The organism is Streptomyces prunicolor NBRC 13075, from assembly GCF_000367365.1.
In the GTDB taxonomy this organism is placed as follows: domain Bacteria; phylum Actinomycetota; class Actinomycetes; order Streptomycetales; family Streptomycetaceae; genus Streptomyces; species Streptomyces prunicolor.
Genome location: NZ_BARF01000106.1, coordinates 1 through 56,803 on the forward strand (window position 1 = coordinate 1; position 56,803 = coordinate 56,803).

Here is a 56,803-nt window from a genome sequence, read left to right on the forward strand (position 1 = left end):
CTGCCCGCCCTGTGCACCACCCAGATCACCAGCCGGGGAATCGTCTACTACGCCTTCCCCGTCCTCAACCCGCAGATCACCGCAGCCACGGGCTGGTCGTCCACTGCCACACCGTGCTCGACTGCGGGCTCTTCCACGTCTTCGACGACGCCGACCGCGCAGCGTACGTCGACGCCCTGCGGGCCCTACTCCCGCCGGGCAGTCGCCACTTCATGCTCTGCTTCAGCGATCTGGCGCAGGGCAGCTGGGGGCATGTGCACAAGGTGACGCGGCAGGAGATCGAGGCCGCGTTCGCCGACGGCTGGCGGATCGATTCCGTCGAGGCCGCCACCATCCGGATCACCACGGACCCGGGCGGCGCAGCCGCCCGGCTCACGCCCTCACCCGGACCTGAACTCCCCCGGCCCCACCGATCCGAGGAACCCGTGCTCACCGCCACAGCGCAGATTGCCACCGAACGCCCTGGCCGGTACCTCGTACAACTCTGCAAGCACTTCGACAACAAGGGTCCCCATCTGCGCCATCGCCCGCGCTCCCACGGCGGAGACGACACGACGCAGTCCCCGAGGACACGCACCCTCTCCGAGCTCCGCCCCGACGAGATCCACGTCGATGGGGAGAATCGACGGCGTAACCCGGCACGAGTCTGAAAGACCCAGCAGGACGGGTCAGCCCGCGCCAGATCCCTGTTCAGCGGTATCACCGCAGGTCAGAACCGTCCAGTAGACAACTTCTTCCAGATCTTCTCCATCCCCACCCTTTATGGCGATCCGCGACAAGACCGTCCTCTGCGCTCGGCCGGGCCCCTGCACGCCCCGGCCCGGGAAGACCTCATCGCCCGGATTCGCGCCGTCGCCATGGACGACGGACGACCCTCTCCAGGTCTCCGGAGCACAACGCGGGCTCCTGGGCACCCGCCCGCCAGGAGCGACGCCACTACCCCGCACGACACGAACAGACAGGCCGACGTCTTGCGCTACGACCGCACCTGGCGGCTCCGACGCGCCAATGAGACGGAGAGCACGTCCCGTACCCCGGTCTCGACTCGGCGGCGCCACTGCCCTCCAGACGGACCATCAGGCACTACTGGAACACAACTGCGTGAGTGGGGCGGTCGCGCACGACGCGGCGGCCTGAGTACTGACCGCCGATCCGGAGGAACCGGGGGCGTGACGACGGCCTCGTCCTGTCAGCCGCCATTCTGTGTGGCCGTCTTGGAGTAGTTGTCCTGCCAGGCGGCCTTGGCACCCGAGTCGCCGATCCGGTAGACGTCCACCACGGCGCCGACCGCGACAGCGAGGGAAACCGCCACGACCGCGCCCCGAACCAGTATCGAGGGCGACCATGAGGCCCCCGCCGCGCCGTCCGCGGCGGGGGCCGACCGGCGGGCCGTCCACCAGACGACGGCCGAGATCACGAAGAGGCCGAGAGCCCACGGGAGCAGGCCGTCACCGAGTTCGGCGTGCTTGCGCACCAACGGGCCGCTGCCGACGTGCTGTTCCAGCCACTCCCCCGCATGGGTGGCCACCGGCACGCTGGCCAACGTCACGAGCGCGAGGATCGGCAGCAGCAGGCCGAGCCGCCGCGCACCTGCGGGCCAGGCCGCGCACACCACGAGTGCCAGGGCGCTCAGGGGTACGAGCACGATGACGAAGTGCACGAACAGGACGTGCGCGGGCAGTCCGTTGACGACTGTGAGGCTCATGAGGGCGTTCTCCATGGGGGGTTGGCCGGACGGCGGGTGGTGCGGGAGCCTCGGCACTTTTTCACAGGAAGCTCTCAGTTATCTCTGAGTCTCATCAGGATCACTGGCCCCGTGGCTCCCACGGGCGGGCCGGCTCAGGGAGCGAGTGAGAAGCAGCTCTCCTCCTCCTGGTTGAAGTGCAGGCGGAGGACGGAGTGGAGTCCGTACAGGCAGGCGCGCAGGTCGTCGAGTTGTTCCGGCTTCAGGGCACCCGCCTCGTCGCCACGCCGAGGTGAGTGGTGATGCGGCGGGAGAGGCGGGCGATCTCGGTGTGGGCCCGGCTCATGGTCTCGGTGGTCTCCGGTCCGCCGAGTTGTCTGTTCAGCGCGGGGTAGAGCTGACGTTCCTCCGCGTATTCAAGGGAGAGCAGCCGAGTGGTGAGCAGATGGTCGACGTGGCGCCCGGCGGCCAGCGATCGGAGCGTCGCACGGAGAGCAGGCCGGCGGCTTCACGGATGGCGTCCAGGGCGTCCCGGAGGTCGTCCTGTTCGGTCGCGAAGCGGTGGATGAGGTCCTCGGCCGTCCGGTTCGGGGGCGGTACGGGCGCCACGCGTCGGCAGCAGCGCGCGAAGGGCGTTGAGGATGACGGCGACGTCGATGCCTTCCTCAAGCAGGGCGCCGCCGGCCGGCGGCAGCCATCCGAGAAGGGCCGCCGCGATCATGGCGAGCAGGGACATCGCCACGCCGCCCGCGGCGCTCTGGACCACGATCCGATGGGCCCGTACGGCGATCTCCATGACGTCGGCGAGGCGGTCGGCCCGGAGAACGGCCTGGTCGGTACACGGCGTCCCCGCTCGCTCGCGGCGATGGTGGCCGTGTGCGGAGCTCGGCGAGGCCCTCCGCCAGGTCCACCAGCACTTCGCCGACACGCTCGCCGAGCTGCTCCGCCGTGGCCAGTCGGCCGGTGACATCCGAGGCGACGTCGACCCGCACACCACCGCCTGGTGGCTCGTCTCTCCTGGCAGTGGTTCTTTTCGCGCGGCCGTCGTACCGGGCCGGGACGCCGTGGAGGCCGAGCTGACGGGGATGGCTGCCGGAAGCTACCTGACGTGCCATGCGGGCCGGGTGGCAGCGTGGAGCAGGTACTCCAGGGGACCGCGACGGAAGTAGCGGGCCCACACGGTCGCCAGCAGCATGGCGGCCCCGATAAAACCCAACAGCACCGGGAGTGCGGCCATCGTCTCGTCCTCTGCCAGGGCCACGTGCCAGACGTCGCTCAGGAGCCAAAGAGCGACGATGTGCAGGACGTAGGCGGTCAGCGCCATCGCCCCGACCGCGGACACGGGCCTCGCCCACCGGGTGAGGCGTGGCATCCGGTCGGCGACGGTCAGGCACGCGGCCACCACCACAAGGGCGACGCCCGTGTTGCCCAGGACAGAGAAGGTCGTCTGGCTGTGCGGCGCGGCCACCAGGAGCCAGGCGAGCGGTGTGCCGCTCTCGGATTCACCGACCGTGTCGGACCACCAGGCCGACGACGCCGAACCGCTGCCCGTGGCCGACGAGATGACGCTCAGCGCGTGCGGGACGAGGCGCAGGGCCAGCCAGGAGCCCCCGTAACCGACGACGGCGAGCGCCCCGCCGGTCAGGGCGAGCCGGGCCCGGATCGCCGGCCGGGTGAGGTCGAGGCGGGCCACCGCCATGCCCGCGATCAGGAACGGCGCCCAGGTCAGGACCGGGTACTCACCGGTGAACAGCAGCTCTACGACGCCGTCCGTGCCACTGATCCGGGCCAGCGGGTCCGCCTGGATGACCGCGTCCGCCCAGGCGCCCACCTCAATGGACTTCCTTACGGAGTAGAGGAGTTGAGGCAGGATCAGTGCGCCGGACGCGGCGATGAGCGCCAGCGTGGCAGCGCGGAGCCGGTGCAGCGGCAGGACGGCCAGGAAGAGCAGTCCGTAGAAGCTGAGGATCACGTCGACCTCGGTGTCCAGGGCGGTCAGCGCGTAGCCGAGGATCACCAGGACGACGGCGCGGATCGCGATCCTGACCACCGCCTGCCGTCCGGCGCGGCCGGTCCGGGGCCGGGGGCGGCCGGTGATGATGACCAGCGAGAATCCGGCGAGCAGCGCGAACAGGGCGGAGGAGCGGCCGCGTGCGGTCTCCAGGAGGAAGCCGACGGGTCCGCCGACCGTGACGTCGGGGCCGACGTGGGCCGAGTACATGCCGAGGACGGCGAGTCCGCGCGCCAGGTCGATACCGATCAGCCGTCCGGTCGTTGGAGCGTCGCAGGGGACCGTCTGCCGCTCGGGTAAGGCTGCTGTCGGTGCGGCCGGGGAGGCGTCGTGTGTCATGCCTTCAGAGTTCACGGGCCGCGGGGAACAGCACACCCGGCAACCTTCCGAAGCCGGCCATCCGACCGGCCGGAACCGCACCGGCCGACCGGACGGTCCCTGCCGACGACAGGCCGGAGCCGAACCGATTCCTGCGGACGGGCGCCGCTCGGCGTGCTATCCCTCGGACGTACGGCAGTTGAGGAGCACAGCGCGCATGATCCGGGTACTGGTGGTCGACGACGAGGCTCTCGTCCGTACGGGCTTCACCCACATCCTCAACGCCGCGGACGGCATCGGAGCCGTGGCGGCGGTTCCCGGCGGTCAAGCCGTCGTGGCCGTACGGGAGTTGGGGCCCGACGTCGTCCTGCTCGACATCCGGATGCCCGACGTGGACGGGCTGACCGTCCTGGCCGAGCTCCGCCGGCTGCCGGACCCTCCCGTGGTGGCGATGCTGACGACGTTCGACACCGACGAGTACGTCGAGGCGGCGCTGCGCTCCGGTGCCGCCGGTTTCCTCCTCAAGGACACCGACCCCGAGCAACTGCCCGCTCTGATACGCGCATTGGCCGAGGGTAGAACCGTGCTGTCGTCGCAGGTCGTACGCACGGTGGTGGACGGCTTTCTCGACCAGGGCGGGCGGGATCCGTACGCCGTCCAGCTCGTCGCCCGGCTGAGCGGTCGCGAGCGTGCCGTCCTCGCGCTGATGGCCGAGGGCCTGTCCAACACCGACATCGGCGACCGGCTGCACCTGAGCACCGGCACCGTCAAAGGCCATGTCAGCGCCGTATTCGAGAAGTTGAAGGTCGACAACCGCGTGCAGGCCGCACTGGTCGCCGAACGGGCGGGCCTGCTCCGGCCGCCCGGAGACGGAGTCGCCCGATGAACCCGCGTCCGAATCCCCGGCCGACACACCCGAATCCCCGGCCGACACACCCGAATCCCCGGCTGACACACCCGAATCCCGGGCTGACACATCCGATTCCCCGGCCGACACATCCGATTCCCCGGCCGAACTCCCCCCGCCCGTCTGCCCTGTTGCTGGACGCCCTGCTGGTCTGCGTCGCGCTGCTGGACCTGTGGGTGAACCTCGACAGCGAGAACCACCCGGCCACCGCCTACGGCCTGCTCGCCGCCCTCGCTCTCACCCTGCGCCGCCACCGCCCGCTGCTCGCCTTCGCCCTCACGCTCCCCTCCGCCCTGATCGGCGACGCGGCGTTCGCCACGATGGCCGCGCTGTACACGCTCTCCTCGCTCTGCCGCCACCGCACGCTGCTCATCGGCTGCGCTCTGGCCTTCGCCACCGTCGACTTCATGCCCTGGCCGTGGACGTCCCTCGACGTCGACGAACTCGACGAGACCTACAGCCTGATCCACCTCACCTACACCCTCGCCACGGCCGCCGCCCCGGTCTTCCTCGGCCAACTCGTCCAGGCCCGACGCGAGTTGACGCTCCGGCTCGCCGAGATCTCCGAGGCCCGTGAGCAGGAGCAACTGCTCAGCGCCCAGGCGGTGCTGGCGAAGGAACGGGCCCAACTCGCCCGCGAGATGCACGATGTGGTCTCCCATCAGGTCAGCCTCATCGCCGTGACCGCCGGCGCACTCCAGGTCGGCAGCCCGGACGCCGAGGCCAGAGCGGCCGGGGCCACGATCCGCCGGCTCAGCGTGCAGACCCTGGAGGAGCTGCGCCACATGGTCGGCGTCCTGCGCGCCTCCGGCATCCGCCCCACCGAACTCACGCCCCAGCCCTCCCTCACCGACCTGCACCAGCTGATCGCGGTCAGCGGCATCGAGACGGAACTGGAGACCGACCTGCCCGACGGACTCCCGCCCACCCTCCAACGCGCCGTCTACCGCACGGTCCAGGAGGCACTCACCAACGTCCGCAAACACGCCCCCGGCGCCACCGCGACCGTCCGCATCCACCACCGGGACGGCGCCCTTTGGACCACCATCGCCAACACCACCGCCACCCGCCCCGCGCTCCCCCTCCCCGGCGCCCACCACGGCCTCGTCGGCCTGCGCCAGCGCGCCGAACTCCTCGGCGGCACCATCACCTCCGGCCCGACGACCGACGGCGGCTACCAACTCCGCCTGGAACTGCCGTCCGACGACCCGCCGTGACCTGCGCGGACCGCTCCTCGTGTCCGTCACCGGTCAACGGCCTGGATTCCCGGCCGAGTTACTGCCGCGCCTCTTCGACCGCTTCACCCGCGTCGAGACGAGCCGCCGGCATCCCCCGATCGGGTCTCAGCCGCGCGCTCGTCGCCGTCTAGCACGACGGGAGCGCCCGCGCCGAGAGCAGAACGTCCGCCGTCGTCACGCTCGACATCGCCTGCTGCGGCGGCCGGTGTCACACGCAAGTCGCGGTCATGTCCTTCCGGAGCGGCGGTGGACGAGGCCGGCCGCCGCTGCGACGGCGAGCAGCACCGCGAGTGCCGCGTAGCCGTGGGTGAGGGTGGTGAGCGTGGCAACGGCCGCGATCAGGAGCGGGCCTCCCGCGTCACCGAGTTCGCGGCCCAGTTCGGCCGCGCCCATGGTCTGGCCGAGGCGCTCGGTGGGGGTGGAAGCGGCGAGAGCCGCGAAGCCGAGCGGGGTGATCAGGCCGGTGCCGATGCCGATCAGGGCCGCACCGGTCAGGACGCCGACCAGCCCAGGGAACATGGCGCAGGCAAAGCCGGCGGCGGCGGTCAGCAGCCCAGCCGTGATGCCCGTACGGGTGGTGAGTCGTCCGTCGTCCAAAGCCCGCCCCACACGCGGCTGCACGAGCGCGGCACACGCGGCAAGCACCGACACCGCCGCGCCGGTGGCCACCGTGCCCAGCCCGGCCGCCCGGCCGGAGACCGGCAGGAAGCCCACGCCGACGGACAGCGCGGCGGTCGCGGCGGCCAACGCGCCCGTGGGACCGAGGAAGGCCGGGTCGGCGAGGCGCCGGGCCAGGTCGAGCACGGTCTGCCGGGTCTTGGGCAGCGGGGGCAGGGCAGGGACGGCGAGCGCGGCCCAGGCGGCGACCGCCGCGCCCAGCACGGCCAGTACGACGAAAAGCAGGCGAAAGCCGCCGGCCCACACCAGGACGCCGCCGAGCAGCGGGCCGAGGGTGTAGCCGATGGACTTGTAGAAGCCGTAACTGCCGAACGCCCGGCCGTGCTTGGCGGCCGGGTTGAGGCGGGCGACCAGGGCGGAGGCCGACGGGGAGAAGGCGGAGGCCGCGGCGCCCTGGCCCAGGCGGGCCGCCCACAGCCAGCCGGTGCTGTCCGCGATGGCGTACACCGCGGACGCGGCGGCGAAAGCGACCAGCCCGCCGAGCAGCACCGGGCGGGCGCCGATGCGGTCGGCCAGTGTGCCGAAGACCGGCTTGAGCAGGACCTCGGCCCCGTCGTACAACGCGAGCAGGCCGCCGAGCACCATGAGCGAGGTGACCGCATCGCCCGAGTGGCCGCCGAGGTTGGCGGCGATGCCGTGCGCGCCGAACGCGGTGGTGAACCCGGCCGCGTACAGGGGCCACATCTGCCGGGCGGGCGCTGCCTGGGAAGCCACCGGCGCAGTCATCGATCCTGCTCCGGGCCCTGGTGCAGGGCCCGGAAGACCCGCTCCGCGTAGTCCTCGCAGACGGTGGTGCACCGCTTGAGGCGCTCACCGGCCTCGGCCGCCTCCGGGGCGCCGAACACGTCCCGGGCGGTGAGGTCGCGGTGCCAGCGGCGCAGCCGTTCCAGAGACTGTTCCTCTTCCTCCAGCTCGGCCAGCGTGAACTTGGCGACACGGATCTCCTTGGCGATCTCCGCCTCGAACTTGCCGCAGTCCGCCAGGAACTCCGTCCAGTCCTCCGAGCGCGCGGCGGTGAACATGGCCTGGAAACGGGCGGCGTCCTCAGGACCGCGCCCGGACGCGTTCAGCGTCACCGCCTGGCCGCCGGACTGCTCGGTGAGTTCGAGCGCGCGGGCGATGCCGTCCGCGAAGACGGGCACGTCGGGGACGGCCCAGACGCCCTGGCCGAGCGAGAGCGCGCCGATTCTGCGCAGCTCCCGCCAGACCGCGACCCGGTGGCGTGAGGGCTCTGCCGGGAGCTTGATCACGAGGACGAGCCAGCGGCTTCCGGGTCCCCTGTTCAACTTCGTCACGCTGCAGAATGTAGCAGGCGTTACATCCAGCCGGCATCGTACGAAATCAGGTCAGGCGTTGACCACCCCCGCGGCCGGCAGACCCGGAAGCACCACCCCGACGACCCGGTAGATCACGAAGGCGTTGAAGGAGTGCGTCGGACACGAGCGGGAGTTCGGGTGAGCGGCTCAGGACGCCCGGCGGGCGCTGCTGGCCCGGCGTATGCCGTAGGCGGCGATGCCGACGGCCAGGACCATGGTTCCCCATGCGACGGAGTCGGCGGGCAGGGTGAAGGCCAGCAGCAGGCAGCCGGCCAGGCCGACCGCCGGGACGGTGCGGTGCGGACGGTTCTCGTCCGGCCTGAGCGTCCAGGCGGAGGCGTTGGCGACGGCGTAGTAGACCAGGACGCCGAAGGAGGAGAAGCCGATCGCGCCACGTACGTCGGCGGTGGCGGCGAGCACCACGACCACGGCGCCCACCAGCAGTTCAGCGCGGTGCGGCACCTGGAAGCGCGGATGAACGGCGGCCAGGACGTGGGGCAGGTGCCGGTCACGGGCCATCGCCAGGGTGGTGCGGGAGACACCCAGGATCAGAGCGAGCAAGGAGCCGAGCGCGGCGACGGCCGCCCCGACCCGCACGACGGGCGCCAGCCAGTCCGCACCCGCGGCCCGCACCGCATCCGACAGCGGCGCGGCCGCCTCGCCCAGCTCCCGGGGGCCGAGCACCATCAGGACGGCGAGGGCTACGGCCGCGTACACGACCAGGGTCAGGCCGAGGGCGAGCGGGATGGCGCGGGGGATGGTGCGCGCGGGATCGCGGACCTCCTCGCCGAGGGTGGCGATGCGGGCGTACCCGGCGAAGGCGAAGAACAGCAGGCCCGCCGCCTGCAGTACGCCGGTGACGGTGGCGTCGGAGCCGACACCTAGCCGGCCCGCGTCCGCTGTCGCCGAGGTGAGGCTGGCGACCACGACCGCCGCGAGCACCGCCAGCACGACGGCGACGACCGCCCGGGTGAGCCATGCGGACTTCTGGATCCCGGCATAGTTCACGGCGGTCAGCGCCACCACCGCAGCGCCGGCCACCGCGTGGGCGTGACCGGGCCACACGTATGAGCCGACGGTCAGCGCCATTGCCGCGCAGGAGGCGGTCTTGCCGATCACGAAGGCCCAGCCGGCCAGGTAGCCCCAGAAGTCGCCGAGGCGTTCGCGGCCATAGACGTAGGTGCCGCCCGAAGCCGGATAGCGGGCGGCCAGCCGGGCGGAGGAGGTGGCGTTGCAGTACGCCACCGCCGCGGCCACCGCCAGAGCGACCAGCAGCCCGGAGCCGGCCGCGCGGGCGGCCGGGGCGAGCGCCGCGAAGATGCCCGCGCCGATCATCGAACCGAGTCCGATGAGGACGGCGTCGCCGATGCCGAGCCGCCGCTGGAGCTGAGGTGACGCGGTCTCGGCGGGCTGACTCATGACGTGCCTCCGTCTTCCGGCATTGAGCGTCGGGACTCCCGACAGTAAATTACATCAATTTGGTTTGATGTAATTTGGCTTCATGAGGCCCTCGAATCCCGTAGCCCCTGCGTTCGTGCAGCTGGCCGCCCACCCGCTGCGGTGGAAGCTGCTGGCCGAACTGGCTGCGAGTGACTACCGGGTTCGTGAGCTGGTCGAACGGGTCGGCCAGCCACAGAACCTGGTCTCCTACCATCTGCGGCTGCTCCGCGGCGGCGGGCTGGTCACCGCCCGCCGCAGCAGCTTCGACGCCCGCGACAGCTACTACCACCTGGACCTGCAGCAGTGCGCCCACGCGCTCGCCCACGCCGGTACCGCCCTGCACCCGGCGCTGGGTTTCACCCCCGCCCCGCCGCCCTCGCCGCGGCCGGAGAGGCGGCCCGCCGTCCTGTTCACATGCACCGGCAACAGCGCCCGCTCCCCGATCGCCGAGGCGCTGCTGCGCCACCGCACCGACGGTCACGTCGAGGTGGCCAGTGCCGGCAGCCACCCCAAACCCCGCATCCATTCCGACGCCGTGCAGGTCCTGCGTGAGCAGCACGGCATCGACATCTCCGGGCAGCGCCCGCGACACCTGGACACCTTGCTCGGCCGCCGGTTCGACTACGTGATCAGCCTGTGCGACAAAGTCCGCGAGGTCCGCCCCGGCTTCGGCGACCAGCCACGGCTGGTCCACTGGAGCATCCCCGACCCGGTTGCAGCCGCCGGCCCCGGCCCGGACGGCCACCCGGCATTCGTCCGCACGGCAGCAGAGATCGACACCCGTATCCGCTACCTGCTGCCGCTGCTCACCCTCACGCCACAGGAGGTTCAGCCGTGACCACGTCCGACCAGCTCGCCGGCGTCCGCTACCTCGTCGTCGACGTCCAGGCGGCCATCGACTTCTACACCACCCACCTGGGCTTCACCCTTCCGCAGCCACCCCGTCCCGCCTTCGCGGACGTGACCCGCGGGCCGCTGCGGCTGCTGCTGTCCGGCCCGGCCGGCTCCGGCGCCCGCGCCACCCCCAGCGACCTCGGCGCCGGGGGCAACCGCATCCACCTGGCCGTCGACGACCTCGACGCCGAGATCGACCGGCTGCGTGGCGCCGGACTGACCTTCCTCAGCGATGTGGTCTCAGGCCCGGCGGGCGTCAGACCCTGCCTACCGACCCCGCCGGGAACCTCATCGAACTGTTCGGACCCGCCCGCTGGGCGAAGCGCATTCACACCTGCCGCAAGCGAGTTGCGGTAGCACTGGAGCCGCCGATCATGTGCAGCAGGCGCACCCGGGACGGCAGCCGCACGCGTCGCTCACCTTGGCCGCGGCCGGAACCGTCGCGGCGGAGGGGGCGCAGCAGCCCTTGCCCTGCCAGGCGTCGCCCTTCCTTGAGGCGACCACTGACAACGAGACTCCAAATCAGGACCAGGCGAACCACAGGCGCGCCCCCGACAGGCCGATCTCCGACACGACGCCTCGAAACGTCCGCCCAACCCCTGTGCAGCAACGCAGCCCGACACCTACGGAACGCCCGGAGACCACGGCGACGTCGGTAACAGACTGCGAACAGGACACTCTGCTTCGCCAGCACCGCAGCAACGTTCCCCACCTCCGCGCCGAGTCGCCCCCTGGGGAGAATCTGGGGAGGATGAGCGGCGCTGGGGAGCGCGTGGGGAGAATCGACTGCGTAACGCGGCATGCCCCCGAAAGACGCGGAAAGAGTCATTCGCGCAGGCCAGAGGCGAGTTGAGCCACATCGTCGCAGGTCAGCGCCCCCAGGTAGACAACGTCAAGAAGATCTCTTCGCCCCTCCGGCTTCGCGGATGCCGACACGCTTCGTAGGCACTCCGCCCCACGTGCGCCCCTATGGACCCACGACCAAGATCCGGACCATACGCGGGCCACAGTCCGCCGACTCCCCCCGACTCCCCCGCGAGCCAGGCATTCACACTGGTCAGGGGCGCGCAAGGGCTGTACCACCAGCAGACCAAGAACCTGTTGGGCATTCTGCACACATGACTGAGCACCACCTCTGACATCACGAACTCCTCAGCGGTGTCCCTCAGCCAGACTGCACACCACATCGCCTGACCAGGGATGCTGCGCGACTGACACCCCATCAGAACGAGCGTCACGAGCGTCATTTCAGCGTCAAGATATCGCCCGTAACGCCCACACCGCACATAATGCGCACGCACAAAACCGCAGGTCAGGACAGCTTGGCGACCGGCTCAAGGATGGCAACACACTCCACATGATGGGTCATCGGGAACACGTTGGCCGAGGCCGCTCGCTCCCGGCCAGGTCGCCCAAGGACACAGTCCCCCTGTCGATTCCACATCCGCTGCGCCAGTTCAGGTATCGACGCACCCGCGGCAGGTAGTTCAGCCGGGTGGGCGGATCAACGTGCCTTCGGTGAGGGACAGTTCACCGCTGTGGTCGGTCCACGCCAAGCAGATGGTCAAGCGCGGCGGATAAGGGACCGGGCCACCGCTCAGGCGATTCCGTACCGGTCGATGGCCTGTGTCGTCGCCGTTCTCAGTTCTCGGGCATGGAGCCCTTGACTCGCTCCAGTTGCTCGGGAGACAGCGGTTGCTCCCACAGGGCCAACGTCCACTGCCAGTTGCCGTCCTGCCACCGATGCACGAAGGCTTGTGGGTCCGCGACCCAGCCGGGCTCGAAGGGTGCGGTGTCCAGCTGTTGCCTGATGAGCACCGCCATGGAGGGCGTCTCTTGCGGTGCCCCGTCGTTGTACAGGTCGATCGCGAGCACGCCGGTGGCGAGGTCGCCGTCGAACACGTGCGGTTCGAAGTGCCCGCGGCCGCCGGGCCAGAAGGCCGGGACGGGCAGGGCCTCCTCGCGGTAGTGCGCGGTGACTTCGTCGCGTCGATGCTGGCGGGCTTCTTCCACCTCTGCCATGGCGTCGGTCCACTGGAAGCGGCTGTCCGGCAGTTCTCCGGGAAACTCCAGCTCCGACAGCTCTTCCCGGTATCCGGCTTCTTTGACCTCGGCCGCCAGGAGGATGCCGGTCCGGGCATCGACGACTACGTGCAAGGGGTGGGGGACGGAAGGCGTGGTCAGAGTGACCGCCCAGGCATCCCGTCCGTCGCAGCGTACCGCCGTCGGCTCACCCTGGTTCGTCGCCTCTGTCAGTGCCGGGCCGGGAACGGGGGAAATCAGGCGGGCCGGCTCGGGGGCGAGGTCCCACGGGAACTGCGCGCCGAATTCCAGCCCGCGCGTCGCATCCTCGGCTCGGGGACCCTCATCCGGTTCCCGCACGTCGAGGGAGATGTCTCCGTTGCCGTGGTCGAGAAACCAGTCGTAGGGAGGACGGTAGGCGAAGCGTGTGGAGGTACGAACCACGCTGGCGGGAGGCCAGCCACGTCCGTTGTCCCGCCGGGGCTGGATCGAGGTGTGAAGGCCCACTACGGCGGGCTTGGGCGAGCGGGTCAGCAGGTCCCGCAGCTCGGTCCAGTTCACTGTCGCTGTCCTCCGCCGTGCACAGGCTCAACTGCCGTCGCCGGTACTGTGGCACAGCTTCGTGGTCGTGTTGGTCACGCAGACGTCCCAGCCGCGGAACTTCTCTCCGGACTTCCCATCGTCGCCGACCGCGTGCGAACCGTCGGCGAAGGTCACGAACATGTTGATCATGGGGAACTTGGTCACCACAGCCGTACGGCCGAGGTTCTTCACGATCTGCTGATTGTTCACGGCGACACCGGAACCATGGCCCTGCGCCCCGTCGCTCTTCCACGTCGAACAGGTCTCGTCCGAGGCGTTGGGGATGTTGACACCGCACTCGTAGACGTAGTCCATGTGGAACTGGGACGGCCCCGTCCAGCGGCTGCCATAAAAGGTGATCTCCCAGTACTTCGACATTCGCCCGCGCACGTACTCCTTGATGGCGACTTTGACCTGCTGAACGGGGTGACACCCGTTGGAATCGCAGTTGGCTTCGATGGCGTACACGTCCGCCGACTTGTACACGTAGTCAGTGCTGCGCGAACCCTTGCGCAGCTTGTAGCCATCAGGCGTACCAGCCCGCGGCGCCACAACACCGCGCCCCGCCAGCTGCCGTTGTACGGCGCCCGGGAGCCCCGACACGGGTGTGACCTCACCTTCCGGCAGAGGCTGATCGGAGAAGTAACCCACGGTCTTGTTGTCCCCGGCCGAAGGCTCGTAGGAGAAGTAGCCGACCTTCGTCCCCAGGGAGTCCTGAGGCTTCACAGTGTCTGCCGGAGCGGCGCCTGCAAGGCCGACGGCAACCGCGGCCACCACAACTGCGACACATACCTGCCTGAACACCATCACGTCCCCCTGGACACTTCACGCCATCGGTCGCCGACTCCCGGTCGTGGAGACGGCGAAGGATCTATCGAGCGCGCCATAGCCAGTTCACAGCTCACACACGACGCGCCCCGCATATCGCACAAAACGCGCATGCCTGCCAGAGCCGCAGGACAAGATTCCACTCGCGCCAGGGGCGACGCCACGGCTCTGCTACGCCGCCCGCGCTATCGGCTGACCCCCCTGAGCCGGGTTCGGAGAACCTGACGCTCACCGGTGGCCTGTTCAGTCGTTCGAGCCTCAGTGCAGGAAACATGGCATCCGCGAATGCAGGAGCGGAGAGTGGCGTCGCGCAAGTACGGCCAAGGACCTACTGGTGAGATCCCTGTGTCCGATCAGGCACAGGTGCCTCGCTGGCCACCCCAACGCTGCGGTTCGCCCTCACCAGAGCCGCCAGTCGTCTCGATCGCCCGGCTCCAACTCGCAACTCCTTCCGCAGAGTTTCGGCCGACGCCGGGCGCTGGTGAAGCTCCCGGTGCCGGGCATCAAGCAGCCGAGCCTGCGCCAGCAACGGATCGTCGTCATCGTGCAGCCGCTCGCTCGTCGCCTGCCCCCTGCGCCCTCCCCACTCCCCCTGAAGGCCATCCGGGCGGTGCACCAGCAGCTCCACCGACAACAGCAGCGCTACCGGAGGCCACCCAGCGACCAACACCGGCTTCCACTCCAAAGCCGGGGCTGCCGCAACGTTCGCAGCCAGGGAAACCGCGATACCCAGAAGGAACGCCGACCACACCGCGCCTCGGGCCCGGCGAGTGTGGGTCCCGGAAGGCTTCAGCAAGCCGACCGTGGCCAAGAGCAAGAGGCCGTCCACGGACAGCGGCCACAACGAGGCGCCGACCGTGTCCGCCCCACCCTGCGACGCGAACTCCCGCTGATGAACATACGAGGCGTAGGCCGCCACCCCGGCAACCACGAGAGCACACAGAGAACGGACCCACGCATCGAGATCGAAGCCCCGGCTCCCGGTGACTCCCTCCCGGGGGTCGGTGGCATCACTCATCAGACCCACCACTGGGGCACCATCCCAGTGCACAACGCGTGCACACTTCCACGGGAACTCCCGGGAACTCGCAGGTAGAAGCGGGAAGCCCCCGGACACGGGAAAGGGCCCCGACCGGCCCATAAGACCAGGTCAGAGCCCTGCTGGCAGACGAGTCGGGCTGTACGTCCAGGTACACACCGAGGCAAGACAGCCGACCGAGGTCGAACACCGGGATGCGGTGTTCCCGGGCGACCGCGCGCACGAGGCCCGGGTCCGGCGGGAGTTCGTCGTGGCCGAGGGTGGGGATCACACAGCGCGGTGTGGGGACCAGCACGCGGAACAGCGCCTCCCCCACCCGCAGGCGCGAACCCACCCAGTCGTCCTCCGGAAAGCCGGGCTCGCCAAGGGTGTCGACGACCAGGTTCGGCCGGAAGCGGCGTGCGTCGAAGTCGCCGGCGGGATACACGCTGCGCATCCGGTCGAGGGCGGCCGTGGTGACGAGATGGACCCGGCCGAAGTCGAAGAACGCGCCCGGCGCGACACCGCCCGTCGTGATGCTCTCCCCCGTCGCGTCGACGGTCGCCGACTCCCGCACGACGTCCGGGACCCCGCCCTCGTACTCGGGCACGGCACGCTCCAGCCGGCTGTGCTCCGGTACGACGCCGGAGACGGACACCTGGCGGCCCAGTAGCTTGGACAACTCCGTGTCCAGGTCGGGGTCTTCGACCGGCAGGGCGGTGCCGTTCGGCAGGACGACCCGGACCACACCGGAGTCGTCGAGGCGGCTCCGGCAGCGCAGCAACTCGCCCCACTTCCGGGGGTGTTTGGCGCTGCCCACCGCGCCCGTCCCGTCGAGGACGGCGTAGACCCGGTCCCCGGACAACCCGTTCTCCGTGACCGCGGCAGCGATCACGGCCTCGCCCAACATCGACTTCACCGGATACCGGTACAGCGCCGTCACAGTCCCCATGGATCAACTATTGCCGATCCAACTACTGTCAAAGGGTGAGGAGTTCCTCGTAGAAACCGCCGAATCCCCGTTCGCGGTCGATGAGATGGATCTCCAGGATCCAGTGACAGGCACGGCCGGTCTTGTCGGTGCGGCGCATGGGGGTGTCGTTCTCGGGGGTGACGTACGACTCGACGTGCGCGCCCTCGATCGTCTCGTGCGGGAACTCGCCGACCAGGTGCCCGGCGTGCCAGCCGCCCAGCTCCCAACCCGCCTTGTCGGCAAGGCGGGAGACCTCGGTGTAGAGGCGCGCGCCGGTGGCATCCGGGGTGTTCTCGAAGAAGCGCCGGCCGGCCGCGAACACCTTGGGGAGGTCGTCGCGCAGCCGGTGCTTGACCGGGTCGTCGCCGAGGACGAAGGTCCGGCCGAAGTCGGCCTCGTACTCCTCGAAGATCGGCCCGAAGTCGGCGAACACGATGTCGTCCGCGCCGATCACCCGGTCCGGCGGGTTCTCCTTGTACGGCTTGAGGGTGTTCGGGCCGGAGCGCACGATCCGCTTGTGCCAGTGCCGGGTCGTGCCGAACATCGCGTTCGCGAGGTCGCGAACCCGGTCGCTGACGGCCCGCTCCCCCTCGCCGGGCGCCACGAGCCCGCGCTCCTCGATCTCCGTGAAGAGCAGCGCGGCCTTGGCCTGGGCATCGAGCAGGCGGGCGGCCCGCGTGGGTTCGTCATCAGCCATGGGGCGAACCTAGGCCAGCTAGATCGTTGTCGGCAACGTGATTCGCTATGGGCCGGCTCACTCCACCGGCACCCTCGGATTTGCCAGGAGGAGGAGAACTCCCAGGTGGCGCATGCGACGGGGTCGGTGACGGGCGTGGCAGGAGCGGCTAGCTTATGGACGCACAGGACGTAATAAATCCGGCAATACACCCCTTTTCTCTGTGAGGCGTTCCGTCATGAGCTTGAGCATCCGCAACCAGATTCCCGGCACCGTCACGGCGGTCACGCCCGGCGCGGTGATGGCGACCGTGAAGGTGCGCCTCGACGGCGGCCAGGACCTCATCGCGGCGATCACGTTGGAGGCGGTGAAGGACCTGGGGCTCGCCGAGGGTACGGCCGTGCGCGCGATGATGAAGTCCACCGAGGTCGCGCTCGCCACGAGCCGGGTGGCGGGGGTGTCCATCCGCAACCAGCTGCCGGGCACGGTCAGCGATGTCGCCACCGGCGGGGCGATGGCCGTCGTGAAGGTCACGGTCGACGGCGGTGAGCTGACCGCGGCGATCACGAAGGACGCGGTGGGCGACCTCGGGCTGCGGACGGGTTCGTCGGTCGTCGCCCTGATCAAGTCGACCGAGGTGTCGCTGGCGACCGTCTGACGGGCGGGGCGTGGTGGCCGGGATTCCGGTGCGGGGCGACGCGCGGACCCGCACCGGGACCCGGCTTCGGCCCCGTCCCGGGTGAGCGCCTACGCTGCTCGGGGCAGGCAGCCGTAACCCGGAGACCAGCGGAGAAGGGACGTCACCCGTGGCAAGCGACCGACAAGGCGCAGTCGAGGCCGCCGCCGACGCGTCCCGTCCCCTGCCGCCCGGCCAGCGTCATGTGCACGGCTGGCCGGTGTCGCACTACGGGCCCGTCCCCCGGTTCCGTCCCGAGCGGTGGAACCTGCGCGTCCATGGTGCCACCGCCGACGGTGCCGAGCGCACCTGGACGTTCGACGAACTCGCGCCCCTGTCGCATGTCACGGTCGTCGCCGACCTGCACTGCGCGTCCGGCCCGACCTCCACCGACCACGAGTGGTACGGCATCCCCGCGACCGCCGTCCTGGACCTGGTCCCGCCCGCGCCCGAGGTCACGCATGTCATGGCCTGGGCGGAGTACGGCTATTCGACCAACCTCCGCCTGGCCGACTTCACGGCCTCGCAGACCCTGCTGGCCACTCACCACAACGGCGAGCCCCTCACCGCCGAACACGGCTTCCCGCTGCGCCTGGTCGTGCCCCATCTGTACGGCTACAAGAGCCCCAAGTGGCTGCGCGCCATCGAGTACCTCACCGAGGACCGGCGCGGCTTCTGGGAGGAGCGCGGCTACCACAACATCGCGGACCCCTGGAAAGAGCAGCGCTACTCCTACCAGGAGCAGGACGACGACGGGGCACACCCTCCCGATCGCTGAACAGCCTCCCGGTCGATGAGCGGCCTCCCGGTCGCTGACCCGAAACCCGCGACACGGCTCGACGATCACGACACGTAGCCTCGAACGCATGGTTACGCATCGTTTTGTGGACGTGAACGGCATCCGGCTGCACATCGCCGAGCAGGGCGAGGGCCCCTTGGTGGTGCTCCTGCACGGCTTCCCGGAGTCGTGGCACTCCTGGCACCGGCAGATCGGCGCGCTGGCCGACGCGGGCTTCCGGGTGGTCGCCCCCGACCAGCGGGGATACGGCACCAGCGATCATCCGGACGACGTCGACGCGTACACCATCTTCCACCTGGTCGGCGATGTCGTCGGTCTGATCCGGGAGTTGGGCGAGGAGAAGGCATACGTCGTCGGGCACGACTGGGGCGCGCCGGTCGCCTGGCACACCGCGCTGCTGCGGCCGGACGTGGTGCTCGGGGTGGCCGGTCTGAGTGTGCCGCCGCCGTTCCGGGGGAAGCGGCGGCCGATGGAGACGATGCGGGCGATCTTCGGGGGCCGCTTCTACTGGAACTACTTCGACCAACCGGGCGTCGCCGACGCCGAGTTCGCGCGGGACACCCGCACCACACTCCGCAAGTTCCTCTACTCCGCGTCCGCTGCCGCCTCTCCCTCCGGCGAGATCATGCAGCCGCTGGTCAACCCGGAGAAGGGCTGGCTCGCGGCCATGGAGGACCCCGAGGTGCTGCCGGAGTGGCTCACCGAGGACGATCTCGACGTGCTCACCGAGAGTTTCACCAAGGGCTTCACCGGCGCCCTGAACTGGTACCGCAACCTCGACCGCAACTGGGACCTGACCGCGCCGTGGGACAAGGCCGTCGTCACCCGGCCCGCCCTGTACATCTTCGGCGACCGTGACCTCGTGCCCGCCTTCCCCGGATCGCGCGACGTCATCGACCGACTCACGACCCTCATGCCCGGCCTGACCCGCCCGCCCATCGAGCTGACCGACTGCGGACACTGGACCCAGCAGGAACGCCCCGCCGAGGTGAACGCGGCGCTCATCGAGTTCCTCACGACCTGCGAGCGCGCTGCCGGCGCCGGGCCGGGAACGGGCTCAGAGCCTTCGTGATCGCCTCGGCCACTTTCTTCGGAGGAGCGGCCGGGGAAACCGTTCGCCCCGGTGACAGCCGGCGAGAGATCCTCTGGGCATGGAGTTCCTCTGCTACCACCGCGACCGGCCCGGCTCCCTCGCACTGCGCGACGCACTCGTGGAGGACCACTGGTCCTACATGGACCGGTATGCGAAGGAGCTGATCGCCCGGGGCCCGACCCTCTCCGACGACGGCGACACCCCGACCGGAAGCGTGCACATCCTCGATCTGCCCGATCCGGCCGCCGCCCGCGCGTTCGCCTTCGACGAGCCGAACTACCAGGCGGGCGTGTACCGGGACGTACTGCTGCGCCGCTGGCGCAACATGCTGGGCCGCACCATGTGGGACTTCCCCGGCGGCCGGACCGGCGGCAACCGGTACCTGGTGCTCGGCCTCGGCACCGGCCAGGCCGTGGATCTGGCGCTGCCGCCCGGATCGGACGAACTGATCGCGTACGGGCCGCTGTTGTCGGACGACGGCGCCACCTGGCTCGGCACGGCCGCCTTGCTCCGGGCACCGGACCCGGAGACGGCGCGGGCCGTGCTGACCCGGGACCGGTACGCCGACATCGAGGTGCACAACTGGCAGTTCGGCGGTCGGCCGACCTGACCGGAGAGTCCGACAACGCAGCCTGCTGGGAGGTGCAGCCTCCCAGCAGCGAGGAAACCGGTCGTGGCAGCAGGGCAGGTCACCGGCGCATGCTGGCTGTTCGATGAACCACAACTATCCCCGAACGGGCCCCCTCACCATCACCGTCCTCGTCTTCCCGGGCGTCCGGCTGCTCGATGTGACCGGCCCCATCGAGGTGTTCGCGTCGGCCGACGAGTTCGGCGGACGCTATCGGGTGCGGGTCGTGTCCGAGGACGGCGCCGCGGTGATCACCTCCGCCGGAACCCGTATCGGCGCGGACCTCGCGGTCGACGACGTGCGCGAGCCCTACGACGTCCTCGTGGTCCCGGGCGGCCCGGAATGGGAGACGGCCATCAAGGACGACACGCTCCTCGACGCCGTACGGCGACTGCACGGCATGGCCCGTTGTACGGCATCGGTGTGCACCGGCGCGTTCCTGCTGGCCGCGGCGGGACTGCTGCGAGGGCGTCGAGCCGTGACGCACTGGCGGCAGTCCCGGCAACTGGCCGTGCGCTTCCCGTCCGTACGGGTCCAGCCGGACGCCCTCTTCGTGCGGGACGGGCCGATGATGACCTCGGCGGGTGTCTCGGCCGGTATCGATCTCTCCTTGGCGCTCGTCGAGGAGCATTTCGGTGCGGAGGTCGCCCGGGCGGTCGCCAAGGACATGGTCGTCTTCATGCAACGACCGGGAGGACAGTCCCAGTTCAGCGTCCGCTCCCAGGTCCCGTACTCCCGTCAGGAGGCGCTGCGCCCGGTACTGGACGCGGTCGTAGCGAACCCGGGCGCCCCGCACACGCTGGCCGCCATGTCCCGCCGGGCGGGCGTCAGCGTCCGCCATATGAGCCGGCTCTTCGACGAAGAGGTGGGCACCACCCCGGCCCGGTATGTGGAGCGGGTCCGGCTGGAGGCGGCCCAGGTGCTGCTGGAGACCGGTGACGACTCCCTGCCGGTGGTGGCGCGCCGCACCGGGTTCGGCTCGGCCGAGTCGCTCCGCAGGGCATTCGTACGGCACTTGGGGGTGACGCCGGGCGCGTTCCGGACGAGCTTCCGGACGACCGGTACGGGCACAGTCACAGGCACACGCGTGGACACGGACACGGCTATGGCGAACACAGAACAGGACAGGCAGGCATGACCCCGAACGACCGACTCGACCTCGACTTCTCCAAGCCGGAGCTCGTCGTCATCCCGTGCGGCAGCCGCAAGCTGGACCATCCCGCGCGGGCCGCCGACCTGTACATCGGCTCGTACCACCGCGCCTGCCGCAAGGCTGCCGACGCGCTGCGGCCCGACCGGCTGCTGATCCTCTCCGCGCGGTACGGTCTGCTCGACCTCGACGACGTCGTCGAGCCGTACGACACCCCGCACGGTGCGACGGACGCTGTCGCGTCCCAACTCATCCTGGAACAGGCGACGTTGCGTGACATCGTGCGCCTCGATCCGGTCGTCGCTCTCGGCGGCGCACGGCACGTCGGTCTGGTCCGCTCCGTCTGGCCGCACGCCCTCACCCCGCTGGCGGGAACCCGTGGCATGGGCGAGCAGATGGCCCGCCTCGCGGCGCTGCGCGAAGGTCACGTCAACTAGCCCGTTCAGCCGGCCGAGTTGATCAGTTCCCGTGGTGTCGATGGGGCGGTCCGCGTGGCGACGTGGCGCAGGGTGCGACCGCCCACGACGATCCAGGCCAGGACCAGCAGCCCGTAGAAGACGACCGCGGGCCAGACGAACAGCACCGCGTCCGTGCGCGCCGCGAGGGTGCTGGTGGCGGTCACGAGCGCGCCGAACGGGAAGATGAACGACCACCAGGTGGGCGCGAACGGCAGCCCGGCGCGGATCGTCCGTACGGTCAGGGCGGTGGCGAGCGCCAGCCACAGCAGGGCGAAGCCCCACACCAGGATGCCGCCCAGCAGCGCGAGGACCTCGGCGCCCCGGGCGTAGAGCGCGGGCAGGGTGCTCGGTGCGGCGGTGGCCAGCGCGCCGAGCGCCGTCACCGCCTGGCCGAGGGCGCCGAGGCCGATCCACACCGTGGGCACCATGGCGCCGGTGGGCGCGTCGTGGTGCACGAGGCGGCCGTAGAGGATGGTCAGGACGAGTAGCGCGGCGACCAGGCCGAGGCCGAGCATCGCGTAGCAGCCGAGGAAGAGGGTGAGCCGGAGTTGGCCGGGTGGGGTGTGGGGGACGAGCAGGGCGCCGGTCGCGGCGGAGACCATCGGGGGCACGACCGGCATCAGCCAGCCGCCGAACGCCGCGTCCGGCGCGAAGCGGTGCCGGGTGACCATCAGGTACGGCACCGTGCAGGCGGTGGCGAGGCCGAGCACCGTACCGAGCGACCAGAGCACCCGGTCCAGGTCCAGCGCGGCGTCGAACCCGATCACCCCGCGCCCGAGCAGCAGTGCCCCGGCACCGACCGTGAGCAGTGCCATCGGCGGAGCTCCGAAGAACTGGGCCACGACGGGATCCGCCGCGTGCGAGCGCAGCGCCGCCCGATCCCGGTCCCGGAGACAGCCGACGGCCAGCACGACCAGCAGCAGTACGGCGCCCACCCAGACCACCGTGGCGGCGGTCCGCAGCCCGGGGAGGTTCCCCGGGAGGGTGACCGCCGCGTTGGCGACGATGCCGGTGCCCATCACGGCCGCGAACCAGCTGGGGTTGAGCGGTGGACGGGTCGCGCTGGGGGCCGTGGGCGGCAGGAAACGGGTGGAGGAGGGGCGGATCATGGCCCCAAGGTAGGTCGGGGTCGAGGCCGTGCTGTCGGTCATGTCCTGATGCAAGGGTGTCGTGGCAGATAGCGAGGGATCCGGTCCCCCGTGGTCACTCCCGCGCGTCCGCCTGGTCGGGCCGGGGTGACGGTAGCGGCGGGGAGGTGAACGTGGTGTTCGAGAAGTCGCGGCCCTGGAGGACCGGGGCGTAGTAACTGCCGCCGCTGATCGTGTTGTCGACCGTGCCGTCGCCCGTGCGGACCAGCCTGGCCTGCTCGTGCCAGGCGGTGAGGGCGGCGGCGAAGTCGGGGTCCAGTGCCGCGCGTACGGCCAGGGCCGTGCTCAGGGCGTGGGCCCGGGTCCTGTCCCCGGGGGCCTGCTGCAGGCGCACCAGTTCGTCCTCGCCCGGAACCGGCCCGCCCGCCCTGTCGTCGCCGCGGTGGAACGGTCGCCGTACGAGAGCCGTGAGTCCCGCCCACACCTGTCGTCCCACCTCGCCGCCCGCACCGCCGGCGAGCGACGCGAGCAGTCCTACCGACACCGGGTCCATCTGGCACCATCCTTGACGGGGCGTCACCACTCCTGCGTGAGGGGGAACGCCTGGCGGGGTGTGCCGGTTCCCGTCGGTCATGAAGTGCCGGGTCTGGCGCGTACGTGGAGGCGTACGAGTGCGCGCATGCGCCAACTGTCCGGCGCCGTACCGGACTCGATCAGGTGCAGGAGCGATGTGAGCCGGTCGCGGACGACGTCCTCGGGTTCCGCGCAGAGTGCGGCGAGTGCCGATGTGGTCGTCTCGGGTTCGTCGCTGTGGGCGAGCAGTCGCAGCAGCCGGGCCCGTGCCGGGTCCAGGCGGGCGTGGCCGGTGTCGAGGCGGGTGCGCAAGTCCCGGTCGGGATAGACGAGTTCGGCGAGGCGGGTGCGCGGGTCGGCGAGATCGGCGGTCAGTGTCGCGAGCGGGCGGTGCGGGCTCTCGGCGAGCAGTACCGCGGCGGTACGCAGGGCGAGCGGCAGGCCGTCGCAGAGGTCGGCGACGCGTGCGGCATCCTCGGGGTGGTCGAGGATCCGGGTGTCGTCGGGGTGGGCCATCGTCACGGCGCGGTGGAGGAGCCGTGTCGCGTCGGCCGTGGCCAGCGGGCGCAGGACCATGCGGTCCGTGCCCAGGCCGCCGAGGTGCACCGGTGTCGTGACGATCGTGGTCGCCCCTCGCGCCTCGGGCCGGCCGTCGATCGCGGCCGGGCCGCGCGCCTGCCCCGCTCGCGCGAGGGCGCCCTGTTCCACGTGATGCCCAGGCTGAGAATGCCCTCTTGAGTGTGGCCGGAACCGTAGGGGCACCCACCTGGTGCGTGCGCACCGCGTGAACCGATGTGTCCCGGGTAGGAAAAGGGCTCGGACGTGGCCGGACGGGCGGTCGCTCCTCGTGGTGAAGGGACGGTTGGGACATGACGTTGGAGCAGGCCGCCGAGGACGTGGTGGACGCGGTCGTCGTGGACGACGGACGGCTGCTGCTCGTGGAGGCGCAAGGCGGTTGGAGCCTGCCGTCCGGTGTTCCCGAGGAGGCCGAGACGGCGCAGGCCACCGCCGCGCGCGCGGTGTACGAACTCACCGGTTATCTCGTGGACGGTACGAGCCTGCTGGAATCCGAGTCCGGGGGTGCGTCGGCCGTGGTCTGCCAGTTGTTGAGCGACGATCCGTCGGGGGAGGCTCAGCTCACCGCGGGGCAGGTCCGCTGGGCACCGTTCGGCGAGGGTGTCCCCGCCGGGCTGCCGGCATCGGTGCGCACCTACCTGGAGGGCCATACGCCCGTTTAGGAAACACCGACTCCCGGGGGTGGTACCACTGGTACCGTGGACGTCATGCCGAACACGCCGAAAGCCATGAACCTCCGCTTCCGAGACCCCCGGCAGCGCGCGGCCATCGAGGCCGCCGCCAAGCAGGCCGGGGTCAGTCTGCAGGAGTACATCCTCTCGGCTGCCTACGCACGCGCAACGGCCGTCGAGGAGCGGTTCCTTGAGGGCTTCAAGGCGTCGATGGCGCGCAGCGGCGCGGCGTTCGCGGCCGAGGCCGACAGCGTCGATGCCGGCGCCGAGCAGCGGGCGGCCGAGGCGAACGCCCTTCGTGAACTCGAGCGCCAGGAGCAGGGGCACGCCGCGTGACCCAGCCCGAACCACCGCACACGCTGGACGTCACCTTCCTGCTGCACGCCGCCGAGCTGCTCGACCGTGATCCCCAGGTCGACGACTACGGCCCGCTCTACGCCGCTGCCGCCCGGGTCGACGCCCGCGCGATGGAGCGCGACATCTACGGGTCACTGCATCTCAAGGCCGCCGCCCTGCTGCAGACCCTGGCGAAATTGCCGTGCCTGGAACACTCCAACGAGGCCTTCGCCTGGCACGCCACCGAGGCCTATCTGATCCTCAACGAGCGCCGCCTCGACTACCCGCCCAAGGCCGCGGTGGCGCTCGTCCGCGACGCCGCCTCCGGAGAACTGGGTCTCCCCCGGATCGCCCGTCAGCTGCGCGACTGGACCACCGCCTGAACGCGTGAGGCCTGCGGGGTTCTAGGCCGTCGCCTTCCGGATGCGGGCGAGCAGGCTCCGCAGCTGCGCCCGGTCCTCCGCGTCCAGCTCGGCGGTCGCCTCCGCGAGCGCGAGGCCGTCGACCTCTTCCGCCTCGCGGTGGCACGCGCGGCCCTTGTCGGTGAGGCGCAGCAGGAACGCGCGGCGGTCGTGCGGATGGCGTACGCGCTCCACCAGACCGTCGCGTTCCAGGCTGTCGACGATGCTGGTCGTGGTCCGTGCCGCGACGCCGGTCATCTCACTCAAGTCCCGCATGCGCAGGGGCTGTTCGGTCCGCGCGAGCATCCGCAGGGCACGCAGCCGCGCGACCGAGGCACCGCCCGCGCGCAGCCGGGTCTCCACGAACTGGCGCAGCTGGTGCGTCGTTTCGTAGAGCTCGTCGACCAGGATGTCGCTGCTGCCGTGCACTGCCATGGCGTTCCCCGTTCCGTGGTGAGGGCCGATTGTACGAGCCCCGGCCGGTAGCAATGAGCCCTCACATAGTGAGTATGCTCAGCATGTGCTGCCGTTCCGACGCCCTCCCGTCTCTCCCGTCCCTCCCGTAACCTCTGACACCGCTGCCGCCTCCGAGGCCCGAATACGCCTCCGTCTCCGCCCCGGTCAGCGTCTCGTCGTCCCCGTCATGTGCGTCTGCGTGACGTTCATCGCGATCGTCGACGGGGCGATCACGACCGTGGCGCTCCCCTCGATCGCCCGCCAGTTCCAGCTGACGACCGCCGCTCTGGACGGGGTGGTCGTGGTCTACCCGGTCTGTCTGGCCATGGCCATCCCCGCCTCCGCCTGGCTGGTCGAACGGTTCGGCGCCAAGCGCGTGTTGCTCACCGCTCTCGGGGCGTTCCTCGTCTCGTCGCTGCTGTGCGGCGCGGCGGCCGACCTCGGTCAACTCATCGCCTCCCGCGCCGTGCAGGGCCTGTCCGCCGGACTGCTCTTCCCGGCCGCTTCCTCGCTGCTCTACAGCACCTTCAACTCCTGGGAACAGGTGCGGATCTCGCGGTACATGATCGTCCCGCAGCAGATCGCCCCGGCCGTCGCCCCGATGCTCGGCGGCCTGCTGGTGGACCACCTGTCGTGGCGTTGGGTGTTCTACGTCAACCTGCCGCTGGGGCTGCCCGCCGTCGTGTTCGGGGCGCTTTTCCTCGCCGGGCACCGGGGCCACCGGCCCGGCCGCTTCGATCTGACCGGGCTGCTGCTCAGCGCGGCGGCGCTGGGCGGGGTGATGTTCGGCGTCTGCGAGGGTCCCAACCGCGGCTGGTCCTCCCCCTCCGTCGTCATCGCTCTCGTCCTGGGCACGGTCCTGCTCGCCGCCGCCGTCGCCTTCGAACTGCGTGTCTCCGAGCCGCTGTTGAAGCTCCGGCTCTTCGCGGACCGGCTCTTCCGGGACACCAACCTGATCAATCTGGTGGGCCTGGTGCCGATCCTCGGCGCGATGTACCTCGGCCCGCTCTTCCTCCAGCAGGGACAGGGCCGTTCCGCGCTGGAGTCCGGCACGAGCACGTTCCCCGAGGCCTTCGGCGTCCTGCTGACGGTCCAGGTCGCCGGGATCCTGTACTCCAGGGTCGGCCCCCGGATCATCATCGGCTCGGGCCTGGCCATGGTGAGCGCCGTCCTGCTGCTCCTCGCCACCTGCGACCAGGACACCGGCCTGTGGACCTTCCGCGGCTACATGTTCCTGCTCGGCATCGGCATGGGCGGGGTCTTCATGCCGACCACGGTGGCCTCGCTTGCCACCCTCTCCCGCAAGGACCTGGCCCAGGCGTCCACGCTCAACACGGTCGTACGGCAGACCGGAGGCGCCTTCGCACCGGCGGCGGTGACCACGGCCCTGGTCCTGAGCACCCCCACGGCAGCCGCGGCGAATCCGCCCGTCTCCACCTACCAGCACGCCTACTTGACCCTGGCCGCCCTCGCGGCGGCGACCGCCGTCTTCGCCTTCACCATCCCCGATGGCCCGGCCCGCGCCGCGGGGCGCCGCACCACCGCGTCGGGCGGGACCGCTCCGCTGCGACGCCGGCATGAAGAGGCGCGCTGAAGCCTGTTCCGGAGGGCCGTGACCGGGGTGGCGCCGACCACGGCTCTCAGGGGGCGACCGGCGAAACCGACCAGGAATCCCGGGAGTTGAGCACGGCGGTCGTGCACCCGGCGAGCCGCTTGTACCCCTGGGAGACCTCCGTCGCCTGCTCCGCGGGCACCGGGCCGCCGATCTCCTCGGCCAGGGCGATGATCTTCTCCGGGCCCAACTCGCGGTTGGCCAGCACCAGTTGGTTCAGCGGTTCGCGGCGCAGGTTCTCGTACCACTCCAGGGCCCGTACCGGATCGTCGTGCTGCGAAAGCGTCCAGGCCAGGACACGTGCGTCGACGATCGACTGGGAGCCGCCGTTCATGCCCATCGGGTACATGGGGTGGGCGGCGTCGCCGACCAGGGTCACCCGGCCGAAACTCCAGCGCGGCAGCGGGTCCCGGTCCACCATCGGGTACTCGTAGATGTCGGTGGAGCCGCGGATCAGTTCGGGCAGATCGACCCAGGGCAGGTCCCATCCAGCTAGCTCGGCCAGCGCCTCGGCCGTCGGGATCGGGCGGTGGGAGCGGTCCGGATCCTCACCGGGTTCCGGCCGACGGGCCACCTCCAGCACCCAGTTCATCGACGTGGGGCCGCCCTCGTTCGCCGGGTCGGCCACCGGATAGGCGACGAACTTGTCCCCGGGGCGACCGCCGGCCACCACGATCGCGCGCCCGCCGAGGATGTGCGGGTGCCGGCTCATCCCCCGCCACATCTGCACGCCGTTCCCGCGCGGGGGCCCTTCTCCGGGATGGAGTTGGGCCCGCAGCCGGGAGTCGATGCCGTCGGCGCCGACGAGGACGTCGGCCTCGATCACGACGGACGCGCCGGTGTGTCGGTCCACGAAGTGCGCTGTCACGCCCGGCACTTGGTGTTCAAAAGGCCCTTGGTTCTCAATAGGCCCTTGGTTCTCAAAGCGTTCGAAGGCGATGCCGGTGCGGACCGCGTCGGGCCCGATGCGGGTGCGGACCGCGTCCAGCAGCAGCATCTGCAACTCGCCCCGGTGGACCGAGTATTGGGGCCACCGATAGCCGGCCGCCACGCCTAGAGGTTCCTCCCAGATCTCGCGTCCCTGCCGGTCGCAGTAGACCAGCCGTTCCGGCGGCAGCGCGATGGCGTCCAGGGCGTCGCCGAGGCCGAGTTCGGTGAGTTCGCGTACGGCGTGGGGCAGCAGGTTGATACCGACGCCGACCGCGTGCAGTTCGCGCGCGGACTCGCAGACGAGCGGCGTCATCCCCGCGGCGTGCAGGCTCAGGGCGGTGACGAGACCGGCGACTCCGCCGCCCACCACGACGATCTTCACGTGTTCTCCCTCTGTGTTCAGGGTCTGACGGCCGACGATGTTTGGCGCCCGACGGCCGGCTGCGCTCGGGTTCCGACGGCCGCCGGAACGCCGTCGCGAACCGCACGGCCACATAGCCTCGCGACCCCGCGTCCGGAGCGTCGGCCGACTCACCGCCCCCGGCACACACACCACGGCCCGCCGCACCAACTCGACCTGGAACGTTGCCAGTTCAGCAGGTGCGACAAGAACGACTCCCGGCACGGACACCGACGACAGCTTATCCGGAGGAACCACCTCCAGGTAAGATGATGTTGTTGCGCGGCGGCTTGATCCCGCTCGGAGCAGCACTGTCCTTTGTGGATCGGACGCCAGAGAAGGAAGCCCCCGATGACTCACCTGAACAGCCGGGATCGCTTACCGCAGAGGGCCGCCGAGGCCCAACTCATCCATATGGCACGGTTCGTGGCGCCGGCCGTGGCGGCCCACGTCGAACAGACCGAGCAGCAGCGCGCGTTGGCCGAGCCCAGCGCGAAGGCCCTGCGCGAGGCCGGGCTGTTCACCCTGGGTACGCCGCGCCGCCACGGCGGTCATGGCGCCGGTGTGCGCACCGCCGTGGACGTGTGTGCCGAGCTGGCCGCGGGATGCGTGTCGAGCTCCTGGCTCGTCGGCATCGCCTACGGGGCCGCGCTGTTCGCCTCGCAACTGCCCGACGCGGTCCGTACCGAGATCTGGGCGTCGGACCCGGATGCCCTGCTCTGCGGGGCCGCGAATCCGTCCGGCACGGTCACGGCGGTACCCGGCGGCCTCGAACTCGGCGGGCGGTGGCCGTGGATATCCGGCATCGACCATGCGGCCTGGGTGCTGTTGGGCATCGTCCGGGAGGACCGCGGCCGACCGGAGCGCGGGCTGGCCCTGGTCCCCGCGTCCGAACTGACGGTGGCGGACACCTGGCACATGGCCGGTATGCGCGGCACCGGAAGCCGGACGGCGACGGCGGAGCAACTCTTCGTCCCGGACGAGCGGTTCGTGTCGTTCGCGGAGATCGCCGAGGGCATCGGCGTCCGGCGTCATCCGGGCGAGGCCCGGGTCGTCTTCCCGCTGTCCATCAACCTGCCGCTGGTGGGCACGGGCGTAGGCATCGCCCGCGGCGCCCTGGAACTGGTCGTCCGGGACCTCGCGGGCGGCAAGCGGTCCGTCTCCCCCCTGCACACCCACACGGCGGACGCGGCTCCGCACCAGCTGAACATCGCCCAGGCCGCCACGCTGATCGACTCGGCCAGACTGCACGTACGGCGCGCGGCCGACGAGATCGACGAGGCCGCACGCGAGGGACGGCGCCCCGACCTGGAGACCCGGGCGCGGCTGCGGATGGACGGCAGCCACGCGATGCGCTGCGCCCGCGACGCGGTCAGTCTGCTGCTGGACACGGCCGGCGCGAGCAGCTTCTCCGACGACTCGGCGCTGCAGCGCGCGTGGCGCGACATCGGGACGGCCTCCCGCCACGCGGCCCTGAGCGTCGAGACCAGCCGGGAGCTCTACGGCCGCGTCCTGCTCGGCAGGCCGCTCCCCCACACCGACGTCGTCTGATCCCCAGCGCTCACGTCACCCGACACCGACACCGGCACCAGCACCAGCACCAGCACCAGCACCGAAGGAGACCCGGACCGATGGGCACCCCCCAACCCTCGGCAGACCCGACCACCCACCCGGCACCGGAACGCAAGGTCGCTCTGGTCACCGGCGCAGCCCGTGGCATCGGCGCCGCGATCGCCGCCGAACTGCACCGACGCGGCCTGCGGGTGGCCCTGCTGGACCAGGACGACACCGGCGCCCGCGCCCTGGCCAAGTCCCTTGATCCGGACGGGGATTCCGCCATGGCGGTGCACGCCGACGTCAGCGACCCCGAGGGGACAGAGCGTGCGGTGCGGGCGGTGTCCTCGGCGTGGCGCAGTCCCGATGTGCTGGTCAACAACGCGGCGCGGACGGCGCCCGGCTCGGTGTGGGACGTCGATCTCGACGAGTGGGACGCGCTCATGGCCACCAATCTGCGCAGCGTGCTCGTCCTCACCCGCCTCTGCGCACCGGCGATGCGGGAGCGCGGCTGGGGCCGTGTCATCAACCTCGCGTCGCTCGCGGGGCAGCAGGGCGGGCTGGTCGCCGGTCCGCACTACGCGGCGGCGAAGGCGGGGGTGCTGGTGCTGACCAAGGTCTTCGCGCAGGAGCTCGCTGCCCACGGTGTCACTGTCAACGCGGTGGCTCCCGCGGCCGTACAGACGCCCGTGATGGACGATCTCCCGGCCGAGGCCTTGCAACGTGCCGCCGACCGGATTCCCGTGGGCCGGTTCGGGCGGCCGGAGGAGGTGGCCGCCCTCGTGGGACACCTGGCGGGGGAGGACACCGGGTACATCACCGGCGCGACCCTCGACGTCAACGGCGGATTGTTCATGAGATGACGGCAAGGGCCCGGCGTAAGGTGCGGAGGTCGGAAGGGACATGCACATGGACGGGGATGGACCTGCGCGGACGGGTCCCGCTGAGCAGCTGATCGGGCGCGATCACGACCTGGGACTGGTCCGGGGTTTCGTCGACGAGGCCATGGTCTCGGGCGGGGCTCTGCTGTTGTCCGGTGACGCGGGAGTCGGCAAGACGGTGTTGCTTGACGCCGCGGCCGGACAGACGCACGGCGCGGGCGCGCGGGTCGTGCGGGCCGCCGGTGTGGAGTTCGAGAGCACCATCAGTTTCGCCGGTCTGCACCAGGTCCTTCAGCCGCTGCTGGCCGGGCTCGACCGGCTGACCGACCCGTACCGCACCGCCCTGAGTGTCGCGCTGGGCCTGGACCAGGGCGCGCCGTCCGATCAGCTGCTGGTGTCGAACGCGGCGCTGACCCTGCTCGTCCAGGCCGCCGCGGACCGCCCGTTGCTGGTGATCGTCGACGACCTCCCGTGGCTGGACCGTGCCAGCGCCGTGGTGCTGGGCTTCGTCGCCCGCCGTCTGGCCGGCAGCCGGGTCGGCTTCCTCGGCGCCTACCGGTCGGGGGAAGGAAGCTTCTTCGAGCGCGGCGGGGTACCCCATCACCACGTACAGCCTCTCGATACGACGGCTGCGGCGGCGCTGATCGAGGCTCGTTCCCCGTCCCTGGCCCCGCGCGTCCGTGAGCGCCTGTTGACGGAGGCGCAGGGCAATCCGCTGGCCCTGCTGGAGCTGCCCGTGGCGCTCACCGGTCCGCAGCGCTCCGGCGCCGCGGTGCCCGAACTGCTGCCGCTGAGCCACCGCCTCCAGGCCGTGTTCGCGTCCCGCGTCGAGACCCTGCCCGCGTCCACCCGGCTGCTCCTGCTGTACGCGGTCCTGGACGGCACCGGCGATCTGCGGGTCCTCGCGGCGGCCACGCCTCAGGGGACCGGCACGGAGGACCTGGCGCACGCGGAGCGGGCCGGACTCGTGGACGCGACCACCGGACGGCTGGCGTTCCGCCATCCCCTGACGCGCTCCGCCGTCGTGGAACTCGCCACCAGCGAGCAGGGCCGCGAGGTGCATCGTGCCCTCGCGGAGTACTGGGCCGACCGCCCCGAGCGACGCGCCTGGCATCTCGCCCATGCCACGGTCGAGCCCACCGAGGACGTCGCGAGCCTGCTGGAGGCGGTGGCGCGCGACACCGTGCGGCGCGGTGACGCGGGCGGCGCCATCGCCGCGCTGCTGCGTGCAGCCGAGCTGAGCCCGCGCGGTTACGAACGCAGTCGCCGGATCGCCGAGGCGGCCTATCTCGGCGCGGATCTGACCGGCGATCTGCGCGATGTGCCCCGGCTGCTCGAAGAGGCGCGCCTGGCCGACGGCGGCCGGGCGGGGCCGTTGGTCGCCGCCGTCGCGGCGGCACACCACATCCTCCTCAGCGGTGAGGGCGACCTGGACACCGCCCACCGGCTGCTCGTCGGCGCGATCGACATGCAGCACCAGCCGTACGACGCCACCGATCCGACCATGATCGACGCGCTGTACACCCTCGCCTGGCTGTGCCAGAGCAGCCAGCGTGCCGAACTCTGGAAGCCGTTGCACCGGGCGCTCGGCCTGCTGAAACCGGAGATCCCGGACCAACTCGCCCTGACCGTCGGCACGATGGCCGATCCGGCGCGTACGGCGCCGCCCGCGCTCGGGAAGCTCGACGAGGCCATCGCCTCCCTGGACCAGGAGGCCGACCCGGTCCGCGTCATCCGGCTCGCCATGACGTCCCTCTATGTGGACCGGTTGCCGGCGTGCCGGACGGCGCTGCGACGGGTGCTCCGCGACGGGCGGGACAACAGCTCGCTCACCGTGGAGATCCAGGGGCTGGTGTACCTGGGCCGTGACCATTTCGCGGCGGGTGAGTGGGACGAGCTGGAGGCCCAGGCCGCACAGGGCCGGGACCTGGGTGACGCGCACAGCTACCAGCTGCTGTCGACGGAGTTCCTGTACCAACGTGCGCTGGTCGCCGCCGCCCGCGGCGACGAGACCACCACTCGGGCCCTCACGGACGAGATGACCCTGTGGGCGACACCGCGCGGTGTCGGCTCCTATCTGTCCTGCGCGTCGCACGCGAGGGCGCTCGCCGCGCTCGGCCAGGGCCGGTTCGAGGACGCCTACCGGCACGCGTGCGCCATCAGCCGCGCGGGCGAGCTGGCCTCGCACGTCCCGCCGGCCCTGTTCGTCGTCATGGACCTCGTCGAGTCCGCGGTCAGAACGGGCCGCGCATCGGAGGCGACGGCTCATGCCGCGGCGGCTGACGAGGCGGGCGTCGCCGCGATCTCGCCGCGGCTCGCCCTGCTCGTGAAGGCGTCGGCGGCGATCGCCGCCGACGACCAGGAAGCGCTCGGCCTCTTCGAGGAGGCGCTCGCCGTGCCCGGCACCGACCGCTGGCCCTTCGAACTGGCCCGGGTCCGCCTGGCCTATGGCGAACGCCTCCGCCGGCTGAAGTCCACCACAGAGGCGCGCACCCAACTCGCCGACGCCATCGACACGTTCGAGCGGCTCGGCGCCCGCCCCTGGACCGCCCGGGCGGGCAACGAGCTGCGGGCGACCGGCCTGTCCGTCACGGCCGCCGGGGCCACCGGCCAGGCGTCACTGACTCCCCAGCAACGGGAGATCGCCCTGCTCGCGGCGGCCGGCCTCACCAACAAGCAGATCGCCGAACGCCTCTTCCTCTCCCCCCGCACCGTCGCCGCCCATCTGCACCAGCTCTTCCCGAAACTGGGCGTGGCCTCCCGCGCCGCGTTGCGCGACGCGCTGGCGGACCTGCCGCCTGACTAGAGCGGCAGGGGTGCTCGGCTCAGAAGATGCCCTGCCCCGGAACCAGGATCCCCTTCGGGTCGTACGTCTTCCGCGCCTGGGCGAACCGGTTCCAGGCCGGCCCGAAGTGCCGCTTCCAGTCGGCGTGTTGGAAGGGGATCGAGCCGACCGGGTACTGGGTGCCGCCGGCCGCCCGGACCGTCTCGTACGCGGACCGGTTGGCGGCCAGCAGTCGTCCTACGGTCGCGGTGTCCTCGGGCGGCGCGGCCCGGAGGACCGCGAACAGGTAGGGCATCGGGTCGTCGGGCATCCGCAGCAGCGGTGTGTGGAGGTGCTCGCGCAGCAGGGGATACAGGAGGACGACGCCGGGTCCGAGGTCGGCCGGGGTGAGTGCGTCCAGCAGGGTGCCCGCCACCTCCGCGGTTCTACGGCCCGGCATGACCACGTTGAGCCAGGGGTGGGCGTAGGCCCACAGGCCCGCTTCCTTCAGCGCGGCGACGGAGGCGGCGAGCCGGTCGAGGAAGTCGTAGTAACCGAGGTCGGTGATCTGCGCGCCGGACGCGACGTGGCGCAGCCCCCGCAGGAGAACCGCATCGTCGGGGGTGTCCCCCACCGGCGGGCCGTAGGCGACGGCCTCGATGGCGAACTGGTTGAAGGCCCCGGCGGTGTCCGCGCCGACCTGGCCCTCCAGGTAGGCGAAACGCCCCTCGGTGGCGAGGAGTTGCTGGTCGTCGAGGAAGGTCTGGAGGTCGTCGTACGGCAGGAGGTAGTGCCGTACGGTCTCCGGGGCCGGGACCAGGCGCAGGGTGGCGCCGACGATCACCGCGCACTGTCCCAGACCGGCGAGCACGGCGTGGAAGAGGTCGGAATGGCGGGTCGGGGAGCAGCGGAGCAACTCCCCTGCTCCGGTGACGACTTCGAGTTCCAGGACGTTGTCGACCTGGGCACCCTGCTGGTGGCTCTGGCCGCCGAGGCCGCCGACGGAGAGGGTGCCGCCGACGGAGAGTTCGAGGTAGTCGGTGAAGACGGGTGGGGTCAGCCCGTGGGCGATGGCTGCCTTGGCGACGTCGCTCCATTTGGCGCCCGCGCCGACCGTGACGCGTGAACTCCCCGTCCGTACCGGGCCGATGGAGGCGAGCGGCCCGGTCTCGATGATCAGACCGCCCTCGACCTGCGCCTGTCCGTTCGTCCCGTGGCCCTGTCCGCGCGGAGCCACACGGAGTCCGTGCCGATTGCAGAACCGGACCATCGCGACGACGTCCCGCACGGAGCCGGGTCGCAGCACCGCGGCCGGACGCCGGTGCACGATGTGCCCGAAGTCGTCGGCGTCGGCGGTCAGCGAAGCGTCGTCGGTGTGGAGCGTCCCGTCCAGATGAGGGACGCCGCTGAGCGGTCGGCCGGTGTCGGTCACCGCCCAGCTGCGCGTGAAGGGATCGAAGCCGATCACCACGGCTGAACCTGCGACCAGGCCGCGCAGAGCGGTGCGTCGAGACGGGGTGCGGGGCATGTGGTCCTCCTGAGACCGTCCGGCTGAAACGATCAACGACGGCTCAGTCTAGGCATGTTGGGGCCTGGAGAAGGGTTCCGTCCCGGCGAGTTCCCCGACCGGTTCGGCACGTGCCGCGCCGACCCGATCTCGCTAGTCGTCGCCCTGACTGCTCGAGTTCTGGCCCCACCGCCGCTTCTTGTCGGAGCTGCGCAGGAGTTCGCTCGCGGAGAGGGTCACGGTCGCCACGACACGGGCCCAGCGGGGTCCGCCGCGCTCGGCCCAGAACACACACGCGCACCCGCCGATGAGGAGCACCACGAGGCCTAGCAGAACTGCACCGATCATGTTTCCCACCCCTGTCGCGTACGGTCCCGTGACACGTACGTTCCTGATGATCTTCTCAGGTCCGGGGCAAACCGGGCCACCCCTCCCGCATCCACGCGCGCGTGCCGAACGAGGCGCATGCCCGGGAAGCCACGACGGCTGCCGCGCTCAGCGCCTCCGCGAAGTCCTCCGAGGTCAGGTGGCCCTCCACGAGGTAATACGCGAGAGCCCCGTGCAGAACATCACCCGCGCCCACCGTGTCCGCCACCTCCACCGACGGCACGTCCACCGTGCCTGCGCCGTCCGGGCCCGCCCAGACGACGGGGTCCGCTCCCCCGCTCACCGCCGCCCAGGCAACCCCGCGGTCCCGCAGGAAACGCAGCGTGTCCGCCGGTGTGCTCGTGCCGGGTGGGCGGAAGTCCGCCGAGCAGACGGCGACGTCGATGAACGGCAGCAGGTCCTCGGTGCCGGGCTTCCAACTCCCGCCGTCGAAAAGGGTCTTACGGCCGAGGGCACGCGCGGAGCGGGCTGCCGCCACAGCCAGTTCCATGTGATGCCCGTCGAACTCGACGATGTCGCAGGCCGCCACCAGAGCGTCGAGGTCGTCGGGCGGAGCGAGCCGGTGTGCCGTCGCGTTGGTCGAGGCGACGGCACGTTCCCCGGTGGACGCGGTCACCAGGACGGAGGAGACGGCGGGCGGCTGCGCCGAGTGAGCGGCCAGGTCGTAGACGGTCACTCCCAGCGCGTTCAGGTCGGCCGCGACGCCAACTCCCAACGGGTGGACGCCCATTGCGGTCAGGAGTGTGGCCGTGCCGCCCAAGTGACTGAAGGCGACAGCCGCGTTGGCCGCCGGGCCACCCGCGGCGACCACTTGCTCCCGGGCCGTGAGTTTCTCGTTCGAGCCGGGTGCGTGGTCCACGAGCTGGATGACGTCCAGGGTGCACAGACCGACGAACAGTCCTGTGGGGCGTCCTCTCTTCACCGACAACCTCCTCACGCCATTTACTAACAATTGGTTGAGCAGTCCAGGCTGATAAATCTAGTGTTAGTACCCATGAAGGTGGACAGTCCGAATGACACTGCCCGGCTCGCGACCGAGCTACGACTCGCGGTGGGCCGGCTGACTCGACGCCTGCGCCAGGCGCACGCCGTGGGGGACGTGTCGCTCTCCGGCGTCTCGGTCCTGGCCCGGCTCGCCCGGGACGGTTCCGAGTCGCCGACGTCCCTCGCCGAGGCGGAGCGGGTACGCCCGCAGGCCATGGCGAGCACCCTCGCGCTGCTCGAACAGCGCGGGCTGGTCCGCCGTAGCCCCGATGCCGCGGACGGGCGGCGGAGCATCCTGGCGATCACGGACGAGGGACGCGCCGTGCTGGCCGAGCGGCGCTCGGCGTCGGTCCACCGGCTCGGGGCCGTCCTCGACGAGTTCACCGCGGAGGAGCGCGCGACCCTCGCCGCGGCTCTGCCCCTCCTCGACCGACTGGCGGAGCGACTGTGACCGAGCGCGCGCACATACCCGGCGACGGACAGGGGAACGGGGACGGCCGGCCGTCGCTGCTGAGCACCGTGCGCTCGGGTCGCCGTAAGGACACTCCCCCCGGGCCGAACTACAAGTGGGTCGCGCTGTCGAACACCACGCTCGGCGTGCTCATCGCCACGATGGACGCCTCGATCGTGATCATCTCGCTGCCCGCGATCTTCCGCGGCATCGGCCTCGATCCGCTCGCGCCGGGCAACATCGGCTATCTGCTCTGGATGATCCTGGGCTATCTGCTGGTCTCGGCGGTGCTGGTCGTGGTGCTCGGCCGGCTCGGTGACATGTTCGGCCGGGTGAAGATCTACAACATCGGCTTCCTGATCTTCGCGTGCGCGTCCGTGGCGCTGTCCCTGGACCCGTTCCGGGCGGGTGCTGGGGCGATGTGGCTGATCCTGTGGCGCGTGGTGCAGGCTTTCGGCGGTTCCATGCTCACCGCCAACTCGGCCGCGATCCTCACCGACGCCTTCCCCGCACGGCAGCGCGGAATGGCGCTCGGCATCAACCAGATCACCGCGCTCGCCGGCCAGTTCCTCGGCCTGCTCGCCGGTGGGCTGCTGGCCGTCGTCGACTGGCGCGCGGTGTTCTGGGTGAGCGTGCCGATCAGCATCACCGGCACGATCTGGTCGTACCTGAGCCTGCGCGAGACCTCGGCGGGCCGCCCCGGCCGCATCGACTGGCTCGGCAACCTCACCTTCGCGGCGGGCGCCGGCATCCTCCTCGCGGGCATCACCTACGGCATCCAGCCCTACGGCGGCAGCGCCACCGGCTGGGGAAACCCATGGGTCCTCAGCGGCCTGATCGGCGGCGTCGTACTCCTGCTGATCTTCTGCTACGTCGAGACACACATCGCCGAACCGATGTTCAACCTCGCCCTGTTCAAGGTGCGCGCCTTCGCCGCGGGCAACCTGGCGGCCCTGCTGACCGCGATCGCGCGGGGCGGGCTCCAGTTCATGCTGATCATCTGGCTGCAGGGGATCTGGCTGCCGTTGCACGGCTACGACTACGAGGACACCCCGCTGTGGGCGGGCATCTTCATGCTGCCGCTCACGGTCGGTTTCCTCGTCGCCGGGCCCATCTCGGGCTATCTGTCGGACCGGTTCGGCGCGCGCATGTTCTCGACGGTCGGGCTGGTCGTCGTGGCGCTGTCCTTCCTCGGTCTGCTCGCGCTGCCCATCGACTTCGACTACGGCATGTTCGCGGCGCTGCTGCTGCTCAACGGCCTGGGCCAGGGCATGTTCTCCGCGCCGAACACCTCATCCATCATGGGCAGTGTGCCCAGCGAGTACCGGGGCGTCGCCTCGGGCATGCGCTCCACGTTCCAGAACTCGGGCACCGCCCTGTCCATCGGGGTGTTCTTCTCCCTGATGGTGTCCGGGCTCGCGTCCTCGCTGCCCCGGACGCTGAGCCAGGGACTCCAGGCGCACGGCGTACCGACCGGCGCGGCCGAGCAGGCGGCGTCGCTGCCGCCGGTGAGCACGCTGTTCGCCACGTTCCTCGGCAACAACCCGATCCAGCACCTGCTCGCGTCCAACGGAACCCTCGACCACGTCACCGCGGCCCAGCGTGCCGTCCTGACCGGCCACACCTTCTTCCCCCAGTTGGTCTCGGGTCCGTTCCACCACGGTCTGACCATCGTCTTCAGCGTGGCCGCGGGCATGGCCCTGGTCTCCGCGGTCGCCTCGGCCCTACGCGGCGGCCATCAGCCCGGCCCGGAACCCGAGCCGACACCGGCGGATCGGCCACCGGCCTCCACGGAGACACCCGAGACTTCGCAGGCGGGGCCGGGCGGACAGTCGTAGAAAGCGAGTTGGCACCCTTCGGCGTCGCGAACCACGACTACGCCTCTGAGCGGTGCCTACACGTGTCAGGTCACCAGGAACCGCGGCTCTGCGAGGGCTCGGCCGGCTGCTTCGCCGGGAACACGGAGCCGCCGCCGAACATCGGGGCGGGCACGGGCACCGACGCCTTCGGCTCGGTCTCGCCGAGCATCATGTCGGGGTCGAACATGACGATCACGGCGGCGACCAGCAGGACGAGGAGCGGGCCGGCGAGCATGACCAGGAGGAAGGCGACCAGGTCGGCCGAGGACTGCGAGGCTCCGGCCACGTTCGTGAGATGGACGGAGACCGCGGCCATGCCGGTGTAGTGCATGCCGGTCACGGCAACGCCCATCACCAGGCTCGCGCCGAGGCTCGCCCACAGCGCGTGGATGGAGACGGCCGCCCACAGTGCCGCGGTGGCGGCGGCTACCGCGATCACGATGGAGAGCGCCACGGTCGCGGGGTCGTAGTGGAGGGTGCCGTTCGTGTGGATGGCGGCCATCCCGAGGTAGTGCATGGCCGCCACACCGAGCCCGGTGACCGTGCCGGCCACGCCCAGGTTGAGCGGCGAGCCGCCCCGGTAGCCGACGAGGAACACTCCTACGGCGACCACCGCGATCGCCACGACGAGGCTCAACAGGGTCTTCGTGGCGTCGTAGTTGACCAGCGCGCCCTCGACGCTGAAGCCGATCATGGCGATGAAGTGCATGGTCCATATACCGCAGCCGATCGAGACGGCACCCAGCGCCAGCCAGCGGGCTCTGTGCTGCGGGCGGCGCAGCGAACGGGTCGTGCAGCGCAGCCCGAGGGCCGCTCCCAGACACGCCATCAGATAGGCGGCGACGGGGGTCACCGCGCCGTAGTAGAAGTCGGAGACGGTGGCGGCGGATGCTGTGACGGTCATGGACGGTTCCCTTCACGTACGTACCGGCGGACGGCAGCGCAGTCGCGGTGTGCCGGCACGGTGACGTGGCGCACGCTCCCGTCCGGCGGACCGCGGCGGGGCGCGGGTCGTGCCGGGCACGGGCCGGTGTTCGGGCCTCCGGTCGGGAGGGGCGCGGGGACACAGGGTGCGCTACGGCAGGGGCGCGCGCGGATCGACCGCTCCCGCCCCTGCCGCACGTTCGTACCGGCTCGGCCGGGCGGACTGACCTGCGCGAGCGCGCGGACATCCTGCTGACGTACGACAGGACACGGGGAACCGAGCGGTCGAGATCTGGCCACCTGGCCGAGTTGTGCATGATTCAATCACGGGCTGCACACATTTCCTGCACAAACTGGATAGGTGTTAGCCGAATCGATACATCGCCACTACTGCCCACAAAGCCCACCACGAAGGGGAGTTCAGGGCGCGGACAACTCAGGGTGAACGCCAGGGAAGTCGGACGGTTCAGATGCCGACGTGGTGATGAGCCGCCCAGGCGGCCGGGGCGTCGCCGTAGTGGACGCGGACCAGTCGCGCCGTGCGAGCCAGCGCTAGGGCCGGTTCGTCGCGGGCGGTGTCCAGGGCGTCGTAGAACACGCGGGCCGTCGTCTCGGCGACGGCGTCCGGTACTCGCCACAGGGTGCCGATCACGCCGGAGAACCCGACGAGCAGGAACGCGGACGTGAGGTGGATCGACTCGTCCGCGAGCGCGCGGGGCGTGTACGTCGTCTCGCACGCCGAGAGGTAGGCGAGCCGGCCCCAGCCGCCGCGGCGCGCGGCGATCTCGGCGAACGTCAGATCCAGGTCCGGCAGCAGGAAACGGCTGGTCCCCGGGTCGTCCTGGTCCGCCACCGCGTGCAGCGCCATGTGGAGGTGGGTGCAGGTAAGCAGCGCGGCGATGAGCGCCTCGCGTCCGCACTCGGCGAGGTCGAGCGGTTCGACGCCGAGGCGGTCCGCCGCCGCGCGGGCCTCGCGGCGCGCGGCGGGCAGTTCCGACAGCCCCGGTCGGCGCACGTCGGCGTGCACGACGGCCGCCTCCGTGCGGTCCGGTGCCGCGCCACGGGCCCGCGCGTGGTGCAGCGCGGTGACCGTGGGCGCGTACGACGACACCGTGCGGTCCACCAGTGAGTCCGGGATTTCCGAGGCGTCCGAGGGGTCGTGGGGATCCGAGGGGTCTTGGGCATTCCGGGCGACTTGGGGATTCTGGGGGTCCATCGCCGTCGCCGCGTGCAGCGGGAGCCGGCACAGCGCCTGGGTCGGTACCCACCAGATCCGGGTGTCCGGGTCCGTCACCCGCAACTCGGCGAGGACCGGGGCGGCCACCTCCCGCCAGAGCAGGTCGAGCGTCGCGGTGACGCGTTCGTTGGCCGCGTCGACCTCGTCCTGGGCGGCCCGGGGATCCAGCGCGGTGACGACGTCCGTGTGGAACGCGTCCGCCGCCGCCTCGACCTCCTCCGCGTCCAGGCCGTCCAGCGGTACGTGCCGCAGCCCCTCGGCGGTGAGCAGCAGCGCGTCGCAGCGGTACTCGCTGACGTTCACGACGACGACCGGACCGTGCGCGGCCTCGGCGAGCAACGACTCGACCGACGGCGGCAGTTGGAACGCGGCCTGCCCGGGCAACGCCCTGATCCTGCGTACGACGAGGGCGAGTTCGGCCTCCAGGTCCCGGCGGCGTTCGCGCTCCCGCCCCGTTGCCTCCGCCGTAGTCTCCGTTTCCGTTTCCGTTTCCGTTTCCGTTTCCGTCTCTGAGAGTGAGGTCGGGAGCGTCAGTGGCGGATGGTCGAGGCGGTCGAGTGTGTCGCGCAGTTCTTCGAAGCGCTCGGCGAGGTCGGCGTCGGCGTCGTGGAGGTCCGCGAGGTCGGCGCGGATGCCCGAGCGGCGGTTGAGGAGCACTCCCCGGCCGAGCTCCAGCAGGCTCAGCGCCCGCTCGGGGTCCCCGCAGGCCAGGCACATCGCCGCCGCGTCACTGGCCAGTCCCGCGGCCTCGGCGAGCCTTCGCTGCGCGTCGGGCCGCTCCAGCCGGCGAGGCGTGGCGGCCGGCAGCAGTTCCACACCGAGCGCGAACGCCTCGGCCGCGGCCGACCCGTCGCCCGTCAACGCCGCGAGCCGGCCCCAGTCGCGGGCCGCGTGGAGTCTCACGTCCGCCGGGCCGCTTCCGGTCCGGGCGGCGACGCGCAGTGCGTCGAGCGCACCTGCCAGGTCGTCCGCCGCGTCGGTGGACTGGTGCCGCAGGTTCAGTACGTAGGCGAGGTTGGCGAGTGAGCGACTCAGGTCGGGATCGTCCGGCGGGGTGTCCGCGACCACCCGGTGGGCCAGCGTCACCGCCTCGTCGAGATCCCCGTCGCCGGACCGGGCGGCCAGCGCGAGGAGCAGACTGCCGCGGACGGCGGTGGCGGACCGGCCCTCGTCGAGGACGGTCAGCGCACCGCGCGCCGCGTCTACGGCCTCCGTGACCGCGGCCGCGCGATGTGTCGACGCCTCCCGTAGCGAGACCGCCAGGTTCGCGAGCTGGAGGGGCAGGTGTGGATCGGTGGGCGCGGTGGCCGCAACGGCCTTACGCAGACTGGCCAGGGCCCGCTCCAACGTGTCCTGGTCGCCGGTGATGCTGTAATGCGCGTGCAGCGCGAGGCCGTGGGCGCCCGCGATCGTCGCGAGCCGCCGGGGCGCCGGCCCGGTCGCCATCGCCTCCTCCAGGTACGTGAGCGCCTCGGACAGGTCGTCCCGGACACCGAGCGCTTCGTGCCGTTCGGTGAGTGCGGTGGCCAGATTGCTGAGCAGACCGGGGCGTTCGGGGTGGCCCGTCGGGACCAGGCGGAGCGCCTCGCGCTGGAGGTCGATGTCCTCGTCCAGGTCGGCGAGTCGGCCGTCGCGGGTGTAGCGCGCGTACAGCGCACCGCCGAGGTTGCTCAGCCGCAGCACCCGCTGGTGGGCGGGCCCGTCGCCGCGTACCGCCGCACGGCCGGCGGCGATCGCGTCGTCCAGGTCGTCGTCGCCTCCGTGCAGCCGGGTGCGGGCGGCGAAGGCGATGCTCAGGTTGTTGAAGTGGATCCGGGCGTCGGGATGGTCGTCGCCGACCAGGGCGAGGGCCTTGCGCTGAAGGTCGATGTCCGCGTCCAGGTCTGCGGGCTCGCCGGTCTCCTCATGCCGGAAGAACAGCAAAACGCCGAGTTTGCCGATGCGCCCGGCCCGGTCGCCGGGCGGACCGACTTGGAGCGAGGCGGCCTCCGCGGCGTGGACGATCGCCTCCTCCAGCACCCCGGTCTCGCCGCTCAGCAGATACCCGCAACGCAGCACATCCGCGAGGGCGTCGAGCGCGTCGGCCCGCCGTGACGTATCGCCCCCGGCCAGCACCAGCGCGACCCGCGCCGCCCGCTCGGCCTCCTCCGCCACGCCGATGTCCTCGTGCTGATCGGCCCATTCGCACAACACCGCGGCACCGATCTGCCAGACGTCGGAACGGCCGGGGGGTGGGGTGGGGGTGGCGGAGGGTGAGAGGGGTCCGGTGGGTGTTGCGGCGGGGGCGCCGGTGTCGGTGCCGGGTGAGGGCGAGTTGTGGGTTGTTGCGGAGGCGTCGGGCTGGTGGCCGGCCGAGGGGGCTGCCGTGTCGGCGGCGGCACTGGTCCCGTCTGAGTCGGAGCCGCCCGCTGTCCCGGGGACGCCGACTCCCTGATCGACCGCGGGAGTTGCCGCGTCGACGGCACTGGTCCCATCTACGGCCGAGCTGCTCGCTGCTCCGGGGACACCGACCCTGAGGTTGACCGAGGGGGTTGTGGTGTCGGCGGCGACACTGGTCCCCTCCGCGTCGGAACCGCCCCCTGTCCCGGGGACGCCGACTCCCTGATCGACCACGGGAGTTGCCGCGTCAACGGCACTGGTCCCATCCACGGCCGAGCTGCCCGCTACTCCGGGGACACCAACCCCGTGATCGGCCAAGGGAATTACCGCATCGACAGCGCCGATCCCATCTACGACCGAACCGCCCGCTCCCCCGGACACACCAACACCGAGATCGGCCAAAGAAGTTGCCGCGTCGACGGCACCCGCCCCGTCTACAGCCGCACCGCCTGCTGCCCCAGGGACACCAACCCCCCGATCGACCGCAGACGTTGCCGCGTCAGCAGCGCCACCGCTCCCCTCCGCGACCGACCGGCCCGCCGCCCCGGAACCACCAACCCCGCGATCAACCACGCCAATTACCGCATCGACACCACCGATCCCACCCCCGGCCGAACCACCCACTCCCCCGGCGCCACCGCCCCCACGATCGCCCGCCACCGCCCCCACCCTCACCACCTCGGAAGCCAAGGCCGCCCGTACAACCGCGACCGCCTCCGCCAACGCCTCCGCGTCCCCTGCGTAGTGGCACTCGGTCAGCGCGCCCGCCAACAAGCAGGCCCGCTTGGTGTGTTCCTCGTCGGTGGGGGCCGTGCGGTGCAGTGACTCGCGGGCCGCGGTCGCCGCCTCCCGGGCGACGCGCGGATCGTCGCTGCGGTCGGAGCGGTAGCGGAGGACCTGGGCGAGTTCGGCGTATTCGTCGGCCGCGTCGAGGTCGTGTTCCTCGCACTGGGCCACGGCGTCCCGGGCCTCCGCCTCGGCGCGCGCCAGCGTCTCGGGCGCGCCGTCGTGCTCGTACCGCATCCGATGGGCCTGGGCCAGATGCAGCAGCGAACCGCCGCCCGCCGCGAGCGAGTTGCCGATCACCTCGACGACCTCCTCGAACAGTTCGGGGTCGTCGAGTTCCGACCCCGCCTGCAGCAGCAGTTCGGCCACCGACGAGAGGATCATGATCCGGGTCAGCGGGTCGTCCGGAGCCCGGTCCGCCGCCCGGCGCGCGGTGGCGACGGCCTCCCGCAGCAGCCCGGTGTCGTCCGTCATCGCGGACAACGTGGCCTGGGCTTCGGCGAGTTGCGCGAGGATCAGCGCCTCGTCCGGTCCCGCGTCGGACAGGGCCCGGCGTAGCGCCGCCACCGCCCGCGCCCCCGCGGCAGCACCTCCACCGCGCCGCGCCGACTCGGCGTGCAGCGCGGCGATCCCCTCCAGCAGCGTCACTCGGTCTTCCCGTCCGGCATACATGAGGGCGGCTTCCAGGAGGCCGATAGCCCGGTCCGTACGGCGTGGGAAACGGCCGTCCCCAGTCGCCCGGCGGGCGCGCCACAGCGCCAGGGCCAGACGCAGGCGGCGATACAGCGACGGCTTCATCGATCTCGGCGGCCCTGCCTCAACACCGGCCATCGCACCGCCCACGGACACGCCGTAAGGCCAAGGCCACACGCACCCGGCGACACACCGACCGCCTCACCGACCCCGGCGCTCTCACCTCACCGACCCTCGTCGCCGTCGGCTTCCCCCATCGTGCTCTCCTCCGACTCGGCGATCATGTGCACCAAAGCCGTGACCTGCTCCTGCAGAGGCTCCGGCGGCGGGAGGTCGGCCGGGTCGGCAATGCGATCCACCGACCTGGACGGGCTGAGCACTTCGAGCCGGGCGACGGCGACTTGGAGCGCGAGCCCGTCCCCCGCGTCGTACGCCACCGCGAGTGCCTCGACGGCGGCGGCGGGACGGGACCAAGCGGCGTGCGGAAGCCGCCACTTGGGGAGGTCGTCGAGCAATTCGCGGGCCCGGGAGAGCAACGCCGCTTCCATGCCCGTACCGGGTGAATCCGCCCTAGACTGCATGGGCTCAACTGTAGCGAGTGCGCCGGGAGCGGCGAGGCGGGGCGGGGGTGTATCGGCGCGTGCCCGAAGACGAATTGACGGAGCGTGAGGTCACGGCGGATCAGGTCACGGAGCGCGAGGTCATGGTCCATGTCTTCGTCCCGCTGGACGGCGCCCACGCCGAGGAGGGGGTGGCCTCGGTCCGGGCGATGTGGGGGCGTTTTCGTGAACTGCAGCACGGTGAGCGGGAGTTGTACGCCTCGCTGCCGGTGGACATGCCGGACGTGCTGCCCGGTCCGGCCGCGCACGGTTCGGTCGTGGTGGCGGGTGTGCAGTCCGCCGACCGGCTCGACCAGGCGATCCTGCGACGCCACCGGCAGATCCTCAATCTGTCGGTGCTGCTCGGCGCCGGTCCGGGCCGGGAGTGGTCCGGGTTGCGTAAGCGGGTGGAGACGATCACCGGCCCGCTCGGGGCGTGTCATCTGGGCGCGGTGACCCTGGAGTTGGGCAAGGCACCGGCCCAAACACCGGGTGACGCCGACGTGTTGGAGTTGGAGCGGGGCGACGAGGACGCCGCGCGGCGGGTGTTGCGGCTGCTCGGCCGGACCGGTGCGGACGGGCAGCTCGGCGCGTGGGCGTGGTCCGACGGCGGTCACCCGGAGATGCCGCACTTCGTCCGCCATCTGATGCACATGACGGCGATCCGCCACCAGCACAGAACCTACCGTTGGCTGATGGAGGCCAGAGACACCGGGACGACGAAGCCGCTGGCCAGGACGCGGACACCCGACGGGGGCAGGGACCGGGAGCTGCCTTCCACGGCCGAGATCCACTACATCCGGGAATCGGTGGACAGCAGCTGGCACAACGCCCTGCAGGCACTGGAGAGTTCGGGCCTCGACGGCGGGAGCATGGCGGCGGAGGACCGGCGGTTCACCTCGTCGTTCCTCCGCTTGCTGAACGATGTCCTCGCCCACTTGAGGCGGGTCGGGATCGGCGATCCACTGCCGGGCCCCCGCCGCGGGCCCGACCAGCGGGTGCGTGTCCTGGTCGTGGCCGACGAGTGGTTCCCGGCGCGGGGTGGACTGAGCACGTTCAACAGCAAGTTGTGCGCCGCCCTCGCCCGGCAGCACGCGGACGTCCGGGTCATGGTCGAGGCCGCGACCCCGGACGAGCGCGCGGACGCGGCGGAGTACGGGGTGGGGTTGATCAATGTCGCTCAGCCGGGGCTCAGCACGGACGCGGCGCTGTCGGTACCGCCGGTGTTCGACGACGGGTTCGTGCCCGATGTCGTCATCGGGCACGGCAGGGTCACGGGGCCGCCGGCCAAGGCGCTGGTCGAGCGGTACTTCAAGAACGCCGAGCGGCTGCACTTCCTGCACGTCGAACCCGACCAGGCCGAGGCCCACAAGCCGCACGCCGAGGGGGACTTGGCGGCGCGCGCCGAGGACCGCACGGATCTGGAGCTGCGGCTCTGCCGGGGTGCCCTGCACCCGATGCCGGTCGGCCTCCGGCTGGAGCGGGCCCTGTTGCCGCATCTGCGGACGCCCGAGTACCGGGATCTGGCCGCCCCCGTACGCATCGATCCCGGTTTCGACGACGGGACACCGGTGATCCAGCCCCGGCCGGAGGAGATTCCGCAGATCCTGCTGCTGGGCCGACTGGCGGACGCCGATCTGAAGGGGCTCGACATCGCCGCCCGGGCGCTGGGCAAGGCGCTTTCCCGGGCGGAGGGGCCCGGTTCGTGCCATCTGTTCGTGCGCGGAGTGCCCCCGGACGAGTCCGAGGAGCTGGCGCTCCAGGTGGAGAAATGGCTCGACAACCCCGCCGTGGACGTCCATCCCCGCCGCTACTCCGCCGATCCCCGGCGGATCAGGAACGATCTCGCGCGGGCCAGTCTGGTCCTGATGCCTTCCCGGGCGGAGGCCTTCGGCCTCGCGGGCGCGGAGGCGATCGCCTGTGGGGTGCCGGTGCTGGTCAGCGGACGCAGCGGGCTGGGCATGCTGCTCCACTCTCAGGGAACACCGGCTGCGGCGCGCGCCGTGGTGGACGTGAACGGGAAGCGGGGTCACCGGAAGGCCGACGTCGAGACCTGGGCGCAGGCCATCCACTCCGTCCTGCGCAATCCGCCGGCCGCGTTCGATGACGCCGCCGGACTCCGCGACCACATGGCCGCCCGCTACACCTGGGCGTCGGCCGCCACCACCGTGCTCGACTGCGTCCGCCGCCAGGACACCACCTGAACCGCGACCTGCCTCACGACACCACCTGAGCCGCGACCGGCCCCCCACGTCTCCCCTGTGTACGTGGAGGGCCGGAGTCGGGTGCGGCTGCGTGGTGTTCAGTGGGTCTGCACGGCTGTCGTCCTCCTGCGGCCGGCCGAGGGGCGATATCCCCTCGGCGTGGAATCCGCAGGCAAACACGCGGATCCGTCCGGCCGTCCGGGGTCCTGGAACACACTGGAAACGTCTGGATCCGTGCGGTGCGGATCCGTGAACGTCCCCGCGGAGGAACGGTGGTGAACGAAGTTCCCCGGCCGCCCGGCCACGACGGAGAGGCGCTGGGACAGCGGCTGGCTCTCGAACTGACCCGCGCTGTCGTCCAGGCGGAGAAGCGGTTCGGCAGGACCCTGGACCGTCGCGAACTCGCCAGACGTCTGAACGTGTCTCTCAGCAGTCTGTACGCGTATCTCAACGGCACCACCCTGCCCGGCACCGGTGTCTTCGACGTGCTCCTCGCCGAGCTGGGCGTACGCGGAACCGAGGCCGGCCGGCTCGCCACCCTGCGGGACGAGGTCGACGCCGCCCGCCGCCTGCGTCCCGCCAACGCCCGCACCGCCGCCCGCCGGTCCCTCGGGACTGCCTCCGTCCCTCGTCAACTCCCCCTGAGCCACCCTGTGTTCGTCGCCCGGGACGCCGAACTCGTCCGGCTGGACGCGCTGTTGGGCCCGTCCGGCGACCCCGCGCCGGGCCGAGCGGGAGTCGCCGTCGTCGAGGGCACCGGGGGCGTCGGCAAGACCGCGCTCGCCCTGCACTGGGCGTACCGGGCACAGCACCGCTTCCCGGACGGGCAGCTCTACGTGGATCTGCGGGGCTTCGGCGACAAGGCGGTGATGGACCCGGGCGAGGCCCTGCACGGCTTCCTTCAGGCTCTCGGTGTCACCCCGGCCGCCGTGCCGACCGACACCGGCGTGGCCTCGGGACTGCTGCGCACGCTGCTGGCCGGGCGCCGGGTGCTGCTGGTCCTGGACAACGCCCGCTCCACCGACCAGGTGCGGCCGCTGCTGCCCACCGACTCCGGTTCCGTCGCCGTCGTCACCAGCCGCAACCGCCTCGACGGCCTGGTCATCCGCGAAGGGGCCCTGCGGATCGCCCTCGACGTGCTGCCCCGCTACGCCGCCCGCACCCTCCTGGAGCGGCAGATGGGCGCCGAGCGGATCGCCCTGGAGCCGCGCGAGGTGGACGAACTGGTCGACCTGTGCGCCCGGTTGCCACTCGCGCTGAGCGTCGCCGCCGCCCGCACGGCCACCGCCCCGGCCGGTTCCATCGGCGCCCTGGTGCGTGAACTGCGGCGCGCGCGGGCGCCGTTGGACCTGTTCGGGGTGCAGGACGCGGATGTCGACCTGCGGACGGTGTTCCACGGTTCGTACGCGCTGCTGCCCGCGCCGGCCGCCCAACTCTTCCGGCTCCTCGGCTGCCATCCCGGACCGGAGATCGACGCCACGGCCTGCGCGGGCCTGGTCGGCGCCACGGACCCGCCCCTCGCTCTCCTCGACACCCTCACGGCCGCCCACCTCGTCCGCCAGCACACCCCCGGCCGCTACACCCTGCACGACCTGCTCCGGCTCTACGCCGTGGAACTCCTCGACGGCGGCCCGCCGCAGGAGCGCCTGGACGGCACCGAACGGCTGCTGCGTCACTACCTGGACATCGCGGGCCTGGCCGATCACCATCTCGAACCCTGGCGTCCGACACCTGGCGGGGCCCCGAGCCTCACCGGCGCGCAGCCGCCGATCGGCGACCATGCGGCGGCGACCGCCTGGTTCGAGTCGGAACTGCCCACGTTGCAGGCCCTCATCGCCCAGGCCGCCGCCACCCCGGGCCTGGAGTCGTACGCCTGGCGGCTGGCCGACGCGTGCGCCCTGCATCTGCGCCGCTCCGGCCGTCGTGCGCAGCGGGCCGCCGTGCACGCGCTGGCCCGCGACGCCGCGGGCCGGGTGGGGAACCGGGCCGCGCACGCCACCGCGACCCGCCGCCTCGCCGACGCCCTCTCCCGTCTGCACCGCGCCGAGGAGGCGCTCGGCCTGCTGTACGAGACCCTGCGCGCCTGCCGCGCCCTCGGCGACTCGGAGGGCGTACGCGAGGTACGGCTCTCGCTGGTCCGGGTGTACGGCTCCTGCGGCGACCCTCGCAGAGCGATGCCGCACGCCCGGCTCGCCCTCGCCATGGCGGAGCGCACCCAAGACCCCGTCGCGCTCGCCGACGGCCTCACCTCCGTGTCCCAGCAGTGGGAACGGCTCGGCGAACACACCGTCGCCCTCGACCACGCGCGCCGTGCCCTGGACCTCTACACCCGGCTCGGTCACCTCGACGGGCAGGCGGGCATCCTCATCGGCATGGGCCGCGCCGAACAGGGCCTCGGCCGGCCCGCCGCCGCGATCGGCCACTACGAGGTCTCCCTGGACCTCGACCGGGCCCTGGGCGACCGGTTCCGCGAGGCGCACGCCCTGGAGCACCTCGGGGACGCCCACGCGGCGCTCGGCCGGGGCAAGGACGCGCGCGCCCTGTGGGAGGAGGCACTCGCGCTGTTCGAGGATCTGCACCACCCCGACGCCGAGCCGGTCCGCGCCAAGCTGCGCGCGGCGGCGGACTATCCTCCGGTGCCCGCCTCCAGCCAGCTCAGCCCGTAGCCGTAGCCCACCTTCATCGCCCCGAACTCGACGTCCACGAGGCCGTGTTCGTCGGGGCGCAGGGTCGGTGTGCCCGGGTTCTGCTGGTAGATCACGGCGGTGGGGACGCCGGCCAGCCGCCACACCGTGTGCGGTGGCCGCGCCGGGTCGAAGGCGACCCGTAGCCGGAAGTGCTCGCTGCGGGTCAACGGTACGTGGACGAAGTGCGGTGCCATCGGCTGGTTCCGCGGGATGCGCAGCCGCAGTTCGTACACGTGCCGGGTGCCGGCCCTCAGCGGGGCGGGGAGCACCAGGAACCGTTCGAAGTAGCTCTCGTACTGCGGCCCACCGTCCGCCAGTCGGCCGCCCTGGACGACGGAGATCTCCAGTTCGTGCCGGGCCGTCGTGTCGCCGGCGCGCCGGGGCACGCTGACGCCGACCGGTATCCGGGCCAGGCCGTCGCAGGTCGCGACGACGACGCGGCGCTCCAGCGCCTCGGGCGTCGGGGTGTCCAGCCGGAGCCGGGTGAACACGGACTCGGTGTACCAGCCGTGCGGCTCGGTGCGCGCGCAGTCCGCCGGGCACTGCTCGGCATGCGCCCCGTTCGCCCGGTCCGCCGGAACGTCCCAGGGCGGCGGTTCGACTCCGGCCGGGCCGTCCGGGGAGTCGGGGTCCAGGGCCCGGCGCACCTGCGCCCAGTACTCGCCCCAGCGCCGCACATCTCCCCCGCAGGCACCGACGATCGCCAGGGTGACCGGCCGGGTGGGATGGGTCTCGCCGCGCATGGCGTCGCTGACGGTCGTCCTGCCGTACCCGGTGCGGCGGGCCAGCTGGTCCAGGGTGAATCCGGCCGATCCGCGCAGGTCACGGAGCCAGTGGGCGAAGAGCCGGGCCGGTGACCCGTCCAGCACGATCTCCTTCTGCGGACGCCCCATCGTGTGCAACCCCCCTGCTGCGCAACGCCGTTGCCGCCGCCGACGCGGCCGAGTCTGGCACACGGCCGGACCCGTCGTCCCGCTCCTGTGGGGCCGCTCGCCGGCCGTCCCGGTTTTCCGGAGATCGTCCGGTTCGCCGGAGAACCGTTGAGTGCGAACTACCGCCCTTGTTACACAGGTTGCGCCCGGCTCCGGTGCGCCCGCATCGGCCGATTCCCGCCCTTGTGCCAGGAGAGGACCATGGCTTTGTTCCCCAGGACACCCCGCGCCACACGGCTGCCGGGCGACGTGGTGTCACGGATGGAGCGGTTCGGCCGCTTCGAGTTCGACCCCGTCGGTACCGACATCGACGCCTCGGACGTGTGGGGCGAACTCCAGGCGCCCTACCTGCCGTTCGCGCAGTCCGACCCGCAGGGCTTCGCCCGCGCCCTGGCCGACGCGGTGCTGCCCGCCGGCGGCTTCGCCCTGTTCGGTGCCGCGCGCACGGTGTGGAACCTGGTCGGCTCCGACTTCACCAGCCCGGCCTACGACGCCGTACGGATGGCCGCGTTGGAGTTCTTCCGGGCGAACGGGGTGCCGAGCAACCGGCTGTCCGCCGCCGACTGCCAGTTCTGGCAGGAGAACAGCGCCGAGCCCTGGCTCGTGGGCCGCCCCCGGCCGACACCCGAAGAGGTGCGCATCCCGGCCCTCGCGCCCGGGGAGCTGCGCCAACTCGCGCGGATCACCGAGGCCTCGGACTCGAACGTCGTCTACGTCACCGCCGCGCCCGAGGGCCGGTTCGTGACGGTCGTGGACGCGCCGACCAGCGACACCGACCCCACCCGGGCCCGCTTCGAGTGGACCTCGGCGGACACCCTGCACGACCTCTACACCCGGATCGGCGAGGTGTTCCAGACACCCGTGCACTGGGTCGCCGACGAACTGCGTCCCTTCATCCCGCTGCCACCGTCCCGGCTGTGAGCCGAACGACTCCCGAGGAGAGAACCACATGGCCAGGACACCGGTCGAGATAACGACCCAGCTGTCGATGGCGGAGGCCGCCGACGTCTTCCGGCACGCGATGCGGGTGAGCTGGTGGAGCGAGCACATCACCGGCCCGACTTCACCGTGATGGCGCTGCTCGGCGGCCGGGGAGCGGAGATACAGAAGTCCGCGGTGCACATGTACATGTGGGACCGGGGCGCCCACCGAGAGATCGTGCTGGGCGTCGGCCGCAACCTCGGCGCCTTCGGCATCAAGGCGAACCGCAAGATCCGCCGACACGTCGACAGCTGACACGCTGACGGAGCTCGATCCGTCCATGAAGTACACGGGCATCTGACCGGACCCGGCAGCCCTCGGTCCCTACGGCCCGACGAGCACCCGGCGCAGGGGACCGGGTGCTCGTCGCTGTGAACGCGCCCGTGCGGTGCGGGTGTTCAGCCGACGGCCGCGAACGCCTCCGCGGACACGTCCCGTTCGAGCACCGACCGGTGGAAGGAGTAGACGCCGATGTCGGAGACCTTCACCAGCAGGCAGTACCGGTCCACCGACGCCACCGACCGCACCACCTGCGCGTACTCGCGCCGCAGGAAGTGGACGGCCGCCTGGTTCGCCACCGAGCTCTGCCCGCACACCAGCACCACCGGTCGGCTCGACTCCGGTGGCGTGAACTTGGCGACCACCGCGTACTCCTGGTGCCCGCGGTCGAAGTAGTAGCGCTCCCCGCCGACCGCGATCGCCACCGAGTCGCGGCGATCACTGAACGGAGTGATCGTCACCCCGGGCAGATGGGCCGTCAGATGCCCGCCGGTGCGCGGATTGGACCCGCCGATCGGCCCGCCGACACAGAACTCGGCCCGGTCGCCGTTGGTGCCGCGCAGCTCGCCGGACTCCACGCTCACCCGGCAGCCCAACTCGCTGAGCAGTACGGTCAGTTCGACGACCGCCCGCAGATCGCGCTGCTCGGTGGTGCCCGGCTGTCCGTGTTTGGTGCCGACGACGATCACACAGTTCTCGCCGGGCCGGGTGCCGAAGAAGGCGGCCCTGCGGTACAGCGCCCGACTCCGCCGTCCGCGCTCCCACAGGGTGCCAAGACCGAGGCCGACGAGGCTGGTCAGCAGACCGATCGCGACATTGGCGAGTACCGACAGCATCGGCCGGCCGTCAGCTCCGCCGGGCGGACGCGGAGGGCGGTCCGCCGGGCGGGGAGTCGGGGTCGAGCGCGTGCACGAGGGCGACGACGCGCTCCCGCTCGTCGTCGGACAGCGGCACCCTCTTGTTGTCGTCCGACGCCGTCCCGTCCCCGGTGCCTTTGATCCGGGGCACCCTTTTGCCCGACCACTCGTCCAGCTCGCCGGTCACCACGGCGACCTCGGCCGCCTTGCCGGCCGCGACGGCCGCCGCCAACCTGTCCAGCACCTCGGCGATCTCCACCCATCCCTCAGGTGTCAGCCGCCACTCCTCGAGCATCAACTCCAGTGCCAGACGCGCCTCGTCGGCCGTCTCACGGTCGATCACGGCCGCCCCCTCCGATGTGCTCACGCCAGTTCCTTCCACTTGTTCGTCGTCACTCGTCAACGCCCGGTGTGCACGTACGGCGCCCATACGTGCGGCGAGCCGGGATGCCGCTTCCGCAGGCCCCGTACGATCCCGTGCACGACCCGCGCGGTGTCGGTGACGTCGAGGCCGTCGCCGTAGGACCGCAGGTCGCGGTAGAGACGGTCGGTCAGCCGCACCGACACCAGGTCGGTCGCCTCCCACAGCGCGCCCACCACCTGGGGATATCCGGCCGTCTGGAACGCCGACGTCAGGTGCACCGCCTCGTCGGGGAGGCGGTCGGTGCGGGTGGTGTGGCAGGCCAGCAGTACGGCGAGCTGGGCGTGCGGCAGATGTCCGCGGGCCACGTCCCGCACCGCGAGGTGTCCGTCGGCGAGGTCCAGGTAACTCCGGGACGGGTCCTCGGCGTTGCTCATGCCGTGGCACGCGAAGTGCACGGTGGCCGCGAAGGACAGCTCGGTGCGCACCCGTTCGACGGTCGCGTCGGCGCCCTGGACGATCCGCAGTCCGCGCAGGGTGTGGGCCATCGCCTGCACCTCCGCCACCGATGCGCCGTCCTTGCCGTCGGCGCCGGTGGGCTGCCGTACCGCCAGGAAGGGCCCGCGGCCCCCGCGCGTCGCCGGGGCCTGCCGGGCGTGCCGCAGCGCCCTGATGCTCGGCGTGTACGAGGAGGCGGCCCGGTCCAACACCGAGCGGCCGTCGCCGAGTTCGGCCGCCCGGTGATGGCCGGCCGCGTGCAGCGGAAGGTGGGCCAGCGGTCCGGACGCCGACCACCACAGCCTCGGCACGGCGGCGCGCGGGGTGCCCTCGGGGATTGGCCGGGTCAGGCCCGCCGCGTTCAGCACCGGTTCGGCGATGGTGTCCCAGAGCCATTCGAGGGTGTCGAACACGGTCTCGGCGGCTTCCTTGCGCCGGGCACTGGAGTCGCCGACGTCCACGGAGACCGCCGCGAGGAACTGCCGCGCCTTGAGCGCGAGCTGCCCCTCGGTGACGCCGAGTTCCACGAGCTCGATGCCCTTGGTCGTGACGACGAGGGCGTCGGAGCGCAGCCGGTCGATGTTGATCAGGACGATCGGCCCCTCCTTCGCCTCGCGCCGCATCTGCTCGGCGCTCGGCGGCAACAGGAAGTGCTCGAACCCGTCGAACCCCCGGATCCGGGCCAGCAGCCGCTGCCACTCCTCGGTCACCGCGTGCTGGTCCCGGATCCGCGCGGCTTCACCGGGACCGCCCGCCGAACTGCCATGCCCCGGCCGCCCGCCCGGCTCACCGGCGCCCTCCGTCTCCCGCAGCCGGCGGGCGAGGGCGGTGAACTCGCGGGCCACCTGCGGATGGGCCGCGGCCAGGTCGGAGTCGTCGCTGCGGGCCTGCAGATCCTGCCCCATCAGGACCGCTCGCCCCTGTTCCAGCAGGGCAGCCGCCTGTTCGGTGCGGCCCGCGGCGAGCGCCACCGCGCACGCGGTGCGGGCCAGGCTCGTCCCGGCGAGCCGGTCCGGGAGGTCGACGGTGCGGACGGTGCCGCCCGGGCCGGGATAGCGGCGGCCGAGCAGCGCGGTACGCAGGACGGCCTGGCGGTCGTCGCGGTGCAGGGCCTGGGACACCACCAGCGGCAGTGCTTCCAGCGCGGCCTGGGCCGCATCGGTCGCCCGGACCCAATTCTGGCTGCTCACCGCCGAGTTGAGCGCGACCCGTGCGTTCTCGAACCGGGCCCGGGGAGGCAGTGCCCGTTCGGTGGCCGGGTCCCAGGAGCTGGGCTCGGGGTCTCCGTAGCGGTACCAGGTGACATCGTCGTGAGCGGTGCGGACCAGTTCGGTGACGGTCGCCAGGGCGGGGCGGAGCTGCTCGCGCAGTACGGCCAGCTCGGGCGAGTACTCGGGCCGGCCCGGCAGGTCTTCGAGGCACTGCGCCGCCAACTCGACCAGCCGTACCGCCTCCTGGGTGCCGGACACGTCCCGGCGCATCGCGGAGACGCAGCCGAGGGCCTGTGCGTAGACGATGGCGCAGCCGAGCCAGCTCGCCGACATCTCGGGCAGTCGCCCGACCGCCCAGGCCAGCGCGTCGGACGCCCGGGCGACGGTCGGCTCGTGCTGGTGCAGCATTCCGTAGTCGCCGCGGTGCGTCTCCACCGCGCACAGCAGCTCGACGTACCGGGGACTCGTGGGCGCGAGCCGGGCCAACTGCTCGTCCCCGCACCGCACGACCCGCTCCAGGTCCTCGCGTCGCTCGCTGAAGGTGAACTGCACGGCCAGGAACTGCACGAGGGTGGAGGCGAAGAAACCCCGGCGTCCGTCGGGCAGCGGCCCGGCCAGTACGGCCTTCAACTGGTCGACGGCGAGGGCGAGTCGGCGTGGATCGCTGGCACCGGCGCCCAGCAGGGCGGCCCGCACGGCCGCCGCGTCCGGCGGCAGCCCGTCGAGGTCCGACATGGAGGCCGGCTCCGCGGGCCCGGCGTCCGCGGGCGGACCGGGCGGCCAGACGAGATCGGCGGCTTGCGTACGACCGGGTCCGGCGTCCGCCGAGGCGGGCCGGGGGCCACCGGTCAAGGGCGCGAAGTCCGCCGGGCCGGGGCCTGGCGAGCGCACTCCGGGGCGGCCCGGCGGGACGGACATCTGGATGGGCGGCAGTTGCACCCCGCTCAGCAACGGCCCCAGCATCGGACCCGCGAACCTGAGCAGGTGGGCTCCCTTGATCGGTGACCGCTTGAGCATCTTCCCCAACTTGGCGCAGGCGGTGCGCTTGTCGGCGATGTGCGGGACCAGTGGGTGGTCCGGCGGTAGGTCCCGCTGGAGCGCGGCCCACATCTCGTCCGCGCGCCGGAGGTCGGCGTCCGACCCGGTGAAGACGGCCCGTCCGACCAACAGCGCGGGCATGTTCCCGGCGTAGATCCCGTTGTCGTCGGGCGGCGCGCCGGCCCGGAACGCCTCCAGTTGGGCGATGGCCTCGTCGATCACCTCCTCCTCGAAATGGAACGGCACGGACATGGTGAGGGCGAGGGAGAACGCGAGGTGGGCCGAGGATGCCTCGGCGTCGAGCGGGGCGGTGCCGTG

General features: G+C 71.5%; 50 protein-coding genes and 1 pseudogene (1 of these 51 cut by a window edge). 25 read left to right on the forward strand and 26 right to left on the reverse strand.

The genetic code is table 11. The annotated features are described in order from the left end of the window. Positions 1–113: 113 nt before the first annotated feature. Positions 114–650: a hypothetical protein gene (locus SPR02S_RS65325; protein WP_019063528.1), complete on the forward strand. Its 537-nt coding sequence runs from the start codon at positions 114–116 to the stop codon at positions 648–650. A 539-nt stretch (positions 651–1,189) separates the two neighbouring features. Here the strand turns inward: SPR02S_RS65325 and SPR02S_RS44515 are convergent. The 3 genes and pseudogenes from SPR02S_RS44515 to SPR02S_RS44530 all read right to left on the reverse strand — a co-directional run bounded on the left by SPR02S_RS44515 (position 1,190) and on the right by SPR02S_RS44530 (position 4,034). After that, positions 1,190–1,705: a DUF2231 domain-containing protein gene (locus SPR02S_RS44515; protein ID WP_019063529.1), complete on the reverse strand. Its 516-nt coding sequence runs from the start codon at positions 1,703–1,705 to the stop codon at positions 1,190–1,192. A gap of 134 nt (positions 1,706–1,839) precedes the next feature. After that, positions 1,840–2,504 (reverse strand): annotated as a pseudogene (locus tag SPR02S_RS63620) (hemerythrin domain-containing protein); the annotation flags it as partial. Positions 2,505–2,783: 279 nt separating this feature from the next. Continuing rightward, entirely contained in the window at positions 2,784–4,034 is a 1,251-nt protein-coding gene (locus SPR02S_RS44530) for a DUF418 domain-containing protein (protein WP_019063531.1), read from the reverse strand. Between the two features lie 196 nt (positions 4,035–4,230). Between SPR02S_RS44530 and SPR02S_RS44535 the strand changes: the two genes are divergently transcribed. Together SPR02S_RS44535 and SPR02S_RS44540 are read left to right on the forward strand one after the other, a co-directional pair. Beyond that, positions 4,231–4,899 carry a response regulator gene (locus tag SPR02S_RS44535; RefSeq protein ID WP_019063532.1) on the forward strand — a complete coding sequence of 223 codons (669 nt, stop codon included), beginning with the start codon at positions 4,231–4,233 and terminating at the stop codon, positions 4,897–4,899. Between the two features lie 152 nt (positions 4,900–5,051). Next, complete coding sequence (locus tag SPR02S_RS44540; RefSeq protein WP_019063533.1) at positions 5,052–6,137, forward strand: sensor histidine kinase; 1,086 nt, start codon at positions 5,052–5,054, stop codon at positions 6,135–6,137. Positions 6,138–6,383: 246 nt separating this feature from the next. Here SPR02S_RS44540 and SPR02S_RS44545 read toward each other — a convergent pair whose 3' ends face one another. The 3 genes from SPR02S_RS44545 to SPR02S_RS44555 all read right to left on the reverse strand — a co-directional run bounded on the left by SPR02S_RS44545 (position 6,384) and on the right by SPR02S_RS44555 (position 9,571). Beyond that, positions 6,384–7,562: an MFS transporter gene (locus SPR02S_RS44545; RefSeq protein ID WP_019063534.1), complete on the reverse strand. Its 1,179-nt coding sequence runs from the start codon at positions 7,560–7,562 to the stop codon at positions 6,384–6,386. After that, positions 7,559–8,131 carry a Chromate resistance protein ChrB gene (locus SPR02S_RS44550; RefSeq protein WP_019063535.1) on the reverse strand — a complete coding sequence of 191 codons (573 nt, stop codon included), beginning with the start codon at positions 8,129–8,131 and terminating at the stop codon, positions 7,559–7,561. Before SPR02S_RS44550 ends, SPR02S_RS44545 begins: the two co-directional genes overlap by 4 nt. Before the next feature lie 168 nt (positions 8,132–8,299). Further along, positions 8,300–9,571 carry an APC family permease gene (locus SPR02S_RS44555; RefSeq protein WP_019063536.1) on the reverse strand — a complete coding sequence of 424 codons (1,272 nt, stop codon included), beginning with the start codon at positions 9,569–9,571 and terminating at the stop codon, positions 8,300–8,302. A gap of 82 nt (positions 9,572–9,653) precedes the next feature. Between SPR02S_RS44555 and SPR02S_RS44560 the strand changes: the two genes are divergently transcribed. Then, positions 9,654–10,430: an arsenate reductase/protein-tyrosine-phosphatase family protein gene (locus SPR02S_RS44560; protein ID WP_026151443.1), complete on the forward strand. Its 777-nt coding sequence runs from the start codon at positions 9,654–9,656 to the stop codon at positions 10,428–10,430. After that, positions 10,427–10,843 carry a VOC family protein gene (locus SPR02S_RS57740; protein ID WP_245607727.1) on the forward strand — a complete coding sequence of 139 codons (417 nt, stop codon included), beginning with the start codon at positions 10,427–10,429 and terminating at the stop codon, positions 10,841–10,843. Before SPR02S_RS44560 ends, SPR02S_RS57740 begins: the two co-directional genes overlap by 4 nt. A gap of 1,284 nt (positions 10,844–12,127) precedes the next feature. Here the strand turns inward: SPR02S_RS57740 and SPR02S_RS44570 are convergent. From SPR02S_RS44570 to SPR02S_RS44590, 5 genes are all read right to left on the reverse strand, one after another. Next, positions 12,128–13,069 (reverse strand): hypothetical protein, encoded by a 942-nt coding sequence (locus SPR02S_RS44570; RefSeq protein WP_019063538.1) that lies wholly within the window; start codon positions 13,067–13,069, stop codon positions 12,128–12,130. Positions 13,070–13,096: 27 nt separating this feature from the next. Further along, positions 13,097–13,816 carry a hypothetical protein gene (locus SPR02S_RS44575; protein WP_158697977.1) on the reverse strand — a complete coding sequence of 240 codons (720 nt, stop codon included), beginning with the start codon at positions 13,814–13,816 and terminating at the stop codon, positions 13,097–13,099. Between the two features lie 430 nt (positions 13,817–14,246). After that, positions 14,247–14,936 (reverse strand): DUF2637 domain-containing protein, encoded by a 690-nt coding sequence (locus SPR02S_RS44580; protein ID WP_043258911.1) that lies wholly within the window; start codon positions 14,934–14,936, stop codon positions 14,247–14,249. Beyond that, on the reverse strand, positions 14,929–15,888 hold the full coding sequence (locus tag SPR02S_RS44585; RefSeq protein ID WP_052347151.1) for an MOSC domain-containing protein: 960 nt from the start codon (positions 15,886–15,888) through the stop codon (positions 14,929–14,931). Before SPR02S_RS44585 ends, SPR02S_RS44580 begins: the two co-directional genes overlap by 8 nt. A 28-nt stretch (positions 15,889–15,916) precedes the next feature. After that, positions 15,917–16,606 carry a M24 family metallopeptidase gene (locus SPR02S_RS44590; RefSeq protein WP_019063542.1) on the reverse strand — a complete coding sequence of 230 codons (690 nt, stop codon included), beginning with the start codon at positions 16,604–16,606 and terminating at the stop codon, positions 15,917–15,919. A 217-nt stretch (positions 16,607–16,823) separates the two neighbouring features. Here SPR02S_RS44590 and SPR02S_RS44595 point away from each other — a divergent pair, with 217 nt between their 5' ends. From SPR02S_RS44595 to SPR02S_RS44620, 6 genes are all read left to right on the forward strand, one after another. Then, on the forward strand, positions 16,824–17,243 hold the full coding sequence (locus tag SPR02S_RS44595) for a TOBE domain-containing protein (RefSeq protein WP_019063543.1): 420 nt from the start codon (positions 16,824–16,826) through the stop codon (positions 17,241–17,243). A 148-nt stretch (positions 17,244–17,391) separates the two neighbouring features. Next, positions 17,392–18,039, forward strand: coding sequence for a molybdopterin-dependent oxidoreductase (locus SPR02S_RS44600; RefSeq protein WP_019063544.1), 648 nt, complete (start codon positions 17,392–17,394; stop codon positions 18,037–18,039). Between the two features lie 88 nt (positions 18,040–18,127). Beyond that, positions 18,128–19,132, forward strand: a complete 1,005-nt coding sequence (locus SPR02S_RS44605; RefSeq protein WP_026151444.1) for an alpha/beta fold hydrolase — start codon at positions 18,128–18,130, stop codon at positions 19,130–19,132. A gap of 79 nt (positions 19,133–19,211) precedes the next feature. Beyond that, complete coding sequence (locus SPR02S_RS44610; RefSeq protein WP_019063546.1) at positions 19,212–19,763, forward strand: YciI family protein; 552 nt, start codon at positions 19,212–19,214, stop codon at positions 19,761–19,763. A 103-nt stretch (positions 19,764–19,866) separates the two neighbouring features. Further along, on the forward strand, positions 19,867–20,919 hold the full coding sequence (locus SPR02S_RS44615; protein WP_019063547.1) for a GlxA family transcriptional regulator: 1,053 nt from the start codon (positions 19,867–19,869) through the stop codon (positions 20,917–20,919). After that, positions 20,916–21,368: a DUF6884 domain-containing protein gene (locus SPR02S_RS44620; protein ID WP_019063548.1), complete on the forward strand. Its 453-nt coding sequence runs from the start codon at positions 20,916–20,918 to the stop codon at positions 21,366–21,368. Before SPR02S_RS44615 ends, SPR02S_RS44620 begins: the two co-directional genes overlap by 4 nt. A gap of 5 nt (positions 21,369–21,373) precedes the next feature. Here the strand turns inward: SPR02S_RS44620 and SPR02S_RS44625 are convergent, their stop codons facing one another. The 3 genes from SPR02S_RS44625 to SPR02S_RS44635 form a co-directional block, all read right to left on the reverse strand. Further along, positions 21,374–22,540 carry a TDT family transporter gene (locus tag SPR02S_RS44625; protein WP_019063549.1) on the reverse strand — a complete coding sequence of 389 codons (1,167 nt, stop codon included), beginning with the start codon at positions 22,538–22,540 and terminating at the stop codon, positions 21,374–21,376. 52 nt (positions 22,541–22,592) lie between these two features. After that, positions 22,593–23,030 carry a hypothetical protein gene (locus tag SPR02S_RS44630; protein ID WP_019063550.1) on the reverse strand — a complete coding sequence of 146 codons (438 nt, stop codon included), beginning with the start codon at positions 23,028–23,030 and terminating at the stop codon, positions 22,593–22,595. A gap of 77 nt (positions 23,031–23,107) precedes the next feature. Further along, entirely contained in the window at positions 23,108–23,758 is a 651-nt protein-coding gene (locus SPR02S_RS44635) for a hypothetical protein (RefSeq protein WP_019063551.1), read from the reverse strand. Positions 23,759–23,919: 161 nt separating this feature from the next. On the opposite strand from SPR02S_RS44635, the gene SPR02S_RS44640 reads away from it, so the two are divergent. The 3 genes from SPR02S_RS44640 to SPR02S_RS44650 are packed head-to-tail and all read left to right on the forward strand — an operon-like array spanning position 23,920 to position 25,016. After that, positions 23,920–24,288 (forward strand): NUDIX domain-containing protein, encoded by a 369-nt coding sequence (locus tag SPR02S_RS44640; protein WP_019063552.1) that lies wholly within the window; start codon positions 23,920–23,922, stop codon positions 24,286–24,288. Between the two features lie 45 nt (positions 24,289–24,333). Continuing rightward, on the forward strand, positions 24,334–24,633 hold the full coding sequence (locus SPR02S_RS44645) for a type II toxin -antitoxin system TacA 1-like antitoxin (protein ID WP_245607728.1): 300 nt from the start codon (positions 24,334–24,336) through the stop codon (positions 24,631–24,633). Then, positions 24,630–25,016, forward strand: coding sequence for a toxin Fic (locus SPR02S_RS44650; protein ID WP_019063554.1), 387 nt, complete (start codon positions 24,630–24,632; stop codon positions 25,014–25,016). Before SPR02S_RS44645 ends, SPR02S_RS44650 begins: the two co-directional genes overlap by 4 nt. A 21-nt stretch (positions 25,017–25,037) precedes the next feature. Here the strand turns inward: SPR02S_RS44650 and SPR02S_RS44655 are convergent, their stop codons facing one another. Next, positions 25,038–25,469, reverse strand: a complete 432-nt coding sequence (locus SPR02S_RS44655) for a MarR family winged helix-turn-helix transcriptional regulator (protein ID WP_019063555.1) — start codon at positions 25,467–25,469, stop codon at positions 25,038–25,040. Between the two features lie 208 nt (positions 25,470–25,677). On the opposite strand from SPR02S_RS44655, the gene SPR02S_RS44660 reads away from it, so the two are divergent. Further along, positions 25,678–27,084: a DHA2 family efflux MFS transporter permease subunit gene (locus SPR02S_RS44660; RefSeq protein WP_052347152.1), complete on the forward strand. Its 1,407-nt coding sequence runs from the start codon at positions 25,678–25,680 to the stop codon at positions 27,082–27,084. A 46-nt stretch (positions 27,085–27,130) separates the two neighbouring features. On the opposite strand, the gene SPR02S_RS44665 is transcribed toward SPR02S_RS44660, so the two are convergent. After that, a complete protein-coding gene (locus SPR02S_RS44665) occupies positions 27,131–28,414 on the reverse strand; it encodes an FAD-dependent monooxygenase (RefSeq protein ID WP_019063557.1) in 1,284 nt (427 codons plus the stop codon). A 369-nt stretch (positions 28,415–28,783) separates the two neighbouring features. On the opposite strand from SPR02S_RS44665, the gene SPR02S_RS44670 reads away from it, so the two are divergent. The 3 genes from SPR02S_RS44670 to SPR02S_RS44680 all read left to right on the forward strand — a co-directional run bounded on the left by SPR02S_RS44670 (position 28,784) and on the right by SPR02S_RS44680 (position 33,673). Beyond that, entirely contained in the window at positions 28,784–29,983 is a 1,200-nt protein-coding gene (locus SPR02S_RS44670) for an acyl-CoA dehydrogenase family protein (protein ID WP_019063558.1), read from the forward strand. Between the two features lie 80 nt (positions 29,984–30,063). After that, positions 30,064–30,849 carry an SDR family oxidoreductase gene (locus SPR02S_RS44675; protein WP_019063559.1) on the forward strand — a complete coding sequence of 262 codons (786 nt, stop codon included), beginning with the start codon at positions 30,064–30,066 and terminating at the stop codon, positions 30,847–30,849. A 46-nt stretch (positions 30,850–30,895) separates the two neighbouring features. Beyond that, positions 30,896–33,673, forward strand: coding sequence for an ATP-binding protein (locus SPR02S_RS44680; protein WP_026151447.1), 2,778 nt, complete (start codon positions 30,896–30,898; stop codon positions 33,671–33,673). 19 nt (positions 33,674–33,692) lie between these two features. Here SPR02S_RS44680 and SPR02S_RS44685 read toward each other — a convergent pair whose 3' ends face one another. From SPR02S_RS44685 to SPR02S_RS44695, 3 genes are all read right to left on the reverse strand, one after another. After that, positions 33,693–35,159 carry an FAD-binding protein gene (locus tag SPR02S_RS44685; protein ID WP_019063561.1) on the reverse strand — a complete coding sequence of 489 codons (1,467 nt, stop codon included), beginning with the start codon at positions 35,157–35,159 and terminating at the stop codon, positions 33,693–33,695. A 132-nt stretch (positions 35,160–35,291) separates the two neighbouring features. Beyond that, a complete protein-coding gene (locus tag SPR02S_RS44690) occupies positions 35,292–35,486 on the reverse strand; it encodes a hypothetical protein (protein ID WP_026151448.1) in 195 nt (64 codons plus the stop codon). Between the two features lie 55 nt (positions 35,487–35,541). Then, a complete protein-coding gene (locus SPR02S_RS44695; RefSeq protein WP_019063563.1) occupies positions 35,542–36,447 on the reverse strand; it encodes a PfkB family carbohydrate kinase in 906 nt (301 codons plus the stop codon). A gap of 72 nt (positions 36,448–36,519) precedes the next feature. Between SPR02S_RS44695 and SPR02S_RS44700 the strand changes: the two genes are divergently transcribed. Together SPR02S_RS44700 and SPR02S_RS44705 are read left to right on the forward strand one after the other, a co-directional pair. Further along, positions 36,520–36,960: a MarR family winged helix-turn-helix transcriptional regulator gene (locus tag SPR02S_RS44700; protein WP_019063564.1), complete on the forward strand. Its 441-nt coding sequence runs from the start codon at positions 36,520–36,522 to the stop codon at positions 36,958–36,960. Further along, positions 36,957–38,798: an MFS transporter gene (locus tag SPR02S_RS44705; protein ID WP_019063565.1), complete on the forward strand. Its 1,842-nt coding sequence runs from the start codon at positions 36,957–36,959 to the stop codon at positions 38,796–38,798. Before SPR02S_RS44700 ends, SPR02S_RS44705 begins: the two co-directional genes overlap by 4 nt. Positions 38,799–38,868: 70 nt before the next feature. On the opposite strand, the gene SPR02S_RS44710 is transcribed toward SPR02S_RS44705, so the two are convergent. The 3 genes from SPR02S_RS44710 to SPR02S_RS44720 form a co-directional block, all read right to left on the reverse strand. Then, positions 38,869–39,723 carry an MHYT domain-containing protein gene (locus tag SPR02S_RS44710; RefSeq protein WP_019063566.1) on the reverse strand — a complete coding sequence of 285 codons (855 nt, stop codon included), beginning with the start codon at positions 39,721–39,723 and terminating at the stop codon, positions 38,869–38,871. Between the two features lie 486 nt (positions 39,724–40,209). Further along, positions 40,210–44,943 carry a CHAT domain-containing protein gene (locus tag SPR02S_RS64410; protein WP_019063567.1) on the reverse strand — a complete coding sequence of 1,578 codons (4,734 nt, stop codon included), beginning with the start codon at positions 44,941–44,943 and terminating at the stop codon, positions 40,210–40,212. A gap of 119 nt (positions 44,944–45,062) precedes the next feature. Further along, positions 45,063–45,419: a CATRA system-associated protein gene (locus SPR02S_RS44720; protein ID WP_158697978.1), complete on the reverse strand. Its 357-nt coding sequence runs from the start codon at positions 45,417–45,419 to the stop codon at positions 45,063–45,065. 59 nt (positions 45,420–45,478) lie between these two features. Here SPR02S_RS44720 and SPR02S_RS44725 point away from each other — a divergent pair, with 59 nt between their 5' ends. Together SPR02S_RS44725 and SPR02S_RS57745 are read left to right on the forward strand one after the other, a co-directional pair. Further along, on the forward strand, positions 45,479–47,641 hold the full coding sequence (locus SPR02S_RS44725) for a CATRA conflict system CASPASE/TPR repeat-associated protein (protein ID WP_019063569.1): 2,163 nt from the start codon (positions 45,479–45,481) through the stop codon (positions 47,639–47,641). Between the two features lie 275 nt (positions 47,642–47,916). Then, on the forward strand, positions 47,917–50,307 hold the full coding sequence (locus SPR02S_RS57745; RefSeq protein ID WP_052347153.1) for an ATP-binding protein: 2,391 nt from the start codon (positions 47,917–47,919) through the stop codon (positions 50,305–50,307). Here the strand turns inward: SPR02S_RS57745 and SPR02S_RS65330 are convergent. After that, the gene (locus tag SPR02S_RS65330; RefSeq protein ID WP_043258907.1) at positions 50,268–51,221 is read right to left on the reverse strand and encodes a helix-turn-helix domain-containing protein; all 954 of its coding nucleotides are present in this window, start codon (positions 51,219–51,221) and stop codon (positions 50,268–50,270) included. The genes SPR02S_RS57745 and SPR02S_RS65330 overlap by 40 nt on opposite strands. A gap of 240 nt (positions 51,222–51,461) precedes the next feature. Between SPR02S_RS65330 and SPR02S_RS44740 the strand changes: the two genes are divergently transcribed. Genes SPR02S_RS44740 through SPR02S_RS63625 form a run of 3 tightly spaced genes read left to right on the forward strand, consistent with a single transcriptional unit; the run spans position 51,462 to position 52,496 of the window. After that, the gene (locus tag SPR02S_RS44740) at positions 51,462–52,181 is read left to right on the forward strand and encodes a hypothetical protein (RefSeq protein WP_158697979.1); all 720 of its coding nucleotides are present in this window, start codon (positions 51,462–51,464) and stop codon (positions 52,179–52,181) included. Between the two features lie 28 nt (positions 52,182–52,209). After that, on the forward strand, positions 52,210–52,332 hold the full coding sequence (locus SPR02S_RS65890) for a hypothetical protein (RefSeq protein ID WP_019063571.1): 123 nt from the start codon (positions 52,210–52,212) through the stop codon (positions 52,330–52,332). Further along, positions 52,296–52,496, forward strand: coding sequence for a hypothetical protein (locus SPR02S_RS63625; RefSeq protein ID WP_158697980.1), 201 nt, complete (start codon positions 52,296–52,298; stop codon positions 52,494–52,496). Before SPR02S_RS65890 ends, SPR02S_RS63625 begins: the two co-directional genes overlap by 37 nt. 143 nt (positions 52,497–52,639) lie before the next feature. Here the strand turns inward: SPR02S_RS63625 and SPR02S_RS44755 are convergent, their stop codons facing one another. The 3 genes in view from SPR02S_RS44755 to SPR02S_RS59305 are tightly spaced (at most 32 nt apart) and all read right to left on the reverse strand, a layout consistent with a single transcriptional unit that may run on beyond the window. Next, positions 52,640–53,356 carry a hypothetical protein gene (locus tag SPR02S_RS44755; protein ID WP_019063573.1) on the reverse strand — a complete coding sequence of 239 codons (717 nt, stop codon included), beginning with the start codon at positions 53,354–53,356 and terminating at the stop codon, positions 52,640–52,642. 10 nt (positions 53,357–53,366) lie between these two features. After that, a complete protein-coding gene (locus SPR02S_RS44760) occupies positions 53,367–53,744 on the reverse strand; it encodes a CATRA system-associated protein (protein ID WP_019063574.1) in 378 nt (125 codons plus the stop codon). 32 nt (positions 53,745–53,776) lie between these two features. After that, positions 53,777–56,803, reverse strand: the 3' portion of a protein-coding gene (locus tag SPR02S_RS59305; protein ID WP_158697981.1) for a CHAT domain-containing protein. 747 nt of this gene lie beyond the right edge of the window; 3,027 of the gene's 3,774 nt are visible here — the last part of the coding sequence; its start codon lies off the right edge, out of view; it ends in the stop codon at positions 53,777–53,779.

Coding starts and splice junctions, on each gene's coding strand:
- SPR02S_RS44515 (WP_019063529.1), bottom strand. CDS start 1,705: ATGAGCCTCACAGTCGTCAACGGACTGCCCGCGCACGTCCTGTTCGTG.
- SPR02S_RS44530 (WP_019063531.1), bottom strand. CDS start 4,034: ATGACACACGACGCCTCCCCGGCCGCACCGACAGCAGCCTTACCCGAG.
- SPR02S_RS44535 (WP_019063532.1), top strand. CDS start 4,231: ATGATCCGGGTACTGGTGGTCGACGACGAGGCTCTCGTCCGTACGGGC.
- SPR02S_RS44545 (WP_019063534.1), bottom strand. CDS start 7,562: ATGACTGCGCCGGTGGCTTCCCAGGCAGCGCCCGCCCGGCAGATGTGG.
- SPR02S_RS44555 (WP_019063536.1), bottom strand. CDS start 9,571: ATGAGTCAGCCCGCCGAGACCGCGTCACCTCAGCTCCAGCGGCGGCTC.
- SPR02S_RS44560 (WP_026151443.1), top strand. CDS start 9,654: ATGAGGCCCTCGAATCCCGTAGCCCCTGCGTTCGTGCAGCTGGCCGCC.
- SPR02S_RS44580 (WP_043258911.1), bottom strand. CDS start 14,936: ATGAGTGATGCCACCGACCCCCGGGAGGGAGTCACCGGGAGCCGGGGC.
- SPR02S_RS44585 (WP_052347151.1), bottom strand. CDS start 15,888: ATGGGGACTGTGACGGCGCTGTACCGGTATCCGGTGAAGTCGATGTTG.
- SPR02S_RS44590 (WP_019063542.1), bottom strand. CDS start 16,606: ATGGCTGATGACGAACCCACGCGGGCCGCCCGCCTGCTCGATGCCCAG.
- SPR02S_RS44595 (WP_019063543.1), top strand. CDS start 16,824: ATGAGCTTGAGCATCCGCAACCAGATTCCCGGCACCGTCACGGCGGTC.
- SPR02S_RS44605 (WP_026151444.1), top strand. CDS start 18,128: ATGGTTACGCATCGTTTTGTGGACGTGAACGGCATCCGGCTGCACATC.
- SPR02S_RS44610 (WP_019063546.1), top strand. CDS start 19,212: ATGGAGTTCCTCTGCTACCACCGCGACCGGCCCGGCTCCCTCGCACTG.
- SPR02S_RS44615 (WP_019063547.1), top strand. CDS start 19,867: ATGAACCACAACTATCCCCGAACGGGCCCCCTCACCATCACCGTCCTC.
- SPR02S_RS44620 (WP_019063548.1), top strand. CDS start 20,916: ATGACCCCGAACGACCGACTCGACCTCGACTTCTCCAAGCCGGAGCTC.
- SPR02S_RS44625 (WP_019063549.1), bottom strand. CDS start 22,540: ATGACCGACAGCACGGCCTCGACCCCGACCTACCTTGGGGCCATGATC.
- SPR02S_RS44630 (WP_019063550.1), bottom strand. CDS start 23,030: ATGGACCCGGTGTCGGTAGGACTGCTCGCGTCGCTCGCCGGCGGTGCG.
- SPR02S_RS44640 (WP_019063552.1), top strand. CDS start 23,920: ATGACGTTGGAGCAGGCCGCCGAGGACGTGGTGGACGCGGTCGTCGTG.
- SPR02S_RS44645 (WP_245607728.1), top strand. CDS start 24,334: ATGCCGAACACGCCGAAAGCCATGAACCTCCGCTTCCGAGACCCCCGG.
- SPR02S_RS44655 (WP_019063555.1), bottom strand. CDS start 25,469: ATGGCAGTGCACGGCAGCAGCGACATCCTGGTCGACGAGCTCTACGAA.
- SPR02S_RS44660 (WP_052347152.1), top strand. CDS start 25,678: ATGTGCGTCTGCGTGACGTTCATCGCGATCGTCGACGGGGCGATCACG.
- SPR02S_RS44670 (WP_019063558.1), top strand. CDS start 28,784: ATGACTCACCTGAACAGCCGGGATCGCTTACCGCAGAGGGCCGCCGAG.
- SPR02S_RS44675 (WP_019063559.1), top strand. CDS start 30,064: ATGGGCACCCCCCAACCCTCGGCAGACCCGACCACCCACCCGGCACCG.
- SPR02S_RS44680 (WP_026151447.1), top strand. CDS start 30,896: ATGGACGGGGATGGACCTGCGCGGACGGGTCCCGCTGAGCAGCTGATC.
- SPR02S_RS44685 (WP_019063561.1), bottom strand. CDS start 35,159: ATGCCCCGCACCCCGTCTCGACGCACCGCTCTGCGCGGCCTGGTCGCA.
- SPR02S_RS44690 (WP_026151448.1), bottom strand. CDS start 35,486: ATGATCGGTGCAGTTCTGCTAGGCCTCGTGGTGCTCCTCATCGGCGGG.
- SPR02S_RS44700 (WP_019063564.1), top strand. CDS start 36,520: ATGAAGGTGGACAGTCCGAATGACACTGCCCGGCTCGCGACCGAGCTA.
- SPR02S_RS44710 (WP_019063566.1), bottom strand. CDS start 39,723: ATGACCGTCACAGCATCCGCCGCCACCGTCTCCGACTTCTACTACGGC.
- SPR02S_RS64410 (WP_019063567.1), bottom strand. CDS start 44,943: ATGAAGCCGTCGCTGTATCGCCGCCTGCGTCTGGCCCTGGCGCTGTGG.
- SPR02S_RS44720 (WP_158697978.1), bottom strand. CDS start 45,419: ATGCAGTCTAGGGCGGATTCACCCGGTACGGGCATGGAAGCGGCGTTG.
- SPR02S_RS65330 (WP_043258907.1), bottom strand. CDS start 51,221: ATGGGGCGTCCGCAGAAGGAGATCGTGCTGGACGGGTCACCGGCCCGG.
- SPR02S_RS44740 (WP_158697979.1), top strand. CDS start 51,462: ATGGCTTTGTTCCCCAGGACACCCCGCGCCACACGGCTGCCGGGCGAC.
- SPR02S_RS65890 (WP_019063571.1), top strand. CDS start 52,210: ATGGCCAGGACACCGGTCGAGATAACGACCCAGCTGTCGATGGCGGAG.
- SPR02S_RS44755 (WP_019063573.1), bottom strand. CDS start 53,356: ATGCTGTCGGTACTCGCCAATGTCGCGATCGGTCTGCTGACCAGCCTC.